Annotated in this window: 60 protein-coding genes and 1 riboswitch (2 of these 61 running past the window's edge); of the genes, 54 read left to right on the forward strand and 6 right to left on the reverse strand. The window is 65.9% G+C overall.

Annotated elements, in window-relative coordinates; genetic code table 11:
• The 24 genes from rpsC to dsbD form a co-directional block, all read left to right on the forward strand.
• On the forward strand, positions 1 to 71 hold the final stretch of the coding sequence (rpsC, locus tag CUJ89_RS01580; RefSeq protein ID WP_114175688.1) for a 30S ribosomal protein S3. 730 nt of this gene lie to the left of the window's left edge; the window shows 71 of its 801 coding nt (coding positions 731-801); its start codon lies beyond the left edge, outside the window; it ends in the stop codon at positions 69 to 71.
• Between the two features lie 2 nt (positions 72 to 73).
• A complete protein-coding gene (gene rplP, locus CUJ89_RS01585) occupies positions 74 to 490 on the forward strand; it encodes a 50S ribosomal protein L16 (protein WP_006482873.1) in 417 nt (138 codons plus the stop codon).
• Between the two features lie 9 nt (positions 491 to 499).
• On the forward strand, positions 500 to 694 hold the full coding sequence (gene rpmC / locus CUJ89_RS01590; protein ID WP_006400652.1) for a 50S ribosomal protein L29: 195 nt from the start codon (positions 500 to 502) through the stop codon (positions 692 to 694).
• On the forward strand, positions 691 to 963 hold the full coding sequence (gene rpsQ / locus CUJ89_RS01595) for a 30S ribosomal protein S17 (RefSeq protein ID WP_047899582.1): 273 nt from the start codon (positions 691 to 693) through the stop codon (positions 961 to 963). Before rpmC ends, rpsQ begins: the two co-directional genes overlap by 4 nt.
• Before the next feature lie 309 nt (positions 964 to 1272).
• On the forward strand, positions 1273 to 1641 hold the full coding sequence (rplN, locus tag CUJ89_RS01600; protein ID WP_006482918.1) for a 50S ribosomal protein L14: 369 nt from the start codon (positions 1273 to 1275) through the stop codon (positions 1639 to 1641).
• Between the two features lie 9 nt (positions 1642 to 1650).
• Positions 1651 to 1959, forward strand: a complete 309-nt coding sequence (rplX, locus tag CUJ89_RS01605) for a 50S ribosomal protein L24 (RefSeq protein WP_006477187.1) — start codon at positions 1651 to 1653, stop codon at positions 1957 to 1959.
• A 16-nt stretch (positions 1960 to 1975) separates the two neighbouring features.
• Entirely contained in the window at positions 1976 to 2515 is a 540-nt protein-coding gene (rplE, locus tag CUJ89_RS01610; protein WP_006477186.1) for a 50S ribosomal protein L5, read from the forward strand.
• A 7-nt stretch (positions 2516 to 2522) separates the two neighbouring features.
• Positions 2523 to 2828: a 30S ribosomal protein S14 gene (rpsN, locus tag CUJ89_RS01615; protein ID WP_114175690.1), complete on the forward strand. Its 306-nt coding sequence runs from the start codon at positions 2523 to 2525 to the stop codon at positions 2826 to 2828.
• A gap of 14 nt (positions 2829 to 2842) precedes the next feature.
• The gene (rpsH, locus tag CUJ89_RS01620) at positions 2843 to 3238 is read left to right on the forward strand and encodes a 30S ribosomal protein S8 (protein ID WP_009687199.1); all 396 of its coding nucleotides are present in this window, start codon (positions 2843 to 2845) and stop codon (positions 3236 to 3238) included.
• A gap of 18 nt (positions 3239 to 3256) precedes the next feature.
• Positions 3257 to 3787, forward strand: a complete 531-nt coding sequence (rplF, locus tag CUJ89_RS01625) for a 50S ribosomal protein L6 (RefSeq protein ID WP_114175692.1) — start codon at positions 3257 to 3259, stop codon at positions 3785 to 3787.
• A gap of 12 nt (positions 3788 to 3799) precedes the next feature.
• Complete coding sequence (gene rplR / locus CUJ89_RS01630) at positions 3800 to 4165, forward strand: 50S ribosomal protein L18 (protein ID WP_006400645.1); 366 nt, start codon at positions 3800 to 3802, stop codon at positions 4163 to 4165.
• A 14-nt stretch (positions 4166 to 4179) separates the two neighbouring features.
• Positions 4180 to 4698: a 30S ribosomal protein S5 gene (rpsE, locus tag CUJ89_RS01635; RefSeq protein WP_006482895.1), complete on the forward strand. Its 519-nt coding sequence runs from the start codon at positions 4180 to 4182 to the stop codon at positions 4696 to 4698.
• A gap of 15 nt (positions 4699 to 4713) precedes the next feature.
• Positions 4714 to 4896, forward strand: coding sequence for a 50S ribosomal protein L30 (rpmD, locus tag CUJ89_RS01640; protein WP_050454145.1), 183 nt, complete (start codon positions 4714 to 4716; stop codon positions 4894 to 4896).
• A gap of 26 nt (positions 4897 to 4922) precedes the next feature.
• Entirely contained in the window at positions 4923 to 5357 is a 435-nt protein-coding gene (gene rplO, locus CUJ89_RS01645) for a 50S ribosomal protein L15 (protein WP_006477180.1), read from the forward strand.
• A 42-nt stretch (positions 5358 to 5399) separates the two neighbouring features.
• Positions 5400 to 6749 carry a preprotein translocase subunit SecY gene (gene secY, locus CUJ89_RS01650; RefSeq protein WP_114175694.1) on the forward strand — a complete coding sequence of 450 codons (1350 nt, stop codon included), beginning with the start codon at positions 5400 to 5402 and terminating at the stop codon, positions 6747 to 6749.
• 8 nt (positions 6750 to 6757) lie between these two features.
• On the forward strand, positions 6758 to 6976 hold the full coding sequence (gene infA, locus CUJ89_RS01655; RefSeq protein WP_004521905.1) for a translation initiation factor IF-1: 219 nt from the start codon (positions 6758 to 6760) through the stop codon (positions 6974 to 6976).
• 20 nt (positions 6977 to 6996) lie between these two features.
• On the forward strand, positions 6997 to 7113 hold the full coding sequence (rpmJ, locus tag CUJ89_RS01660; RefSeq protein WP_004199844.1) for a 50S ribosomal protein L36: 117 nt from the start codon (positions 6997 to 6999) through the stop codon (positions 7111 to 7113).
• A 38-nt stretch (positions 7114 to 7151) separates the two neighbouring features.
• Positions 7152 to 7517, forward strand: a complete 366-nt coding sequence (gene rpsM, locus CUJ89_RS01665; protein WP_047899584.1) for a 30S ribosomal protein S13 — start codon at positions 7152 to 7154, stop codon at positions 7515 to 7517.
• 28 nt (positions 7518 to 7545) lie between these two features.
• Positions 7546 to 7947 (forward strand): 30S ribosomal protein S11, encoded by a 402-nt coding sequence (rpsK, locus tag CUJ89_RS01670; protein ID WP_004197937.1) that lies wholly within the window; start codon positions 7546 to 7548, stop codon positions 7945 to 7947.
• Positions 7948 to 8101: 154 nt separating this feature from the next.
• Entirely contained in the window at positions 8102 to 8725 is a 624-nt protein-coding gene (rpsD, locus tag CUJ89_RS01675) for a 30S ribosomal protein S4 (RefSeq protein ID WP_114175696.1), read from the forward strand.
• Between the two features lie 124 nt (positions 8726 to 8849).
• Positions 8850 to 9827 carry a DNA-directed RNA polymerase subunit alpha gene (locus CUJ89_RS01680; RefSeq protein ID WP_114175698.1) on the forward strand — a complete coding sequence of 326 codons (978 nt, stop codon included), beginning with the start codon at positions 8850 to 8852 and terminating at the stop codon, positions 9825 to 9827.
• A 137-nt stretch (positions 9828 to 9964) separates the two neighbouring features.
• Positions 9965 to 10360, forward strand: coding sequence for a 50S ribosomal protein L17 (rplQ, locus tag CUJ89_RS01685; protein WP_006477175.1), 396 nt, complete (start codon positions 9965 to 9967; stop codon positions 10358 to 10360).
• Positions 10361 to 10562: 202 nt separating this feature from the next.
• Positions 10563 to 10889 carry a divalent-cation tolerance protein CutA gene (gene cutA, locus CUJ89_RS01690; protein ID WP_114175700.1) on the forward strand — a complete coding sequence of 109 codons (327 nt, stop codon included), beginning with the start codon at positions 10563 to 10565 and terminating at the stop codon, positions 10887 to 10889.
• Complete coding sequence (dsbD, locus tag CUJ89_RS01695; RefSeq protein WP_114175702.1) at positions 10882 to 12723, forward strand: protein-disulfide reductase DsbD; 1842 nt, start codon at positions 10882 to 10884, stop codon at positions 12721 to 12723. Before cutA ends, dsbD begins: the two co-directional genes overlap by 8 nt.
• Positions 12724 to 12879: 156 nt before the next feature.
• Here the strand turns inward: dsbD and hemB are convergent, their stop codons facing one another.
• Positions 12880 to 13878: a porphobilinogen synthase gene (gene hemB / locus CUJ89_RS01700; protein WP_114175704.1), complete on the reverse strand. Its 999-nt coding sequence runs from the start codon at positions 13876 to 13878 to the stop codon at positions 12880 to 12882.
• Between the two features lie 253 nt (positions 13879 to 14131).
• Positions 14132 to 14791, reverse strand: coding sequence for a ribosome biogenesis GTP-binding protein YihA/YsxC (gene yihA, locus CUJ89_RS01705; RefSeq protein WP_114175706.1), 660 nt, complete (start codon positions 14789 to 14791; stop codon positions 14132 to 14134).
• Between the two features lie 214 nt (positions 14792 to 15005).
• Here yihA and CUJ89_RS01710 point away from each other — a divergent pair, with 214 nt between their 5' ends.
• The 5 genes from CUJ89_RS01710 (at position 15006) to msrQ (ending at position 21055) form a co-directional block, all read left to right on the forward strand.
• The gene (locus tag CUJ89_RS01710) at positions 15006 to 15659 is read left to right on the forward strand and encodes a c-type cytochrome (RefSeq protein WP_114175708.1); all 654 of its coding nucleotides are present in this window, start codon (positions 15006 to 15008) and stop codon (positions 15657 to 15659) included.
• 122 nt (positions 15660 to 15781) lie between these two features.
• The gene (locus CUJ89_RS01715) at positions 15782 to 17998 is read left to right on the forward strand and encodes a cytochrome c biogenesis protein ResB (RefSeq protein ID WP_114175710.1); all 2217 of its coding nucleotides are present in this window, start codon (positions 15782 to 15784) and stop codon (positions 17996 to 17998) included.
• A 4-nt stretch (positions 17999 to 18002) separates the two neighbouring features.
• Positions 18003 to 19193, forward strand: a complete 1191-nt coding sequence (gene ccsB / locus CUJ89_RS01720) for a c-type cytochrome biogenesis protein CcsB (protein WP_114175712.1) — start codon at positions 18003 to 18005, stop codon at positions 19191 to 19193.
• Positions 19194 to 19352: 159 nt separating this feature from the next.
• On the forward strand, positions 19353 to 20348 hold the full coding sequence (gene msrP / locus CUJ89_RS01725; RefSeq protein ID WP_114178455.1) for a protein-methionine-sulfoxide reductase catalytic subunit MsrP: 996 nt from the start codon (positions 19353 to 19355) through the stop codon (positions 20346 to 20348).
• 20 nt (positions 20349 to 20368) lie between these two features.
• Positions 20369 to 21055, forward strand: a complete 687-nt coding sequence (gene msrQ, locus CUJ89_RS01730) for a protein-methionine-sulfoxide reductase heme-binding subunit MsrQ (protein ID WP_114175714.1) — start codon at positions 20369 to 20371, stop codon at positions 21053 to 21055.
• 82 nt (positions 21056 to 21137) lie between these two features.
• Here the strand turns inward: msrQ and lptM are convergent, their stop codons facing one another.
• Positions 21138 to 21416: an LPS translocon maturation chaperone LptM gene (lptM, locus tag CUJ89_RS01735; protein WP_114175716.1), complete on the reverse strand. Its 279-nt coding sequence runs from the start codon at positions 21414 to 21416 to the stop codon at positions 21138 to 21140.
• Positions 21417 to 21452: 36 nt separating this feature from the next.
• Between lptM and cyaY the strand changes: the two genes are divergently transcribed.
• Positions 21453 to 21779 (forward strand): iron donor protein CyaY, encoded by a 327-nt coding sequence (gene cyaY, locus CUJ89_RS01740; protein WP_114175718.1) that lies wholly within the window; start codon positions 21453 to 21455, stop codon positions 21777 to 21779.
• Between the two features lie 81 nt (positions 21780 to 21860).
• Here the strand turns inward: cyaY and CUJ89_RS01745 are convergent, their stop codons facing one another.
• Positions 21861 to 24254, reverse strand: a complete 2394-nt coding sequence (locus tag CUJ89_RS01745; RefSeq protein WP_201752259.1) for a penicillin-binding protein 1A — start codon at positions 24252 to 24254, stop codon at positions 21861 to 21863.
• Between the two features lie 221 nt (positions 24255 to 24475).
• On the opposite strand from CUJ89_RS01745, the gene CUJ89_RS01750 reads away from it, so the two are divergent.
• The 12 genes from CUJ89_RS01750 to ugpQ all read left to right on the forward strand — a co-directional run bounded on the left by CUJ89_RS01750 (position 24476) and on the right by ugpQ (position 36627).
• On the forward strand, positions 24476 to 25399 hold the full coding sequence (locus tag CUJ89_RS01750) for a competence protein ComA (RefSeq protein WP_114175722.1): 924 nt from the start codon (positions 24476 to 24478) through the stop codon (positions 25397 to 25399).
• Positions 25396 to 26043 carry a fimbrial protein gene (locus CUJ89_RS01755; protein ID WP_415859032.1) on the forward strand — a complete coding sequence of 216 codons (648 nt, stop codon included), beginning with the start codon at positions 25396 to 25398 and terminating at the stop codon, positions 26041 to 26043. The genes CUJ89_RS01750 and CUJ89_RS01755 overlap by 4 nt, the downstream gene beginning before the upstream one ends.
• Positions 26040 to 26909, forward strand: coding sequence for a pilus assembly protein (locus tag CUJ89_RS01760; RefSeq protein ID WP_114175726.1), 870 nt, complete (start codon positions 26040 to 26042; stop codon positions 26907 to 26909). Before CUJ89_RS01755 ends, CUJ89_RS01760 begins: the two co-directional genes overlap by 4 nt.
• Entirely contained in the window at positions 26906 to 28549 is a 1644-nt protein-coding gene (pilQ, locus tag CUJ89_RS01765; protein WP_114175728.1) for a type IV pilus secretin PilQ, read from the forward strand. Before CUJ89_RS01760 ends, pilQ begins: the two co-directional genes overlap by 4 nt.
• 40 nt (positions 28550 to 28589) lie before the next feature.
• Positions 28590 to 29144 carry a shikimate kinase gene (locus CUJ89_RS01770; RefSeq protein ID WP_114178456.1) on the forward strand — a complete coding sequence of 185 codons (555 nt, stop codon included), beginning with the start codon at positions 28590 to 28592 and terminating at the stop codon, positions 29142 to 29144.
• The gene (gene aroB, locus CUJ89_RS01775; RefSeq protein ID WP_114175730.1) at positions 29141 to 30220 is read left to right on the forward strand and encodes a 3-dehydroquinate synthase; all 1080 of its coding nucleotides are present in this window, start codon (positions 29141 to 29143) and stop codon (positions 30218 to 30220) included. The genes CUJ89_RS01770 and aroB overlap by 4 nt, the downstream gene beginning before the upstream one ends.
• Positions 30221 to 30261: 41 nt before the next feature.
• Complete coding sequence (locus CUJ89_RS01780) at positions 30262 to 31470, forward strand: deoxyguanosinetriphosphate triphosphohydrolase (protein ID WP_114175732.1); 1209 nt, start codon at positions 30262 to 30264, stop codon at positions 31468 to 31470.
• 90 nt (positions 31471 to 31560) lie between these two features.
• Complete coding sequence (gene ugpB, locus CUJ89_RS01785; RefSeq protein WP_114175734.1) at positions 31561 to 32895, forward strand: sn-glycerol-3-phosphate ABC transporter substrate-binding protein UgpB; 1335 nt, start codon at positions 31561 to 31563, stop codon at positions 32893 to 32895.
• A gap of 94 nt (positions 32896 to 32989) precedes the next feature.
• Complete coding sequence (gene ugpA / locus CUJ89_RS01790) at positions 32990 to 33874, forward strand: sn-glycerol-3-phosphate ABC transporter permease UgpA (RefSeq protein WP_114175737.1); 885 nt, start codon at positions 32990 to 32992, stop codon at positions 33872 to 33874.
• Positions 33871 to 34716, forward strand: a complete 846-nt coding sequence (gene ugpE, locus CUJ89_RS01795; protein ID WP_114175739.1) for a sn-glycerol-3-phosphate ABC transporter permease UgpE — start codon at positions 33871 to 33873, stop codon at positions 34714 to 34716. The genes ugpA and ugpE overlap by 4 nt, the downstream gene beginning before the upstream one ends.
• A gap of 32 nt (positions 34717 to 34748) precedes the next feature.
• Positions 34749 to 35834, forward strand: coding sequence for a sn-glycerol-3-phosphate import ATP-binding protein UgpC (locus tag CUJ89_RS01800; RefSeq protein WP_114175741.1), 1086 nt, complete (start codon positions 34749 to 34751; stop codon positions 35832 to 35834).
• Positions 35835 to 35862: 28 nt separating this feature from the next.
• On the forward strand, positions 35863 to 36627 hold the full coding sequence (ugpQ, locus tag CUJ89_RS01805; protein ID WP_114175743.1) for a glycerophosphodiester phosphodiesterase: 765 nt from the start codon (positions 35863 to 35865) through the stop codon (positions 36625 to 36627).
• Between the two features lie 170 nt (positions 36628 to 36797).
• Here the strand turns inward: ugpQ and CUJ89_RS01810 are convergent, their stop codons facing one another.
• Entirely contained in the window at positions 36798 to 37529 is a 732-nt protein-coding gene (locus CUJ89_RS01810; protein ID WP_114175745.1) for an OmpW/AlkL family protein, read from the reverse strand.
• A 192-nt stretch (positions 37530 to 37721) separates the two neighbouring features.
• On the opposite strand from CUJ89_RS01810, the gene CUJ89_RS01815 reads away from it, so the two are divergent.
• The 5 genes from CUJ89_RS01815 to thpR all read left to right on the forward strand — a co-directional run bounded on the left by CUJ89_RS01815 (position 37722) and on the right by thpR (position 47354).
• The gene (locus tag CUJ89_RS01815; protein WP_114175747.1) at positions 37722 to 38435 is read left to right on the forward strand and encodes a transposase; all 714 of its coding nucleotides are present in this window, start codon (positions 37722 to 37724) and stop codon (positions 38433 to 38435) included.
• 291 nt (positions 38436 to 38726) lie between these two features.
• Entirely contained in the window at positions 38727 to 43430 is a 4704-nt protein-coding gene (locus CUJ89_RS01825; protein ID WP_114175749.1) for a glutamate synthase-related protein, read from the forward strand.
• Between the two features lie 85 nt (positions 43431 to 43515).
• Positions 43516 to 44982 (forward strand): glutamate synthase subunit beta, encoded by a 1467-nt coding sequence (locus CUJ89_RS01830; protein ID WP_114175751.1) that lies wholly within the window; start codon positions 43516 to 43518, stop codon positions 44980 to 44982.
• A 318-nt stretch (positions 44983 to 45300) separates the two neighbouring features.
• Positions 45301 to 46791, forward strand: coding sequence for an alanine/glycine:cation symporter family protein (locus CUJ89_RS01835; protein ID WP_114175753.1), 1491 nt, complete (start codon positions 45301 to 45303; stop codon positions 46789 to 46791).
• Positions 46788 to 47354 carry an RNA 2',3'-cyclic phosphodiesterase gene (gene thpR / locus CUJ89_RS01840; RefSeq protein ID WP_114175755.1) on the forward strand — a complete coding sequence of 189 codons (567 nt, stop codon included), beginning with the start codon at positions 46788 to 46790 and terminating at the stop codon, positions 47352 to 47354. Before CUJ89_RS01835 ends, thpR begins: the two co-directional genes overlap by 4 nt.
• A gap of 110 nt (positions 47355 to 47464) precedes the next feature.
• On the opposite strand, the gene CUJ89_RS01845 is transcribed toward thpR, so the two are convergent.
• Positions 47465 to 49234, reverse strand: a complete 1770-nt coding sequence (locus tag CUJ89_RS01845) for an ABC transporter ATP-binding protein/permease (protein ID WP_114175757.1) — start codon at positions 49232 to 49234, stop codon at positions 47465 to 47467.
• Between the two features lie 270 nt (positions 49235 to 49504).
• Positions 49505 to 49628: riboswitch (TPP riboswitch) on the forward strand.
• Positions 49629 to 49853: 225 nt separating this feature from the next.
• Between CUJ89_RS01845 and CUJ89_RS01855 the strand changes: the two genes are divergently transcribed.
• The 7 genes from CUJ89_RS01855 to mlaD all read left to right on the forward strand — a co-directional run.
• Positions 49854 to 50990 (forward strand): FAD-dependent oxidoreductase, encoded by a 1137-nt coding sequence (locus CUJ89_RS01855; protein ID WP_114175759.1) that lies wholly within the window; start codon positions 49854 to 49856, stop codon positions 50988 to 50990.
• A gap of 32 nt (positions 50991 to 51022) precedes the next feature.
• Complete coding sequence (thiS, locus tag CUJ89_RS01860) at positions 51023 to 51220, forward strand: sulfur carrier protein ThiS (protein WP_114175760.1); 198 nt, start codon at positions 51023 to 51025, stop codon at positions 51218 to 51220.
• 38 nt (positions 51221 to 51258) lie between these two features.
• Complete coding sequence (locus CUJ89_RS01865; RefSeq protein WP_114175763.1) at positions 51259 to 52074, forward strand: thiazole synthase; 816 nt, start codon at positions 51259 to 51261, stop codon at positions 52072 to 52074.
• On the forward strand, positions 52071 to 53195 hold the full coding sequence (thiE, locus tag CUJ89_RS01870; protein WP_114175765.1) for a thiamine phosphate synthase: 1125 nt from the start codon (positions 52071 to 52073) through the stop codon (positions 53193 to 53195). Before CUJ89_RS01865 ends, thiE begins: the two co-directional genes overlap by 4 nt.
• Positions 53196 to 53279: 84 nt before the next feature.
• Positions 53280 to 54101, forward strand: a complete 822-nt coding sequence (locus CUJ89_RS01875) for an ABC transporter ATP-binding protein (protein ID WP_006477138.1) — start codon at positions 53280 to 53282, stop codon at positions 54099 to 54101.
• Positions 54098 to 54865, forward strand: coding sequence for a lipid asymmetry maintenance ABC transporter permease subunit MlaE (mlaE, locus tag CUJ89_RS01880; protein WP_114175767.1), 768 nt, complete (start codon positions 54098 to 54100; stop codon positions 54863 to 54865). The genes CUJ89_RS01875 and mlaE overlap by 4 nt, the downstream gene beginning before the upstream one ends.
• A 24-nt stretch (positions 54866 to 54889) precedes the next feature.
• A protein-coding gene (gene mlaD / locus CUJ89_RS01885) for an outer membrane lipid asymmetry maintenance protein MlaD (protein ID WP_114175768.1) crosses the window boundary here: on the forward strand, positions 54890 to 54940 show its 5' end (the start). Its footprint extends 501 nt past the window's final position; only the first 51 of its 552 coding nucleotides appear in the window; it begins with the start codon at positions 54890 to 54892; its stop codon lies beyond the right edge, outside the window.

Raw genomic sequence — 54940 nt, forward strand, 5'->3', positions numbered from 1 at the left:
CTCCGGGTGCTCGTCGTGGCGCACCGCGCCGTGGCGCCGGCAAGCCGGAAGACGGCAAGACTGGAGAATAACGATGCTGCAACCGAAACGCAGGAAGTATCGCAAAGAGCAGAAGGGTCGTAACACCGGCAAGGCGACGCGCGGCAACGCAGTGTCGTTCGGTGAATTCGGCCTGAAGGCGATCGGTCGCGGCCGTTTGACCGCGCGTCAAATTGAAGCGGCGCGTCGTGCAATGACGCGTCACATCAAGCGTGGCGGCCGCATCTGGATCCGGATTTTCCCGGACAAGCCGATTTCGCAGAAGCCGGCCGAAGTGCGTATGGGTAACGGTAAGGGTAACCCGGAGTACTACGTCGCGGAGATTCAGCCGGGCAAGATGCTCTATGAAATGGACGGCGTAACCGAAGAACTGGCACGCGAAGCGTTCCGTCTGGCTGCAGCCAAGCTGCCGCTCAAGACGGCATTCATCGTGCGCCAGCTCGGCGCCTAAGGAGAAAACATGAAGGCTTCCGAACTTCTCCAGAAAGACCAGGCCGCGCTCAACAAGGAGCTGGCGGACCTGCTGAAGGCGCAATTCGGCCTGCGCATGCAACTCGCGACCCAGCAGCTCACGAACACGAGCCAGCTGAAGAAGGTTCGTCGCGACATCGCACGTGTGCGGACCGTCATGACTCAGAAGGCGAACCAGAAATGAACGATAGCGTGAAAACCTCGCTGAAGCGGACGCTGGTCGGTCGGGTCGTCAGCAACAAGATGGACAAGACCGTCACCGTGCTGATCGAGCACCGCGTCAAGCACCCGATCTACGGCAAGTATGTCGTGCGCTCGAAGAAGTACCACGCGCACGATGAAGCGAACACCTGCAACGAAGGCGATCTCGTCGAAATCCAGGAAACTCGTCCTGTTTCGAAGACGAAGGCCTGGGCAGTGTCGCGCCTCGTCGAAGCAGCTCGCGTCATCTAAGCGGGCAGTGCAGTAGGCAGTAACAGGCACTTCTCCACGAAGTGCTTGAAATCGCAAAGTTTTTGCTTGCGGGACCAGGATTATTTGTTATAATCCTGGTCTTCCCTCTTTATGGGAGCCCCGTCGCGGGCGAAGTTGGTGGGGGAAGCGGACTGGCGCCAGCCTGTCCGAAAGATTCACCGAATTGCGATGGCGGGTTTCGTTTGCCGTCGCTGCTGTTCCAACCCAAGCAGCCGATTGGCTGACGGGACCAAGACTGACCGAGTGCATCATGGTGGTGCATCCGGATTAAGTTGGGAAAGACAAACCATGATCCAGACCGAATCTCGGCTCGAAGTAGCCGACAACACGGGTGCACGTGAAGTTCTGTGCATCAAGGTGCTCGGCGGCTCGAAGCGTCGTTATGCCGGCATTGGCGACATCATCAAGGTGAGCGTCAAAGAGGCAACGCCGCGCGGGCGCGTGAAGAAAGGCGAAATTTACAACGCCGTGGTGGTCCGTACCGCCAAGGGCGTGCGCCGTCAAGACGGCTCGCTGATCAAGTTCGACGGCAACGCCGCTGTGCTTTTGAATAACAAGCTTGAGCCGATCGGCACCCGTATCTTCGGGCCGGTGACGCGTGAGCTGCGTAGCGAACGATTCATGAAGATCGTTTCGCTGGCGCCGGAAGTGCTGTAAGGAGTCGCGATGAACAAGATTCGCAAGGGTGACGAAGTGATCGTCGTCACCGGCAAGGACAAGGGCAAGCGCGGCGTCGTGCTGGCCGTCGGTGCTGAGCATGTGACGGTCGAGGGTATCAACCTCGTCAAGAAGCATGTGAAGCCGAACCCGATGAAGGGTACGACGGGTGGCGTGGAAGCGAAGACGATGCCCCTGCATATTTCGAACGTCGCACTGGTCGACGCGAATGGCAAGGCGTCGCGTGTTGGCATCAAGGTCGAGGAAGGCAAGAAGGTTCGCTTCCTGAAGACGACCGGTGCCGTACTGAGCGCCTGACGCAGCGGAGTAAAAAATGGCTCGTTTTCAAGAGTTTTACAAAGAAAAGGTTGTGCCCGGCCTGATCGAGAAGTTCGGTTACAAGTCGGTCATGGAAGTGCCGCGCATCACCAAGATCACGCTGAACATGGGTCTTGGTGAAGCGATCGCTGACAAGAAGATCATCGAGAACGCCGTTGGCGACCTCACGAAGATCGCTGGTCAGAAGCCGGTCGTGACGAAGGCACGCAAGGCAATCGCAGGCTTCAAGATCCGCCAGGGTTACCCGATCGGCGCGATGGTGACGCTGCGCGGCCAGGCGATGTACGAATTCCTCGATCGTTTCGTGACCGTCGCGCTGCCCCGCGTGCGCGACTTCCGTGGCGTGTCGGGTCGTGCTTTCGATGGCCGTGGCAACTACAACATCGGTGTGAAAGAGCAGATCATTTTCCCCGAAATCGATTACGACAAGATCGACGCGCTGCGTGGGCTGAACATCAGCATCACGACGACTGCGAAGACCGACGACGAAGCAAAGGCTCTGCTCGCCAGCTTCAAGTTCCCGTTCAGAAACTGAGGTTACCGTGGCTAAACTGGCACTGATCGAACGTGAAAAGAAGCGCGCCCGCCTGGTCGCGAAGTTCGCAGCAAAGCGCGAAGCGCTGAAGGCGACCATCGAAGACCAAAGCAAGTCGGACGAAGAGCGCTACGAAGCACGCCTTGAGCTGCAGCAACTGCCCCGCAACGCAAACCCGACCCGCCAGCGTAACCGCTGCGCGATCACGGGCCGTCCGCGTGGCACGTTCCGTAAATTCGGCCTCGCGCGCAGCAAGATTCGTGAAATCGCATTCCGTGGCGAGATTCCTGGCCTGACCAAGGCGAGCTGGTAATAGGAGAAACGTAAATGAGCATGAGTGATCCTATCGCCGATATGCTGACTCGCATCCGCAACGCGCAGATGGTCGAGAAGGTATCGGTGGCGATGCCCTCGTCGAAGGTCAAGGTTGCAATCGCACAAGTCCTGAAGGACGAAGGTTATATCGACGATTTCGCGGTGAAGAGCGAAGGCGCGAAGGCAGAGCTGAACATCGCGCTGAAGTACTACGCTGGCCGTCCGGTCATCGAACGCCTCGAGCGCGTGTCGAAGCCTGGTCTGCGCGTCTACCGCGGCCGTAACGACATTCCGCAGGTCATGAACGGCCTCGGCGTGGCAATCGTGTCGACGCCGAAGGGCGTGATGACTGACCGCAAGGCGCGCGCTACCGGCGTCGGCGGCGAAGTCATCTGCTACGTCGCTTAAAGCCGAGGAGAGAGAAACATGTCTCGAGTAGGTAAGAGCCCGATCGCGCTGCAAGGCGCGGAAGTCAAGCTGGCCGACGGTTCGATTACCGTCAAGGGCCCGCTGGGCACGATCACGCAAGCGGTCAATCCGCTCGTGAACGTGGCGAACAACGACGGCACGCTGAATCTGTCGCCGGTGGACGAAAGCCGTGAAGCAAATGCACTGTCGGGCACGATGCGCGCGATTATCGCGAACATGGTGCACGGCGTGACCAAGGGTTTCGAGCGCAAGCTGACGCTGGTTGGCGTCGGTTATCGTGCACAAGCGCAAGGCGACAAGCTGAACCTGTCGCTGGGTTTCTCGCACCCGGTGGTGCACCAGATGCCGGAAGGCATCAAGGCTGAAACCCCGACGCAAACCGAAATCGTGATCAAGGGGATCAACAAGCAACAAGTCGGTCAAGTGGCTGCGGAAGTCCGCGGTTACCGTCCGCCGGAGCCCTACAAGGGCAAGGGCGTGCGCTATTCCGACGAGGTTGTGATCCTCAAAGAAACGAAGAAGAAGTAAGGGTGCGCAATCATGGATAAGACTCAATCTCGCCTGCGCCGCGCTCGCCAGACGCGTATCAAGATCGCTGAGCTGCAGGTCGCGCGTCTCGCCGTGCATCGCACGAACACGCACATCTACGCTCAAGTGTTCTCGCCCTGCGGCACCAAGGTGCTGGCCAGTGCGTCGACGCTCGAAGCTGAAGTGCGCGCAGAGCTCGCCGACAAGTCGGGCAAGGGTGGCAACGTTGCTGCTGCGACGCTGATCGGCAAGCGTATTGCCGAGAAGGCCAAGGCCGCCGGCATCGAATCCGTCGCCTTCGACCGCTCGGGCTTCCGCTACCATGGCCGCGTCAAGGCGCTGGCTGAGGCAGCTCGTGAAGCTGGGCTCAAGTTCTAAGGAAGGAATTCGTCATGGCAAAGATGCAAGCGAAAGTTCAGGCTGACGAGCGCGACGACGGCCTTCGTGAAAAGATGATTTCGGTCAACCGCGTGACCAAGGTCGTGAAGGGTGGCCGTATTCTCGGCTTCGCCGCACTGACCGTGGTTGGCGACGGCGATGGCCGCATCGGTATGGGCAAGGGCAAGGCGAAGGAAGTGCCGGTCGCTGTCCAGAAGGCAATGGAGCAAGCTCGTCGCAACATGTTCAAGGTGCCGCTCAAGAACGGCACGCTGCAACACGAAGTGCACGGCAAGCATGGTGCATCGGCCGTCCTCCTCGCTCCGGCGAAGGCAGGTACGGGCGTGATCGCCGGCGGCCCGATGCGCGCAGTGTTCGACGTGATGGGCGTTCAGAACGTCGTGGCGAAGAGCCACGGTTCGACGAACCCGTACAACCTCGTTCGCGCCACGCTGGACGGCCTGCGCAAGCAGTCCACCCCGGCAGACATCGCGGCGAAGCGAGGCAAGTCCGTCGAAGAAATTTTGGGCTAAGCCCGGGTGGTCACCATGTCTGAAAAAACTGTCAAGGTTCAGCTCGTCAAGAGCCTGATCGGGACCCGCGAAACGCACCGCGCGACCGTGCGTGGCCTGGGCCTGCGCCGACTCAACTCGGTCAGCGAGCTGCAGGACACGCCGGCGGTTCGCGGCATGATCAACAAGGTCTCGTACCTCGTTAAGGTCATCGCGTAAGCGGCCCTACGGATCAAGGAGTTGATATGGAATTGAATAACCTGAAGCCGGCCGCTGGTGCCAAGCACGCCAAGCGTCGCGTCGGTCGTGGCATCGGTTCGGGCCTCGGCAAGACGGCTGGCCGTGGTCACAAGGGTCAGAAATCGCGTTCGGGCGGCTTCCACAAAGTCGGTTTCGAAGGCGGTCAGATGCCGCTGCAACGTCGTCTGCCGAAGCGCGGCTTCACGTCGCTGACGAAGGAATTCGTCGGTGAAGTGCGTCTGAGCGACCTCGAGAAGCTGCCGGTCGATGAGATCGATCTGCTCGCACTGAAGCAAGCCGGCCTGGTCGGCGAGTTGACGAAGAGCGCAAAGATCATCGCGACGGGCGAACTGAAGCGCAAGATCGTCGTGAAGGGTCTCGGCGCCACCAAGGGTGCGCGTGCCGCGATCGAAGCGGCTGGCGGTTCGTTCGCCGAGTGACACGCGTAGCGCGTCGTCACTTGCATTCATCGGAGAAGGTACTTGGCTAACAGCCCGAGTCTTGCAAAACCCGGTCGAAGCACGGCGAAATTCGGCGATCTGCGTCGGCGAGCGATGTTCCTGCTCCTGGCGCTGATCGTCTATCGCATCGGCGCGCACATCCCCGTGCCGGGCATCGATCCGGATCAACTGGCTAAGCTGTTCCAGAGCCAGGCGGGCGGCATCCTGGGCATGTTCAACATGTTCTCGGGTGGCGCGCTATCCCGCTTCACGATCTTTGCGCTGGGGATCATGCCGTACATCTCGGCGTCGATCATCATGCAGTTGCTGGCGATCGTTTCGCCGCAACTCGAAGCGCTGAAGAAGGAAGGGCAGGCAGGGCAACGGAAGATCACGCAGTACACGCGGTATTTCACCGTGGTGCTCGCGACCTTCCAGGCGTTCGGTATCGCGGCTGCGCTGGAAAACCAGCCCGGCCTCGTCATCGATCCCGGCATGCTGTTCCGTCTGACGACGGTCGTGACGCTGGTTACCGGCACGATGTTCCTGATGTGGCTCGGCGAGCAGATTACCGAGCGTGGTCTGGGCAACGGTATCTCGATCATCATCTTCGGCGGGATCGCAGCAGGGTTCCCGAATGCCGTCGGTGGGCTGCTCGAGCTGGTGAAGACGGGTTCGATGGGGCCGTTCTCGGCGATCATCATTGTCGTCCTGATCGCTGCGGTGACTTACCTGGTCGTGTTCATCGAACGCGGTCAGCGCAAGATCCTCGTGAACTACGCGAAGCGCCAGGTCGGCAACAAGATCTACGGTGGGCAGTCGTCGCACCTGCCGCTGAAGCTGAACATGTCAGGCGTGATTCCGCCGATCTTCGCATCGTCGATCATCCTGTTCCCGGCAACGATTCTCGGCTGGTTCAGTACCGGTCAGCCGACGGGAAGCTGGATTTCCAATACGTTGCATAACGTAGCGGAGGCGCTTAAGCCGGGCCAGCCGGTCTATGTGCTGCTGTACACGCTGGCAATCGTGTTTTTCTGCTTCTTTTACACCGCGCTGGTGTTCAACAGCAGGGAAACCGCGGACAACCTGAAGAAGAGCGGTGCGTTCGTACCGGGCATCCGTCCGGGCGATCAAACTGCACGATATATCGACCGTATCCTCACGCGTCTGACGCTGGCTGGTGCGATCTACATCGTCTTCGTGTGTCTGCTGCCGGAATTCCTGGTGCTGCGCTGGAACGTGCCGTTTTATTTTGGTGGAACGTCGCTGCTGATCATTGTCGTCGTCACGATGGACTTTATGGCGCAGGTGCAGTCGTACGTTATGTCGCAACAGTATGAGTCACTGCTCAAGAAGGCTAACTTCAAGGGCGGAAACATCCCAATGCGTTAATCAGGACTATGGCCAAAGACGATGTAATCCAGATGCAAGGTGAGGTGATCGAAAACCTCCCGAATGCGACCTTCCGTGTGAAGCTGGAAAACGGCCATGTCGTATTGGGGCATATTTCCGGAAAGATGCGGATGCACTACATCCGCATTCTTCCCGGCGACAAGGTGACGGTTGAGTTGACGCCTTACGATCTGTCGCGTGCGCGGATCGTGTTCCGGGCGAAGTGATTTGAAAAAAGGGTATTATCATGAAAGTGATGGCATCGGTTAAGCGCATTTGCCGCAATTGCAAGATCATCAAGCGCAAGGGCGTCGTTCGCGTGATCTGCAGCTCGGATCCGCGCCACAAGCAGCGCCAAGGCTGACCGCGCGTTTGTTTGCGCTTTTTGTTTGAGGAAAAACAATGGCTCGTATCGCAGGGGTTAACATCCCGAATCACCAGCATACCGAGATTGGCCTGACGGCAATCTTCGGTGTCGGCCGCACGCGCTCGCGCAGCATCTGCGCGGCAGCTGGCGTGGAATTCTCGAAGAAGGTCAAGGACCTGACCGACGCAGATCTCGAAAAGCTGCGTGAAGAAGTGGGCAAGTTTGTCGTCGAAGGCGATCTGCGCCGTGAAGTGACGATGAACATCAAGCGCCTGATGGACCTCGGTTGCTACCGTGGCGTCCGTCATCGCAAGGGCCTGCCGATGCGCGGTCAGCGTACGCGTACGAACGCACGCACCCGCAAGGGCCCGCGTCGTGCAGCGCAAGCGCTGAAGAAGTAAGCGGAACTGACAGTTACAGGAAAACGTAATGGCTAAGGCTTCGAATACCGCGGCGCAACGCGTTCGCAAGAAGGTTAAGAAGAACGTCGCTGAAGGCGTGGTTCACGTTCACGCGTCGTTCAACAACACGATCATCACGATCACCGATCGCCAAGGCAACGCACTGGCATGGGCGACGTCGGGCGGCCAGGGCTTCAAGGGCTCGCGCAAATCGACGCCGTTCGCTGCCCAGGTCGCAGCCGAGTCGGCTGGCCGCGTCGCGATGGAATACGGCGTGAAGAATCTGGAAGTGCGGATCAAGGGCCCGGGCCCGGGTCGCGAGTCGGCAGTGCGCGCACTGCACGGCCTCGGCATCAAGATCACCGCGATTTCGGACGTCACCCCGATTCCGCACAACGGCTGCCGCCCGCCGAAGCGTCGTCGTATCTAAAGATGTGCTGGCACGTTCGTGCTAGCGCATTGCCTGTCGCCGCGTAGCGTCGACGGGCGTTGTTTTTTTGATTGACTAAGCCCACCGTTCGCCCCAAAGGGAGCGGACTAGCGCGGATTTCGATTCGCGTGACTGATTGATAAAGGAATGCAAAGTGGCACGTTATATCGGCCCCAAAGCCAAGCTGTCCCGCCGTGAAGGCACCGACCTGTTCCTGAAGAGCGCACGCCGCTCGCTCGCCGACAAGTGCAAGCTCGACAGCAAGCCGGGTCAGCACGGCCGTACCTCGGGCGCACGTACGTCCGACTACGGTACGCAGCTGCGCGAAAAGCAGAAGGTCAAGCGCATTTACGGCGTGCTGGAGCGTCAGTTCCGCCGCTACTTCGCTGAAGCCGACCGCCGCAAGGGCAACACGGGTGAAAACCTGCTGCAACTGCTCGAGTCGCGCCTCGACAACGTCGTGTATCGCATGGGCTTCGGCTCGACCCGCGCTGAAGCGCGTCAGCTCGTGAGCCACAAGTCGATCTCCGTGAACGGCGTCGTCGCGAACGTCCCGTCGCAGCAAGTGAAGGCGGGTGACGTCGTCTCGATCCGCGAAAAGGCGAAGAAGCAGGCGCGTATCGTCGAAGCGCTGTCGCTGGCCGAGCAAGGCGGCATGCCGAGCTGGGTTGCAGTCGATGCGAAGAAGTTCGAAGGCACGTTCAAGCAAATGCCGGAACGCGTTGACATCGCAGGCGACATCAACGAAAGCCTGATCGTCGAATTGTATTCGCGTTAATCCGATTGACGGCCGAGGTACCCCGATTGCGTTGCGCAAGGAGGGGCCTCGGCTGTTTATTTTCTGGTTGTTACCGGTCAGCCTTATCGGTGTAACGAGCCGAGGGTATTGAAAAGGAAAGCCCATGCAAACCAGTTTGCTGAAACCCAAGATCATCGCCGTGGAATCGCTGGGCGAGAACCACGCGAGGGTGGTCATGGAACCGTTCGAACGCGGTTACGGCCATACCTTGGGCAATGCGCTTCGCCGCGTGCTGCTGTCGTCGATGGTTGGCTACGCGCCGACCGAAGTCACGATCGCGGGCGTGGTGCACGAGTACTCGACGCTTGATGGCGTGCAAGAGGACGTCGTCAACCTGCTGCTGAACCTGAAGGGCGTGGTGTTCAAGCTGCATAACCGCGACGAAGTGACGGTTACGCTGCGCAAGGAAGGTGAAGGTCTCGTCACGGCCGGCGATATCGAGCTGGCTCACGATTGCGAAGTCATCAACCCGAATCACGTGATTGCGCACCTGTCGAAGGGCGGCAAGCTCGACGTTCAGATCAAGATCGAAAAGGGTCGCGGCTATGTGCCCGGCAACGTCCGTCGCTACGGTGAAGACACGGCCAAGATCATCGGCCGCATCGTCCTCGACGCATCGTTCTCGCCGGTTCGCCGCGTGAGCTACGCTGTCGAAAGCGCACGTGTCGAGCAGCGTACCGACCTCGACAAGCTCGTGATGAACATCGAGACGAGCGGCGTGATCACGCCGGAAGAAGCGATCCGTCAATCGGCTCGCATTCTGGTCGACCAGCTGTCCGTGTTCGCGGCGCTGGAAGGCACGGAAACGGCTGCCGAGGCTCCGTCGCGTGCACCGCAGATCGACCCGATCCTGCTGCGTCCGGTGGACGATCTCGAGCTGACGGTTCGTTCCGCGAACTGCCTGAAGGCCGAGAACATCTACTACATCGGCGACCTGATCCAGCGCACGGAAAACGAGCTGCTGAAGACGCCGAACCTCGGTCGCAAGTCGCTCAACGAGATCAAGGAAGTGCTCGCTTCGCGCGGTCTCACGCTGGGCATGAAGCTCGAGAACTGGCCGCCGGCTGGTCTCGACAAGTAAGCCCGGTTGTTGCTGTAGTTGGCAAAGATGCGGATTTTCCTTTAAAATCCGCATCTTGCTTTTTTCGTTACCGGCCCGTGCACCCTTCGAGGTGCGATAGAAGAGCTGGATCAAAACTTTGAATCAAGGAAACTGAAATGCGCCATCGTCATGGTCTGCGGAAACTGAACCGCACGAGCAGCCACCGTCTGGCTATGCTCCGTAACATGTCCAACTCGCTGATCGAGCACGAAGTCATCAAGACGACGCTGCCGAAGGCGAAGGAACTCCGTAAAGTCGTCGAGCCGCTGATCACGCTCGGCAAGAAGCCGTCGCTGGCAAACCGTCGCCTGGCGTTCAACCGCCTGCGCGATCGTGACTCGGTGGCGAAGCTGTTCGACGTGCTCGGTCCGCGTTTCGCGAACCGTCCGGGCGGCTACCTGCGCGTGCTGAAGTTCGGCTTCCGCGTGGGCGACAACGCACCGATGGCACTGGTCGAGCTGCTCGATCGTCCGGAAGTCGACGAAACGGAAAACGTGCAAGAAGCTGAATAAGCTTCCGGTACGCAGTAGTATCTGAAAGGGGCCGAGCGATTGCTTGGCCCTTTTTGTTTTTGAGACATCGGCTGCGCTCGATTGTCGCAGGCCGGCGCCGGCAGCGTTGCGCGGGCTGCGCTACGATACAGGGCAGCCGGCGGGGTCCCGAGGTGGGCAACCCGCGTCGGCAGGAGCCGGTAGACCAGCCAGGAGGGCGCGGATGATAGTGGTGCTGATGCTGACGACGGTGCCCGATGCGGCGACGGCTACGGCGCTTTCCGACGGCGCGCTCGACGCGCGGCTTGCCGCATGCGTGTCGGAGCTCGGTGCGATCAAGTCGCGCTATCACTGGCAGGGCAAGGTCGAAACGGCCGACGAGATCCAGTTGCTGTTCAAGACGAGCCCCGTGCGGGCGCTCGAACTGGAGCGATTTATTCTCGCGCATCATCCTTACGAGACGCCCGAAATCGTCTCATGGCAGTCGACGGCGTCGGCCGCGTACGGTCAGTGGGTGACCAGCGAAACTCAACGTCTATTTCATGTTTAACGGTATGGCGCTTCCCGTGCGCGTGCGCGCGCTGCGGTTCCTTGCAGTCCTGTTGTCGTTCGTGCTCGTGCTGGGCGGCCTGTCGGCTGCGCGCGCGGCCGACGATTTCCTCGATCCGTCGGTTGCGTTCAAGTTCAGTGCGAGCGAATCGCCGGGACAGGTGGACGTCCGCTTCAAGGTCGCCAACGGCTATTACCTGTACCGCGAGCGGTTCGCGTTCGCGGTGAAGAACGGGCAGGCGACGCTCGGCGAGCCGCAATTCCCGGCCGGCCACGTGAAGTTCGACCAGACGTTCCAGAAGGACGTCGAGACCTATCGTGACGAAGTCGTCGTTCACGTGCCGGTCAAGCAGGCGTCGGGGCCGTTCGAGCTCGCGGTGACGTCGCAGGGGTGCGCGGACGAGGGAATCTGCTATCCGCCGGCCGAGCACGTCGTGAAGGTCGACGGCGCCGCGCTGGGCGCCGCCGCATCGTCGTCCGGCGAAGCGGCTGCCGCGGGCAGCTGGTTCGACAAGGTCACGAGTGCCGATTTCGCGCAGTCGCTGCTCGAAGGACACGGCTTCTTCACGATCGTCGCACTGTATTTCGTCGCGGGCGTCGTGCTGAGCCTCCTGCCCTGTTCGTACCCGATGATCCCGATCGTGTCCGCGATCATCATCGGCCAGGGCACGCGCGCGACGCATGCACGCGGCTTAGCGCTGTCGCTGACCTATGTGGTCGGCATGGCGTTGGTCTACACGGTCCTCGGCATCGCCGCGGCGCTGGTCGGCCAGAGCCTTGGCGCGTGGCTGCAGAACCCGTGGGTGCTCGGCGCGTTCGGCGTGCTGCTGACCGCGTTCGCGGTGTCGCTGATTTCGGGCAAGGACATTGCGCTGCCCGCGCGCTGGCAGAGCGGCGCGGCCGAGGCATCGGGCGCGCGCCAGGGCGGCCACTTCGTCGCGGTCGCGGCGATGGGCGCATTGTCGGCGCTGGTCGTCGGTGCATGCATGACGGCGCCGCTGTTCGCAGTGCTCGCCTTTATCGCGCACACCGGCAACGCGCTGCTCGGCGGTGCGGCGCTGTTCGCGATGGGGCTGGGGCTCGGCGTGCCGCTGCTCGTCGTCGGCGTCGGTGCCGGGACGGTGCTGCCGCGCGCGGGCGCGTGGATGGACGGCGTGAAGGTGTTCTTCGGCATCGTGCTGCTCGCGGCCGCGCTGTGGATCGTGTGGCCCGTGCTTGCGGGCGGGCTGAAGATGGTGCTCACCGCGTTGTGGCTGCTCATCGCGGCCGCGGCGCTTGGCCTGTTCACGCCGAATGCCGGCGCCGCGTCGATCTGGCGTCGCCTGGGCCGGGGCGTGGGCGCCGCGCTCGCGATCTGGGCGGCGACGCTGCTCGTCGGCCTGGCCGCGGGATCGACCGATCCCGTCAAGCCGCTGGCCGTGCTTGCGGCGCGCACGGTTGCATCGGGCGGCGCTGCGGCGGCCGGCGCGCAGGACGGGGCGGCATTCGCATCGGTGCGCTCCAGTGGCGAACTCGACGCGCTGCTGAAGACGTCAGGCCAGCCCGTGATGCTCGACTTCTATGCCGACTGGTGCGTCAGCTGCAAGGAGATGGAGCATCTGACGTTTACCGACGCGCGCGTGCAGGCGCGGCTCGCACAGCTTCACCTCGTGCGCGCGGACGTCACTGCGAACAACCCGGACGACCAGGCGCTGCTCAAGCGCTTCAACCTGTTCGGGCCGCCAGGCATCATCTTCTTCGATCGCAGCGGCAACGAGATCGGGCGCGTGGTCGGCTATCAGGCGGCTGAGACGTTCCTGCGGAGCCTCGATCGGGCTGCGGTCCCGACGGTATGACGGTTGCGTGTCGGGCGCGTGCCGGTGGCGAACCGGGGCGCTCGCGCGGCATGAGCTGACGCTTGGCGCCGACAGACGGCCTCGGTCGACGGCAAACAAAAAACGGCGGAACACCGAGGTGTCCCGCCGTTTTTCTTTCCGCCTGCCGGCGCGCGATCAGCGTTGCGCTTTCAGCAGGCGCGCGGCGTCGAGCGCGAAGTACGTGAGCACGCCGTCGGCGCCCGCACGCTTGAACGCGAGCAGCGATTCGAGCACGACCTTGTCGTGGTCGAGCCAGCCGTTCATCGCGGCGGCCTTCAGCATCGCGTATTCGCCGCTCACCTGGTACACGTAGGTCGGGAAGCGGAACTCGTCCTTCACGCGGCGAACGATGTCGAGATACGGCATGCCGGGCTTGACCATCACCATGTCGGCGCCTTCGTCGATGTCGAGGCGCACTTCGCGCAGCGCTTCGTCGCTATTCGCCGGATCCATCTGGTAGGTCATCTTGTTGCCCTTGCCCAGGTTGGACGCCGAGCCGACCGCGTCGCGGAACGGGCCGTAGAACGCCGACGCGAACTTGGCCGAATAGGCCATGATGCGGGTATGGATATGGCCGTCGCTTTCCAGCATCTCGCGGACCGCGCCGATGCGGCCGTCCATCATGTCCGACGGTGCGACGATGTCGACGCCGGCTTCAGCCTGGACGCGCGCCTGATCGACCAGGATCTCGATCGTGTCGTCGTTGATTACGTAGCCGTTCTCGTCGAGCACGCCATCCTGGCCGTGGCTCGTGTACGGATCGAGCGCGACGTCGGTCAGCACGCCGAGCTCGGGGAAGCGCTTCTTCAGCTCGCGCACAGCGCGCGGGATCAGGCCTTCCGGATTGGCCGCCTCGCGGCCGTCAGGCGTTTTCAGCGACGGCTCGATGGCCGGGAACAGCGACAGCACGGGCACGCCGAGTTCGACGCATTGCTCGGCGACATGCATCAGCAGATCGACGGACACGCGCTCGACACCGGGCATCGACGGCACCGGCTGCCGTTCGTTGGTGCCTTCGACGACGAACACCGGATAGATCAGGTCGTCGGTGGTCAGGCGGTTTTCGCGCATCAGGCGCCGGGAGAAGTCGTCGCGGCGCATCCGGCGCGGACGGTGAAGCGGATGGAAGCTCATGGCGATTGGGCAGAAATCAGGGCAATAAGGGCCTTACGGAACCCTTAGGTCATTTTTGGGAGCGTTGGTATATGATAGCGATCGAGCGGCACGCGTCGCGTGCTGCTCCCCGCTTCTCCTCCCTGAGCGGGTGCCTGTCGTTTTTCGATTAGGCTGTTTGACCCGCCGTTAAACGGCGGGTTTTTTTATGAGCCGGCCGAATCCGCAGGCGCCGTCAGGTGCGCGCCGCCGATCCCGGCCGCGCGTTGCCCGATCATTGTGCTACAGGCTCGCTTTTTTCGTCGGCGACGGACGGCCGCAGCCAGCTCTCGATCAGCTCATGCGCCTCGTCGAGCCCCGTGCGCTTCAGCGCGGAGAACAACTGGACCGTCAGTTTGCCCTGGACGCCCTGGTCGCGATACGCATCGAGCCCCTTTTGCGCGGTCCGCAGCGCATTGATGCTTTCCTGCCGCGTCAATTTGTCGCACTTCGTCAGCAGCGTGTGGATCGGCTTGCCGGTCGGCGTGAACCACTCGATCATGCGGCGATCGAGGTCGGTCAGCGGACGGCGCGAATCCATCATCAGGATCAGGCCGCAAAGCTGCGAGCGGGTCGCGAGGTAGGACGACAGCAGCATTTCCCAGTGCGCCTTTGCGGCACCGGGCACTTCTGCGTAGCCGTAGCCGGGCAGGTCGACGAGATTCGCGACGGGCTCGGCGGCCGGGCCGACGGAGAAGTAGTTGATATGCTGCGTGCGGCCGGGCGTCTTCGATGCGAAGGCCAGCCGTTTCTGGTTGCACAGCACGTTGATCGCCGTCGACTTGCCGGCATTCGAGCGGCCCGCGAACGCGATTTCCGGCTGTACCGTCGGCGGCAGGTCGCGCAGATGGTTGACGGTCGTGTAGAAGCGGGCTTGATGGAGCAGAAAGGCCATGGGAACCGGAAGGACGGGCGGCGCGAGCCGCTTGGTGGAGGCGGGGTAGCCCCGATAGGCGCGGGGGCTTTCAACGCGATATTGTACAATACGGCGGTTTTACCGAAGGCCTCCGGGCGCCTGCCTCGCGCTTTTATGCGGCTTCTGCGGTAGACTGATTGCCGTCGTTTTTTGCAGAACCTCAAATTCCCACAAGACGAAACAGGGTGTGCGAATGAATCGACTGTGCAAGTCTCTGATGGTGCTTCAGGTTGCAGCAGGGTTCGTAGGTTTCGTAGCGGAGGCAAACGCGGCGGATGCGGCAAAGCCGGATCTCGACCGCGGCAAGGCGATTGCCGGGCAGGTCTGCGCGTCGTGTCACGGCGCCGACGGCAATAGCGCGTCGGGCAGTTTCCCGAAGCTTGCCGGCCAGCATCCCGAATATCTGGTCAAGCAGTTGAACGACTTCAAGACGCAGCCGGGCGCGAAGGGGCCGGTGCGTACCAACGCGGTAATGGTCGGATTCGCGAGTGCGCTGAGCGCGGACGACATGCGCAACGTCGCCGCGTACTACGGGTCGCAGACGACAAAGCTCGGCACCGCACGCGATGCGGCGACCGTGCCGATCGGCCAGAAGATCTATCGCGGCGGCATCGCGGAGAAGGGCGTACCGGCCTGCGCGAGCTGCCACGGGCCGACAGGGCAAGGGATCCCGGTCCAGTACCCGCGCCTGTCGGGGCAATGGGCCGATTACACGGTCGCGCAGTTGGCCGCGTTCCAGCAGGGTGCCGGCGCGCGCAACAACAACGAGGCGATGCACCAGATCTCGACGCGTCTGTCGGACAACGAGATCAAGGCCGTCGCAGATTACATCGCGGGCCTGCGTTGATCGGTCAGCCGCGAATGGAATGACCGGCCGCTCGAAGGGCGGCCGGAGTCAGAACAAGAAAAGGGTGGGGCGCCGCGCCGTCGCGGCCGCCTTGCCCTTTTTTGTTGTCAGTCGGAGTTTGAATGAGCGTTACCACGTCGGGGTTGCAGTCGAAGTCGGGTCAGGGTGCGTCGAAGCGCGCGGTCGAGCTGCTGAGCTCGATGCGTTTCGCGATTGCGCTGCTGGTGGTGCTGTCGATTGCGAGCATCATCGGCACGGTCCTGACCCAGGACGATCCGTATCCGAACTACGTGAACCAGTTCGGGCCGTTCTGGGCGGACATCTTCCGCTCGCTCGGCCTGTACAACGTGTACAGCGCGTGGTGGTTCATGCTGATCCTGATCTTTCTCGTCACGTCGGTCTCGCTGTGCGTGATCCGCAACGCGCCGAAGATGCTCGCCGATGCGAAGAGCTGGAAGGACAAGGTCCGCGAAGGCAGCCTGCGCGCGTTCCACCACAAGGCCGAGTACACGACCTCCGGCACGCGCGCGACCGTCGCGGCGACGCTCGCCACGTTCGTCACCAAGGCCGGCTACAAGCACGTCGTGCGCGAAACCGACGGCGCGACGCTGATCTCCGCGAAGTGCGGCGCGATGACCAAGTGGGGCTACATCTCCGCTCACCTCGCGATCGTCGTGATCTGTATCGGCGGCCTGCTCGACAGCAACCTGCCGATCAAATTCCAGATGTGGATGTTCGGCAAGAGCCCGGTCAACACGAGCGCGACGATCAGCGATATCTCGCCCGACCATCGCCTGTCCGCATCGAACCCGACGTTCCGCGGCTATGCGTGGGTGCCCGAGGGCCAGTTCGTGTCGACCGCGATCCTGAACCAGCCGAGCGGCTCGCTGATCCAGGACCTGCCGTTCTCGATCCAGCTCAACAAGTTCATCGTCGACTACTACACGACGGGCATGCCGAAGCTGTTCGCGAGCGACATCGTCGTGATCGATCGCGAGACCGGCCAGAAGATCCCGGCGCGCGTCGAGGTCAACAAGCCGTTCACGTACAAGGGCGTGTCGATCTACCAGTCGAGCTTCCAGGACGGCGGCTCGCAAATGCAGATGACGGCCTACCCGATGACGGGCGGCAACGCGAAGACCTTCCCGGTGCAGGGCACGATCGGCAGTTCGGCGCCGCTGCAGATGCCGGGCGCCGGCGGCGACACGATCGAGTTCGCCGATTTCCGCGCGATCAACGTCGAGAACATGGCCGACGCGAACGGCAAGCTGGACGTGCGCGGTGTCGCGAAGACGGCGTCGCTGAAGGAGGCGTTCGACGAACGCCTCGGCTCCGGCGCGAAGACGTCGAAGCCGACACAACTCCATAACATCGGCCCGTCCGTGCAGTACAAGATCCGCGGCAAGGACGGCCAGGCGCGCGAATTCAACAACTACATGCTGCCCGTCGACATGAACGGCGAGCGCGTGTTCCTCGCCGGCGTGCGCGCGAGCCCGAACGATCCGTTCCGCTACATGCGGATCCCGGCCGACAGCCAGGATTCGATCGGAGAATGGATGCGCCTGCGCGCCGCGCTCGAGGATCCGGCCGTGCGCGCCGAAGCCGCCGCGCGCTTCGCGCAGCGCTCGCTGCCGGGCACCGACGCATCGCTGCGCGGCCGCCTGCAGGATAGCGCCTCGAAGGTGCTGACCCTTTTTGCGGCGAGTGATGACAGCGTCGGCCGCGGGGCCGACGGCCAGCCGATCGGCGGCTTCCAGGCCGTGGCGACGTTCATCGACCGCTCGGTGCCGAAGGCCGAGCAGGAGAAGGCCGCGAGCCTGCTGCTGCGGATGCTCGAGGGCTCGATGTGGGAGGTGTGGCAAATCGCGCGTGAGCGTGCCGGCGAGCCGGCCGCCCAACAGGGCACCGACACGATCCGCTTCGTGCAGAACGCGATCAATGCGCTATCCGACAGCTTTCTGTATGGATCGCCCGTCTATCTGCAGCTTGACTCATTCAAGCAGGTGCAAGCTTCGGTATTTCAGTTGACGCGCGCACCCGGCAAGAATCTGGTGTATCTTGGCAGCCTGCTGCTGGTCGCCGGCATCTTCTCGATGTTCTACGTGCGCGAGCGGCGCCTCTGGTTTTGGCTCAAGGACGCCGGTTCGGGCGTCGATGTGGTGATGGCGATGTCCTCGGCCCGCAAGACCTTCGATTTCGAGAAAGAATTCGTGCAGACGCGCGACGCGGCCGGCATCGCCTTGCGCGCCGCACCTCGCGACGCCGCGCCCGCTGGCGCGGCATCGACGGCCCGCCCGCCTGCCGGCGGCGGTTCCGATTCCGAGAATTCCACCCGGTAACATCATGGATCTCACGCAAGTCTCCTCTTCCCATCGGGCGTCGGCCCAGGCTCCGATTTCGGCACCGCTGTTCGACGAGCGTCCGTTCCTCGCGCGCCTGTCGCTGTTCGACTGGCTGTTCGCACTGGCGCTCGTGGCGGGCGCGGGCTATGCGTTCGTGCACTACAACGCGCACATGGATTACTACGACAAGGCGGTGATGGTCGGCGCCGTGCCGGCGCTCGTCACGCTCGGCTGGCGCTGGAAGCCCGCTCGGCTGATGATGGCGTCGATCGCCGTGATGTCGCTGCTGTCGATCCAGATCTACCAGGGCGATCTCGCCCGCGCCGATTCGGCGTTCTTCCTCAAGTACTTCCTGTCGAGCCAGTCGGCGATCCTGTGGATGAGTGCGCTGTTCGTGCTCGCGACGATCTTCTACTGGATCGGCCTGCTCGCGCGCTCGGAATCGGGCTCCGCGATCGGCCAGAAGCTCACGTGGTTCGCGGTGCTGATGGGCTTCACGGGGCTGATGGTGCGCTGGTACGAGTCCTACCTGATCGGCGCCGACGTCGGGCATATCCCCGTGTCGAACCTCTACGAAGTGTTCGTGCTGTTCAGCCTGATCACCGCACTGCTGTACCTGTATTACGAAGGCCATTACGGCACGCGTGCGCTGGGCGCGTTCGTGCTGCTGGTCATCAGTGCGGCGGTCGGCTTCCTGATGTGGTACTCGGTCGCGCGCGATGCGCAGCAGATCCAGCCGCTCGTGCCGGCACTGCAAAGCTGGTGGATGAAGATCCACGTGCCGGCGAACTTCATCGGCTACGGCAGCTTCGCGCTGTCGGCTATGGTGTCGGTCGCGTACCTGATGAAGGAGCGCGGCGTGCTCGCCGATCGCCTGCCGACGCTCGAGGTGCTCGACGACGTGATGTACAAGTCGATCGCGGTCGGTTTCGCGTTCTTCACGATCGCGACGATCCTCGGCGCGCTGTGGGCGGCCGAGGCATGGGGCGGCTACTGGAGCTGGGACCCGAAGGAAACCTGGGCGCTGATCGTGTGGCTCAACTACGCGGCGTGGCTGCACATGCGGTTGATGAAGGGCCTGCGCGGCGCAGTTGCCGCATGGTGGGCACTCACGGGCCTGCTCGTGACGACGTTCGCGTTCCTCGGCGTCAACATGTTCCTGTCCGGGCTGCACAGCTACGGCAAGCTGTAAGATTTCCGCCGCTCGTCCGACTACAAGACCGCCGGTGCACTGCGTGCCCGGCGGTTTTGCTTTGTAACGGGCGGGCGATCCGGGCGTCGAACGGCGCATGACGGGTCGGGTCGAACGCTCATGAAGCATGCGCGCGGCGCGTGCAGGAGGAGCAGCACGATGTGGATCAAACGCCCTTTGCGTAATGTACTGACCGGCGGCGATATTGCGCCCAGCGAGATCACGCCGCGCGCGGTATTCGAGAACCGGCGGCGCGTCCTGCAGGCGGCCGGCCTCGCGGCGGCGGGCGGGCTGCTCGGCGGCAGTGGCCCGGCATTCGCCGCGTACGCGTCGCCCGACGCGCGGGCGGCGAAGCTCGCGGCAAAAACGAACCCGAAGTTCGTCGCGGCCGACAAGGTGACGCCGTTCAAGGACATCACGTCCTACAACAACTTCTACGAATTCGGCACCGACAAGAGCGACCCGGCGCAGAACGCCGGCACGCTGCGGCCGCGCCCGTGGCGCGTGAGCGTCGAGGGCGAGGTGCAGCATCCGAAGGTGTTCGATCTCGATGAGCTGCTGAAGCTCGCGCCGCTCGAGGAGCGCGTGTACCGGCTGCGCTGCGTCGAGGGATGGTCGATGGTGATTCCGTGGATCGGCGTGCCGCTGTCCGAGCTGATCAAGCGCGTGCAGCCGACCGGCAACGCGAAATACGTGCAGTTCATCACGCTGGCCGATCCGTCGCAGATGCCGGGCCTCTCGACGCCCGTGCTCGACTGGCCGTATTCGGAAGGGCTGCGGATGGACGAGGCGATGAATCCGCTGACGCTGCTGACGATGGGCGTCTACGGGCAGGTGCTGCCGAACCAGAACGGTGCGCCGGTGCGGATCGTCGTGCCGTGGAAGTACGGCTTCAAGAGCGCGAAGTCGCTCGTGAAGATCCGGTTCGTCGACAAGCAGCCGAAGACGAGCTGGAACACGTACGCGTCGAACGAGTACGGCTTTTATTCGAACGTGAACCCGAACGTCGATCATCCGCGCTGGAGCCAGGCGACCGAGCGGCGCATCGGTGAGGACGGCTTCTTCACGCCGAAGCGCAAGACGCTGATGTTCAACGGCTACGGCGATCTGGTCGCGTCGATGTATCAGGGCATGGACCTGAAAAAGAACTTTTGAGCGCGACGGTGAGAAACGACATGCCTCCTTCGACGCTGACGCCCGCGCGCGCAGCCGGCGCCGGACCGGCTGCACGCGCGGCGCGGGCCGGTGCGATCCGTACCGCCGCGCCACGCTGGCTCGTGCCGGCCAAGGCGCTGGTTTTCGCGGCCGGCCTCTATCCGCTCGCGCGTCTCGTGCTGTTCGGGCTGACCGACCGGCTTGGCGCGAACCCGATCGAATTCATCACGCGCTCGACCGGCCTGTGGACGCTCGTGATGCTGTGTGTCACGCTTGCCGTCACGCCGCTTCGGCGCATGACGGGCTTCGCGGCGCTGCTGCGCTTTCGCCGGATGATCGGGCTGTTCGCGTTCTTTTACGCGGCGCTGCACTTTACGACCTACCTGTGGTTCGACAAGTGGTTCGACGTCGCCGCGATCCTGAAGGACGTCGGCAAGCGCCCGTTCATTACGGTCGGCTTTGCCGCGTTCGTGCTGCTGATCCCGCTTGCCGCGACGTCGCCGCGCGCGATGGTGCGCCGGCTCGGCCGCCACTGGGCGACGCTGCACAGCGCGATCTATGCGATCGCGCTGTTCGGCGTGCTGCACTTCTGGTGGATGAGGGCCGGCAAGCACAATCTCGCGCAGCCGAAGCTTTACGCCGCGATCGTTGCTGCGCTGCTCGGCTGGCGGCTGGTCGCATGGGGATGGCGGCGCGTGCGCGCATGACGGCGCGGCCTGAAAAAAACAAAAGGCGATGACCGGGAAGTCATCGCCTTGCTTCGCGAGCCGCGCGGGCGGCGTCGCGTCGTTACTGCGCGACGGCCGGGCTCGATGCCGGCGCGGGCATTTTCGATGCACCGCTCGACAGCTCGGGCGACAGCGTGAGCGGCGTGCCGGACGAATCGGGCACACTGTCGGACGACGCGTTTTCATCGGTCGGTTTCACGTCCGACGGCGGCGTATCCTGTTGCTGGATCGGCTTGGGCAGCGGAGGCACGGTGGGCAGATAGAGCGCGCCGCTTTGACCGCAGCCGGCAAGAATCGCCAAAGCCGCTACAATCGCGCTCATCCGGAAAACGACTCGCATGATCGTCCCTGAACAATTGAACCGATAGAGTTTAGCATGTCCGATACCGAATACCTGACCCGTGCCGAGGCCGTGCTGACGGCCGTCGAGCGTACCGTCGACGCCGCGAACGACGGCGACCACGACATCGATCTGGAGCGCAACGGCAGCGTCCTGACGCTGACGTTCGAGAACGGCTCGAAGATCATCGTCAACCTGCAGCCGCCGATGAAGGAAGTGTGGATCGCCGCGAAGGCGGGCGGATTCCACTACCGTTTTGTTGACGGCGAATGGCGCGATACGCGCTCGGGCACCGAGTTCTTCTCGGCGCTCACCGAATACGCAACCCAGCAGGCCGGCCTGCCGATCACGTTCAGCGCGTGACGGCCGGGGCGCCGGGCCCCGAACGTCGTATTCAAAGAAAAAGCGCCCCGCGGGGCGCTTTTTTCATGTCCGGGCCGCGTGTCAGTGGCCGCGGAACAGGTTCATGATGTCCTGCTTTTCCTGCTCGTCGACGTGCGGCGCCACCTCGTCGACGTTCTGCGCGGCCGGCGCCTGCGGCACACCGACCGTCGACACGAAGCCGTGCCCCGGTGTGAACTCGGTGAAGTACAGCTCGCTGCCGAGCGATTCGACGCCGTCCGGGGCCGTCGGCTTGAATTCGGGCACCCCCTTCAGCGCCGCGCCCATGTAGTCGATCCAGACGGGCAGCGACAGGCCGCCGCCCGTCTCGCGATCGCCGAGGCTGCGCGGATTGTCGTAGCCGATCCACGCGATCGCGGCGAGCGTGTGCTGATAGCCGGCGAACCACGCGTCGTGCGAGTCGTTCGTCGTGCCGGTCTTGCCGGCGAGGTCGGTGCGCTTCAGCACATTGGTCCGCGCGCCCGTGCCGCGCTGCGCGACGCTCTGCAGCAGGCTGTTCATCACGTACGCGTTGCGCGCGTCGATCGCGCGCGGCGCGTTCTGCTCGGCGATGAGCGGCTGCGCGCGCGCGACGATCGCGCCGTTCGGATCGGTGACTTCGGCGATCAGGTACGGATTGACGCGGTAGCCGCCGTTCGCGAACACCGAGTACGCACCGGCCATCTGCAGCGCCGTGACCTGGCCCGCGCCGAGCGCCATCGGCAGGTAGGCCGGATGGCGGTCGGCGTCGAAGCCGAAGCGCGTGATGTACTGCTGCGCGTACTTCGTGCCGATGTGGTTCAGGATCCGGATCGACACGAGGTTGCGCGAGCGCTGCAGCGCGGTGCGCATCGACATCGGGCCTTCGAAGCCGCCGCCGTAGTTCTTCGGCTCCCACGGCTGGCCGCCCGTTTCGGCGGCGCTGAAATACAGCGGGCCGTCGTTGATCACGGTTGCCGGCCCGAGGCCCTTGTCGAGCGACGCCGAGTAGATGAACGGCTTGAACGACGAACCCGGCTGCCGCCACGCCTGCGTGACGTGGTTGAACTTGTTCTTGTTGTAGTCGAAGCCGCCGACGAGCGAGCGGATCGCGCCGTCCTGCGGGATGATCGACAGGAACGCGCCTTCGACCTGCGGCAACTGCGTGATCGACCATTTTCCGGCGTCGTTCTTCACGACGCGGACGATCGCACCGGGGCGGATGCGGCGGTTCGGCTGTGCATTGGCCGACAGCGCGCCCGACGCGAACCGCAGGTTGTCGCCTTCGATCGTCGCATTGCTGCCGTCGATGAACGCAACCGTGATCTGGCGCGGGCTCGCGGCCGTGACGACGGCGGCAATCAGTTCGCCGTTGTCGGGGTGCTCGAGCAGGGCGTCGTCGATCGCCTGTTCGCGGTCGTCGGCGCCGGCCGGCAGCTCGATGAAGCCTTCCGGCCCGCGATAGCCGTGCCGGCGCTCGTAATCCATGATGCCCTTGCGCAGCGCGGTGTACGCGACCTGCTGGTCGGCGGAATCGATCGTCGTGACGACGTTGAAACCGCGCGTGTAGGTTTCCTCGCGGTACTGCGCGTACATCATTTGTCGGACCATTTCCGCGACGTACTCGGCGTGCACGCTGAAGTCGCGGCCCGGGCCCTTGACGACGAGCGGTTGCGCGACGGCTTCGTCGTACTGCTCGCGCGTGATGAAGTTCAGCTCGAGCATCCGCTGCAGGATGTATTCCTGGCGCACCTTCGCGCGCTTCGGGTTCACGACCGGGTTGTACGCGGACGGCGCCTTTGGCAGCCCCGCGAGCATCGCCGCTTCCGCGAGCGTGATGTCCTTCAGGTCCTTGCCGAAATAGACCCGTGCGGCGCTCGCGAAGCCGTACGCGCGCTGGCCGAGATAGATCTGATTCATGTAGACCTCGAGAATCTGATCCTTCGTCAGCGCACGCTCGATCCGGTACGCGAGCAGCATCTCGTAGATCTTGCGCGTGTAGGTCTTTTCGCTCGACAGGAAGAAGTTGCGCGCGACCTGCATCGTGATCGTGCTCGCGCCCTGCGACGCGTGGCCGTTCGTCAGCGCGACGAAGCCGGCGCGGATGATGCCGGTGAGGTCGACGCCGCCGTGATCGTAGAACCGCGCGTCCTCGATCGCTAGGATCGCCTTCTTGAGCGAGTCGGGCACGTCCTTGAAATGGACGACGTCGCGGCGTTCTTCGCCGAATTCGCCGATCAGCACGTGATCGGACGTATAGATGCGCAGCGGCACCTTCGGGCGATAGTCGGTCAGTGCGTCGAGCGACGGCATGTTCGGCCAGGCGACGACGAGCGCGTAGCCGAGCACGAGGCCGCCGGCCACGACAAGGGCCACGCACATCGCGGCGAAGCCGAGCAGGACTTTTTGCCACCAGGGCCGCTTCTTCGGCTCCGGGGCAGGAGGCGGGGACGTAGGAGTCGTGGATTGCATAGGCATACCGGAAAACAGTCCCGCGATTATAGCTGCCCGGTAAGACCGGTCCTGACGCGGGGGGCCGCCCGCCGGAACGCCGCGGGTTGGCATGCCGCCAGCATAGCCCGCGCGCGGCCTCCGCGAACCGATGCTGGCCGTTTGGCCGACTGTCGGCCGCGCACGCCGCTTTGCAGAATCAGGCCTCGGAGACGCGGCGTGGGCCGCGACGATCGCGGGAGGCTGGGATGGCGGGACGATGGGTGACGCGGTATGCGCAGGGCAGGCACCGGTCGACGGGAATCGACGTCGGTGCGGACGAGGTGAGGGTGGTCGTGCTGAGCCGGCGCGGCCGTGTCGCGGAGGTGTGCATCGAGGGGCTCGAGCGGGAGCCGGTCGGGTTGGCGGGCGGGCCGGAAGATGCGCGCTGGGCCGCGGTCGCGCGTGCGCTGGCGGCAGCCGTGTCGCGGCTGTCGGCGGCGGACGTGCGGTGCGAGGCGCGCGGCGTGATGGCGCTGCACGATGACGAGATGCGCACCGCGACGCTCGACCTGGCCGGGCGCGACGACATCCCGGACGCCGCGCGGCAGGCGGCCGAGCGCATCTCGGGGCTGGCGCCGGACAGTCTCGCGTTCGACTGGCGGCAGGACGGCGGCGCGCGATCCGGCGAGATCGCGGTTGCCGTGGCCCCGCTGGCGCTGCTCGAACGGCGGATCGACGTGGCCGCCCAGGCCGGTGTCGACCTGACGGTGGTCGACGGCGAGTCGGCCGCCGCGCTGCGCGCGTTGCGCTATGCCGCGCAGTTCGAACTCGATGCGCAGGGCCCCTACGCCGCGCTCTGGTTCTGCGACTCGGGCGTGCACGGCTGGCGAATCGACGGCCCGGTGGCCGTACCGGTGCTCACGCTGTCCGGCGCCGTGCCGGAGGCGTTCTCCGATGCATTGCGCCGGCGTGCGCTCGGGGCCGTGCGTTGTGTACTCGTGGCCGGGGACGAGCGGTGCATCGCCCGCTTCGGTACGTCCGTCGCCGAGATTGGCGACGTGCTCGGCGCGGTTGCGGTGCCGTTCGACTGCGCGGGCTGGGATGGGCAGCCGTGCCCGCCCGCCGGCATGCCGGGGGGGCCGGCATTCGCCGTCGCGTTCGGGCTGGCGTTGCGCGGGGTGTGGGAATGATGGCCGGGCGTGTGCCGGCAAGCGTATCCGGAGCGGCTCCGGCCGATCGTGCGGGGCTCGGCGGGTTCAACCTGCTGCCGTACCGCGAGCGGCTGGCGCAGGCGTTGCGACGTCGCCGGGCCGCGCAGTGCGGTACGGCGATCCTGCTTGGCGTGCTCGGCGCCGGCCTGTGGACGGGCGCCGCCACCTGGTCGCGGTGGCGCGCGGATGCCGAGCGCGTAAGCGTGGAGGCGCGGCTGAGGCAGTTGCAACCGCAGGTGGATGCCGTGACGCGCGCCGTTGATACAGCCGCCGTCATCGCGCAGCGCGACGCGCAGGCAGCCGCGCTTGCCGCGCCTTACCGGCGCGTCGCAGGGCTGCTGGCGACACTGGCGCAGGTGCGCGACGACAGCGTCCGGCTCGACGCGCTGCGCACGACGTCGACCGGTGCCGTGCTCGCCGCGCGCGCCACGAGTTACCGGGCGGCCGCACGATGGCTCGCCGGGATGGCACGCGAGCAGCGTGACTGGCGGATCGATATAGATGCGTTGAAGCCTGCTTCGGATGCTCGGGCCACCGCGGCCGGGATGCCGTTCCGGTTCTCGGTCCAACTGCATTGGCACGACACGATGCCGTCGCGGGAAGCGTCGGGAGGTCGCCCATGACGGCGATCGCGCATCGGGCCGCGCCGCGCGGCGCCGCATGGCCGGGCGGCATGCGGCGCGTGTCGCCGGCGGCTGCGCATGCCGTCGGCTGCGTGCTCGCGTTCGCGGTGGTGCTGGCGGGCGGCATTCATCTGGCGAATGCCGCCGACTGGAGCGGGCTCGCGCACAGTCGCACGTTACTGGCAGCGGCGCAGGCGCGTGCGGCCGACGCGCAGCGCGTCCTCGCGGCCGCTGGACAGCAGCGCGACGCACATCCGGCGCCAGCGCGCGACGATCGCTTGTCGCGTGCGCCGGAATGGGCCGCACTGATGCTGGAACTGGCCGATCTCGCTGCGTCGAGCGGGCTGCGTGGCGTATCGATCGAACCACAGCTGGCGGACGGTGCGGCGCCGGGCGGTCGGCGTACGGTGCGTATCGTCGCGGACGGCGACTTTCGCGCGCTGTTGCACGTGATCGGCAGGCTGGCGGGCTTCCCGGTTCTGGCGGTGCCGTCGGCGCTGCGTGTCGAGCGTGGAGTGCAGTCGGCGCGGGTGGAAATGTCGGTCGACGTGTTTCCGGGGCTGTCGCCGGCAACGTCCGCAGGTGGCACGGCGCTGGCTCAGGCCGCTGCGCTCCTCGACGCCGATCCATTCGGCGGGGCTGGCCCGTCTGAAGCGGATGGCGAGGGCGCCCGCCTGTCCGGCACGATTCGCGACGCGCGTGCCGGTCTCGCACTGTTCGACGACGGCGACGGCGCGTTCATGACCGTGGCGCCGGGCGAGGCGCTCGGCGCCGCGCGTGTGGTGCGTGTCGATCCGGAGGCCGTGACGCTCGCGACGGCGGACGGGGCGCACCGGCTCGTCCTGGGCGACGGGGAGCGGCCATGACGAAGTGCGGATCGAAGTACGGAGGTCGGGCGCTCGCCGTCTGGGCCGGATTGACGGCGGCCGGTGCAAGCGCGTCGTTACCGCCGCTGCCGGCCGTCTGGCCTGCCGCGTCGATGGCTGCGCAGGTGTCGGGCCTGCCGCCGCCCCAAGGGCTGGTCGATGGCGTGGACGGCGCCGTATCGGCGGAGGCCGGCCCGCCGCCGTTCGATCGGGCGGCTCACGCGGCGCTTCAGGCGGAAACCGCCGCTCCTGCTCCCCAGTTGGAGGGGCCGCCGATCCCGTTGGCGCCGCCGGCTCGCATGAGCGACGCCGCGGCACGGCAACCCGGCGATGCGGACGACGCGCGGCGGATCTCGCTGAATCTGCAGGGCGCCGGGCTCGCGGCTGCATTCGACGCGTTCGCGCGGTTCACGGGGCTCAATATCGTCGTCGGCGGGCAGGTGCGCGGCACCGTCACGTTACGTCTGAACAATGTCCGCTGGCGCGATGCCTTCGACACGCTGCTCGACACGCACGGGCTCGCGATGTCCCGGCGCGGCAACGTGATATGGGTCACGCCGGCGGCCGAACTGGCCGTGCGCGAACGCGAGCGTTTCGAAATGCACGCGCGGGCCGCTGATCTGGAGCCGCTCGCGAGCCGTACGTTCGCGCTGCACTACCCGCGTGCGCAGGACGTGCAACGGCTGCTGGCCGGCGCGACCGGCCAGCGCCTGCTGTCGAAGCGCGGCGCCGCGGCCGCCGATCCGCGCACGAATCTGCTGTTCGTCACCGATCTCGCGCCGCGTATCGTGCAGATCGCGAGCCTGATCGATGCGATCGACCGGCCGTCGCGGCAGGTCCGGATCGAGGCCCGCATCGTCGAGGGGGAGCAGGGCTTCTCGCGCAATCTCGGCGCACGCGTCGCGCTGCGTGCGCAAGGGCGGCCGTCGTCGGGCGAGAGCGCCACCTTCACGACGGACACGCGCAACGCGCTCGACCTTGCCGCGCGGCCGCTCGGCGGCTTCGAAGCGGCGACCGCCGGCTTCACGCTGTTCGCCGCGCCGCTCAGCCGCGTACTCGACGTCGAATTGAGCGCGCTCGAGGCGCAGGGGCGGGGCCAGATCGTTTCGCGTCCGCGCGTGGTGACCGCCGATCGCGTCAAGGCCATCGTCGAGCAGGGCTCGGAACTGCCGTATCAGGCCAAGGTCGGCAACGGCGTGAGCGGCGTGCAGTTCCGCCGCGCGACGCTCAAGCTCGAGGTCGAGCCGCAGATCACGCCGGACGGGCGCGTCGTGCTCGACCTGGACGTGACGAAGGACAGCGTCGGCGAGCCGACGGCGGCCGGCCCCGCGATCCATACGAAGCACGTGCAGACGCGCGTCGAGGTCGAGGATGGCGGGACGGTCGCGATCGGGGGGATCTACGAGCAGCTGCACCGGAACGATGTGACGCGCGTGCCGCTCTTGGGCAAAATACCGTTTCTGGGCGCGCTTTTCCGGCACCGCGCGCAGCGCGACCAGCGCAACGAACTGGTCGTCTTCATCACACCGACCGTCGTCGATGCGCGCTGCGATGCGCGCGGCGCGGGCGGCGCGGATGCCGAGAAAACGGGGCCGGAAGCCGCCGGCGCAGGCTCGACAAGGCAGCCGCTTTGCCAGTAAGCTGCGCCACACACCAGCAAGATTGAAGCAGAGGAAGCCGTTGCAAGCGCGGGACCCACATGCAAACGTATTTTTCGTCGGCCTTATGGGAGCGGGTAAGACCACCGTGGGCCGTGCGGTCGCGCGTCGTCTCGACAGGACGTTCTTCGACTCCGACCACGAAATCGAGGCCCGCACGGGCGCGCGCATTCCGGTGATCTTCGAGCTGGAGGGCGAGGCCGGGTTTCGCGATCGCGAAACGCAGGTGATCGCCGACCTCACGCAGCGCGAGAACATCGTGCTCGCGACGGGCGGCGGCGCGGTGCTGCGCCCGGAAAATCGCGACTGCCTGAGAAGCGGCGGCATCGTCATCTATCTGCGTGCCAATCCGCACGATCTGTGGCTGCGCACGCGCAAGGACAAGAACCGCCCGCTGCTGCAGACCGAAGATCCGAAGGGGCGTCTCGAAGCGCTTTACGAAGTGCGCGACCCGCTGTACCGCGAATGCGCGGATTTCGTCATCGAGACCGGCCGCCCGTCGGTCAACGGTCTCGTCAACATGGTGCTGATGCAACTCGAACTGGCCGGCGTCATCGCCAAGCCGCTACAAGCATGATTACTGTCAACGTCGATCTGGGCGACCGCGCCTATCCGATTCACATTGGCGCCGGCCTGATCGGCCGCGCCGAGCTGTTCGCACCTCACATCAAGGGTTCGTCCGTTACGATCGTCACGAACACGACGGTCGATCCGCTCTACGGCGACGCGCTGCGCGCGGCGCTCGCGCCGCTCGGCAAGCGCGTGTCGACGGTCGTGCTGCCGGACGGCGAGGCCTACAAGAACTGGGAAACGCTGAACCTGATCTTCGACGGCCTGCTCACCGACCGCGCGGACCGCAAGACGACGCTCGTCGCGCTCGGCGGCGGCGTGGTCGGTGACATGACGGGCTTTGCCGCCGCGTGCTACATGCGCGGCGTGCCGTTCATCCAGGTGCCGACGACGCTGCTGTCGCAGGTCGATTCGTCGGTCGGCGGCAAGACGGGCATCAACCACCCGCTCGGCAAGAACATGATCGGCGCGTTCTACCAGCCGCAGGCCGTGATCGCGGACATCGGCGCGCTGACGACGCTGCCCGATCGCGAACTGGCGGCCGGCGTCGCCGAGGTCATCAAGACCGGCGCGATCGCCGATGCGGAATTCTTCGACTGGATCGAGGCGAACATCGACGCGCTGAACCGTCGCGAGCCGGCTGCGCTCGCGCACGCCGTGAAGCGCTCGTGCGAGATCAAGGCGGGTGTGGTCGCGGCCGACGAGCGCGAAGGCGGCCTGCGCGCGATCCTGAACTTCGGCCACACGTTCGGCCATGCGATCGAGGCCGGGCTGGGCTACGGCGAGTGGCTGCACGGCGAGGCGGTCGGCTGCGGCATGGTGATGGCGGGTGACCTGTCGGTGCGGCTCGGCCTGCTCGACGAAGCGTCGCGGCAGCGTCTCGACGCGGTGATCGCGGCCGCGCATCTGCCGACTCGCGGGCCCGCGCTCGGCGATGCGCGCTATATGGACCTGATGCGCGTCGACAAGAAGGCCGAGGCCGGCGCGATCAAGTTCATCCTGCTGAAGCGATTCGGCGATACGCTGATCACGCAGGCGCCGGACGAAGCCGTGTTCGCTACACTGGCGCAGACGACCTGCTAACGGCGACCCGGATGCCCCGGCGCCCCTGACATGGAGGAGACGTGAGCGAGACATCCAGCAGCAAACTGCCCGAGGCCAGCCGCGCATCCGCTACGCCGGTGGCCGAGCCGCCGACGCTGGCGGCGCTGGAAGCCCACCTCGCTCCGTATGCCGCACACGCGTTGCAGTCACGCGGCCGCCGCCATCCGGAAACGCCGCCGGCGGCGCGCACCGAATTCCAGCGCGACCGCGACCGCATCGTCCATTCGACCGCGTTTCGCCGGCTCGAATACAAGACGCAGGTCTTCGTCAATCACGAAGGCGACCTGTTCCGCACGCGCCTCACGCACAGCCTCGAAGTCGCGCAGATCGCGCGTTCGGTCGCACGTAACCTGCGCCTGAACGAGGATCTCGTCGAAGCGATCTCGCTCGCGCACGATCTCGGCCATACGCCGTTCGGCCATGCCGGGCAGGACGCGCTGAATGCGTGCATGCGCGAGCACGGTGGCTTCGAGCACAACCTGCAGAGTCTCGCGGTCGTCGACGAGCTCGAGGAGCACTACGGTGCGTTCAACGGGCTGAACCTGTGCTTCGAGACGCGCGAAGGCATTCTGAAGCACTGCTCGCGCGAGAATGCGCGCAAGCTCGGCGCGCTCGGCGAGCGCTTCCTGCAGGGCCGCCAGCCGTCGCTCGAAGCGCAGCTCGCGAACATCGCGGACGAGATCGCCTACAACAACCATGACGTCGACGACGGCCTGCGTTCCGGCCTGATCACGATCGAGCAGCTCGCGGAAGTCGAGCTGTGGCAGCGCCACTACGAGGCGGCGCTCGCCGAATTCCCGCACCTCGAAGGCCGCCGTCTCGTGCACGAGACGGTGCGCCGCATCATCAATACGCTGATCGTCGACCTGATCGACGAGACGACGCGCAATCTTGCGCGCGTTGCGCCGGCGTCGCTCGACGACGTGCGTGCCGCGCCGCCGCTCGTGTCGCACAGCGAAGCGGTCGCCGCGCAGGCGGCCGCGCTCAAGCGCTTCCTCTTCAAGAACCTGTATCGCCACTACAAGGTGATGCGCATGGCGAGCAAGGCGCAGCGCGTCGTTACCGGCTTGTTCGACGCATTCATCGACGACCCGCGCCTGCTGCCGCCGCCGTACCAGTCCGACGACCCCGCGCAGCAGCCGCGGCTCGTCGCGCACTACATTGCCGGGATGACCGACCGTTTCGCGCTGAAGGAGTATCAGCGCCTGTTCGTCATCAACGACAACTGACTGTCACAAACGATCACTAGACTTCGCCGGTTCAATGGCGACGGGAATGTTGCACACGCTGTTGGTAACGTTTTCATAGGAGAGAGGTCGATGAAGAAGAAGCCTGCGGGGACCCTGGTTCGTTCGATCGCGCTCGGCGGCGCGCTGATGTTCGGTGTGCAGCACGCGGCGTTCGCCGCAACGGAGATCCAGTTCTGGCATGCGATGGAGGCCGCGCTCGGCGAGCGGGTCAACGCGATCGCCGAGCAGTTCAACGCGTCGCAGAGCGATTACAAGATCGTGCCGGTCTTCAAGGGCACCTACGACCAGGCGCTCGCGGCCGGCATCGCCGCTTATCGCAGCGGCAACGCGCCGGCGATCGTCCAGGTCTATGAAGTCGGCACGGCCACGATGATGCAGGCGAAGAAGGCCGTCGTGCCCGTCTACGACGTGTTCAAGCAGGCCGGCGTGCCGCTCGACGAAAAGGCGTTCGTGCCGACCATCTCGAGCTACTACAGCGATGCGAAGACGGGCCATCTCGTGTCGATGCCGTTCAACAGCTCGACGCCGGTGCTGTACTACAACAAGGACGCGTTCAAGAAGGCCGGGCTCGACCCGAACCAGCCGCCGAAGACGTGGGCCGACGTGAAGGCCGATGCCGAGAAGCTGCGCAAGTCGGGGATGGCGTGCGGCTTCACGACCGGCTGGCAGGGCTGGATCCAGCTCGAGAACTACAGCGCATGGCACGGGCTGCCGTTCGCGAGCCGCAACAACGGCTTCGACGGCGCCGACGCCGTGCTCGAATTCAACAAGCCGCAACAGATCGCGCATGTCGCGTTCCTGCAGCAGATGGCGAAGGACGGCACGTTCACGTACGCGGGTCGCAAGGATGAGGCATCGGCGAAGTTCTATAGCGGCGACTGCGGGATCATGACGACGTCGTCGGGTGCGCTCGCGAACGTGCAGAAATTCGCGAAGTTCAGCTACGGCACGGGCATGATGCCGTACGACGCGAACGTGAAGGGCGCGCCGCAGAACGCGATCATCGGCGGCGCGAGCCTGTGGGTGCTGGCCGGCAAGGATCCGGCGACCTACAAGGGCGTCGCGAAATTCCTCGCCTACCTCGCCTCGCCGGCCGTCGCCGCGAAGTGGCACCAGGACACGGGCTACCTGCCGGTGACGACCGCCGCGTACGACCTCACGCGCCAGCAGGGCTACTACGCGAAGAACCCGAGCGCCGAAACCGCGATCAAGCAGATGCTGAACAAGCCGCCGCTGCCGTACACGAAGGGGCTGCGCCTGGGCAACATGCCGCAGATCCGCACGGTCGTCGACGAGGAGTTCGAACAGGTCTGGGCGCAGAAGAAGTCGCCGAAGGACGCGCTCGATTCGGCGGCCTCGCGCGGCGACGAGCTGTTGCGCCGCTTCGAGAAGTCGGGCGGCTAAGCACGCATCGCTTCGCGCCGCCGGCCGCGCCGCGCATGCGCGCGGCGTCCGGCGGCGCGGCTTCTTTTCCGTTTCGCCTGACCGGATATCCGCGATGCAATCCCGTTCCCGTTTCGGTGCGAGCCTGTTGCCGTACCTGCTGATCGCGCCACAGCTCGCGATCACCGCCGTGTTTTTCCTGTGGCCGGCCGGCGTCGCGCTGTGGCAGTCGACGCAGATGCAGGACGCGTTCGGCACGTCGAGCGAATTCGTCGGCTTCGCGAACTTCACGCACCTGTTCGCCGACCCGCTGTATCTCGATTCGTTTCGCACGACGCTCGTGTTCAGCTCGCTCGTGACGGTGAGCGGGCTCGTCGTGTCGCTGCTGCTCGCCGCATGCGCCGATCGCGTGACCCGCGGTGCGCGCGCGTACCGCACGCTGCTGATCTGGCCGTACGCGGTCGCACCGACGATTGCGGCCGTGCTGTGGGCGTTCCTGTTCAATCCGAGCATCGGCCTCATCACGTATGCGCTCGCGAAGGGCGGCATCGTGTGGAATCACGCGCTGAACGGCGGGCAGGCGATGTCCCTCGTCGTGCTCGCATCGGTGTGGAAGCAGGTGAGCTACAACTTCCTGTTCTTCTACGCGGGCCTGCAGGCGATCCCGCGCTCGCTGATCGAGGCGGCGGCGATCGACGGTGCGGGGCCGGTGCGGCGCTTCTTCAACATCGTGCTGCCGCTGCTGTCGCCGACGAGTTTCTTCCTGCTGGTCGTGAACCTCGTCTACGCGTTCTTCGATACGTTCCCGGTGATCGACGCGGCGACCGGGGGCGGCCCGGCGCAGAGCACCAAGACGCTGATCTACAAGATCTTCGCGGAGGGCTTCCAGGGGCTCGACATCGGCAGTTCGGGCGCGCAGTCGGTCGTGCTGATGATCGTCGTCGTCGGGCTCACGGTGATCCAGTTCCGCTTCGTCGAACGCAGGGTGCAATACGCATGATCGAAAATCGCAAGGGCTTCGACCTGTTCTGCCACGCGGTGCTGATCGCGGGCGTCGTGCTGATCGTGTTCCCCGTCTACGTCGCGTTCTGCGCGGCGACGATGAACGCGCAGGAAGTGTTCACGGTGCCGCTATCGCTCGTGCCGAGCACGCACCTGTTCGAGAACATCGCGTACATCTGGCACCACGGCAGCGGCGGCACGACGGCGCCGTTCGGCCGCCTGCTCGTGAACAGCTTCGCGATGGCGCTCGGCATCGCGGTCGGCAAGATCGCGATGTCGATCCTGTCGGCGTACGCGATCGTCTATTTCCGCTTCCCGTTCCGCAACACGGCGTTCTGGCTGATCTTCATCACGCTGATGCTGCCGGTCGAGGTGCGGATCTTCCCGACCGTGCAGGTCGTGTCGACGCTGCACCTGACGAACACCTATGCGGGGCTAACGCTGCCGCTGATCGCGTCGGCGACCGCGACGTTCCTGTTCCGCCAGTTCTTCATGACGCTGCCCGACGAGCTGATGGATGCCGCGCGCATCGACGGCGCGGGGCCGCTGCGCTTCTTCTGGGACGTCGTGCTGCCGCTGTCGAAGACGAGCATCGCGGCGCTGTTCGTGATTACGTTCATCTACGGCTGGAACCAGTATCTGTGGCCGATCCTGATCACGACGGAGGCGTCGCTGTCGACGGCGGTGGTGGGCATCAAGACGATGATCGCGAGCGGCGATGCCGCGACTGAATGGCAATACGTGATGGCGGCGACGCTGCTGGCGATGATCCCGCCGCTCGTCGTCGTGCTGGCGATGCAGCGCTGGTTCGTGCGCGGCCTCGTCGATTCCGAGAAATAAATGACGGACGGCAACCGGGAGATAGACCAAGTATGGCTGCGCTGAGCTTGAAGGGCGTCAGGAAATCCTACGACGGCAAGCAGCACGTGCTGCACGGCATCGACGTGGAGATCGCCGACGGCGAATTCATCGTGCTGGTCGGCCCGTCGGGCTGCGGCAAGTCGACGCTGCTGCGGATGATCGCGGGGCTCGAGAGCGTGACGGACGGCGAGATCGCGATCGGCGAGCGCGTCGTCAATGCGCTGGAGCCGAAGGATCGCGACATCGCGATGGTGTTCCAGAACTATGCGCTGTATCCGCACATGACGGTTGCGCAGAACATGGGTTACGGGCTGAAGATCCGCGGGATCGAGCGCGCGACGATCGACGCGCGGGTGGCCGCAGCCGCGAAGATCCTCGAGCTCGAGCCGCTGCTCGCGCGGCGGCCGCGCGAGCTGTCGGGCGGCCAGCGGCAGCGCGTCGCGATGGGGCGCGCGATCGTGCGCGAGCCATCGGTGTTCCTGTTCGACGAGCCGCTGTCGAACCTCGACGCGAAGCTGCGCGTGCAGATGCGGCTCGAGATCCAGCGGCTGCATGCGCGGCTCGCGACGACGAGCGTCTACGTGACGCACGACCAGATCGAGGCGATGACGCTCGCGCAGCGCGTGATCGTGATGAATCGCGGCTACGCCGAGCAGATCGGCGCGCCGGTCGACGTGTACGAGAAGCCGGCGACGGTGTTCGTCGCGGGCTTCATCGGCTCGCCCGCGATGAACCTGATGCAGGGCCGGCTGTCGGATGACGGCGCGACCTTCACGGTTGCGGGCGGCGGCCCCGCGCTGCCGGTCGCCGGCGCGCCCGGCATCGGCACGGCGATCGCCACCGGGCGCGACTGGGTGCTCGGCGTGCGTCCCGAACACATGACGCCGCAGCCGGGCGTCGCGCAGGCGGCGCTGCCCGTCGACTCGTGCGAGCTGCTCGGCGCGGACAATCTCGCGCACGGCCGCTGGGGCAATCACGACGTCGCGGTGCGCCTGCCGCACGCGGACCGCCCCGCGCGCGGCACGGCGCTGGCGGCCGCGCTGCCCGCGCACCGGCTGCATTTCTTCGATCCCGAGACCGGCAAGCGTGCCGGCTGAACCTGCTGCACTTGCCGGGAGACCGACGATGACTTCCCGTACCGACTGGCCCTATCCGCGCGTCGTCGCCCATCGCGGCGGCGGCACGCTCGCGCCGGAGAACACGCTCGCCGCGCTCGACGAGGGCGCGCGACGCGGTCACCGGATGGTCGAGTTCGACGCGAAGCTGTCGGCCGACGACGTGACGTTCCTGCTGCACGACGACACGGTCGACCGGACGTCGAACGGCCGCGGGGCGGCGGCGGGCATGCGTTATGCGGCGCTGGCCGCGCTCGACGCGGGCGCATGGCTCGACGCGCGCTTCGCGGGCGAGCGGATACCGACCCTCGAGGCGGCGGCGGCGCGCTGCATCGCACAGGGCCTGGCGGCGAATGTCGAGATCAAGCCGTGCCCGGGGCGCGAGCGCGAGACAGGGCAGCGCGTGGCGGCCGACGCGGCCGCTTACTGGCGCGATGCCGGCATCCCGCCGCTGCTGTCGTCGTTCTCGTTCGACGCGCTGCAACAGGCGCGCGCGACCGTGCCGGCGCTGCCGCGCGGGATGCTCTACGAGGCCGTGCCGGACGACTGGCATGCGCAGGCCGTCGGTGCGCTCGGTTGCGTTTCGTTGCATGCAGACCACAAACGGCTCGACGCGCCGCTCGTACGCGCGATCAAGGCGGCTGGGCTGCGCATCCTGGTCTATACGGTCAACGATCTCGAACGGGCGCGAGAACTCGTGCGCTGGGGTGTCGACGCAGTCTGTACGGACCGGATCGACCTGATTGGCCCCGATGCGCTGGACGACCTCGTCTAGCGTCTGCGGCTGCGCCCGGCGAAATCCTTGACGGGAACGTGCCTGACGCGAAAAAACGACGCCCTGACGGGATTCCCGCCGGGGCGTTTTGCATCGTGGAGACGTTACGCCAGGAAAATTCCGCTACAAATTGCAGCAGGATTAACCATTCCCCAAATATTCGACTACGCTTAGAAGCGGTAGCCGACGTTCAGGTACGTCACGATCGGGTTCAGCGAGATGTGCGCCTTCGACGTTTCCGTCAGCGTCCCGACCGGCGTCCGGCGGGCCGTCGTGAAGGTCGCGGTCACGCTGACCGGGATGTAGGAGAGCGACAGGCCGGCGAACCAGTGCTTCGTGAAGTTGTACGTGAAACCGGCGTTGAAGACGGGCGCCCACTGGTTGCTGGTGGTTGCACTGGTCGGGCCGCCGAGCACACCGTTCTCGAATGCGCTGTTCGTGATCTTTGCGCCGGTGAACCAGACGTAAGTCGCGCCAATACCGACATACGGGCGGAACTTGGCGTTGGCGTCGTTGAAGTGGTAGCGAAGCAACAGTGCCGGGCTCCACTGGTAGACGGTGCCGAGTTTGCCGAAGCTTTCGAACTGACCCTTGCCGTTGATGTCGAACTTTGGCGGAATCCCCATGACCAGCTCGGTGGAGATGTGGTCCGTGATGAAATAGCCGGTCGCCAGCCCGATCGTGTCGGCATCGCTGATACCGGCGCCGGTGTTGGGGATGGACTGATTGATGGGCGTGCCGCCGACGCCGTAGACGAATAGCGGGTCGCTGCTGTCCTGTGGCGCAAGGTGCAGCCAGCCGGTGCTGACGTAGAAATCACCTGCGGATTGTGCATGTGCCGTACCGCCCGCAAACGTGAATGCGAGCGCTGCAGCCCCCGTAATGGCCAGTTTTCGTTTCATTGTGTCTCCTCCGATCAAAGGCGTGCTCATTATGACGACTGCGTTTAAAACCAAACAAGCTCGTAAGTTAGAGTTTTCTCCCTAGGATTCGTACGACCGTACGCTTTCGCGCGCCGCGGGGCAGGCATTCTACGCAGGTGCGCATTTTCGGACCTCCGGGTATTTCCTAACGCGTTCAAACGGACATTCAGCATGGCACGGTTAGCACGACTCTACGTTCCCGACCAGCCGCAGCACGTGATACTGCGCGGCCTGGATCAGCAACCCGCGTTCGTCGACGACCAGGACTACGAGCTCTTCATCGATTGCCTGAAGGCCGCCGCACGCGATCATCACCTGTCGGTGCACGCCTACGTGCTGCTGCCGCGCCAGGTGCAACTCCTCGTGACACCAAGCGACGAGGCAAGCCTGCCGAAAGCGATGCAGGCCGTCGGCCGCCGCTACGTTGCGCATTTCAACCGGCGCTATTCGCGGCGCGGCACCCTGTGGGAAGGCCGCTATCGGGCGACCGTGATCGAAGGCGAGCGCTATTTCCTGCTCGGGAGCCGCGTGGTCGAGATGAGCCCGGTGCGTTCGCAGCTCGTCGCGACGCCTGAAGCCTATCGCTGGTCGAGCTACCGGCATCACGTCGGGCTCACCGTCGACAGCCTGATCACCGACCATCCGCTCTACTGGGCGCTCGGCAATACGCCGTTCGATCGCCAGCGCGCGTACAAGGAGCTGTGCGAGCAGCCGCTCGACGAGCGGCAGGCCGACCAGTTGCAGCAGGCGACGCTCAAGGGCTGGGTGCTCGGCGGCGAGAACTACCGCGAGTGGGCGGCGCGTACCGCAAACCGGCGCGTATCGCCGCTGCCGCGCGGACGCCCCAGAAAGGTGCGCGAGAACACGCCGCCGATCCAGCAGTAACGCGGGAACGGCGGTCGAAGGAGGCGGCGCTGCGGGCGCCGCTTCTTTTTGCACCAAAACGATACGGCCCCAATAAAATAGCACCAGATCGAAGCATTCGTTTAATTAGGGTTCGATCAAGCGGTTTTTGTTGCTATTCCTTTGATTCGTCGCGTATATTCCGAATTCCGGTGGCCCGGGCGAAGCATGCCCACCCACTGTCGGCCGCGCCGTCTCCCGTCGGGAGCGGGATCGACGGCAACAAGAAAATGGTTCAACGGCCCTCCAGGCCCCCTTTACGACGGTGTCCCCATGAACGACCACCAGCTGCCGCTCGCCGCGGTGCCCGCCGCACAAGGTCTGTACGACCCGCAAAACGAACACGACGCCTGCGGCGTCGGCTTCGTCGCCCACATCAAGGGCAAGAAGAGCCACGAGATCATCCAGCAGGGGCTGAAGATCCTCGAGAACCTCGATCACCGCGGCGCGGTCGGCGCCGATCCGCTGATGGGCGACGGCGCGGGCATCCTGATCCAGATTCCGGACGCGTTCTATCGCGAGGAAATGGCGAAGCAGGACGTGATGCTGCCGCCCGCCGGCGAATATGGGGTCGGGATGATCTTCCTGCCGAAGGAAAACGCATCGCGTCTCGCGTGCGAGCAGGAGCTCGAGCGCACGGTGAAGGCCGAAGGCCAGGTCGTGCTCGGCTGGCGCGACGTGCCGGTCGACCATGCGATGCCGATCTCGCCGACCGTGAAGGCGAGCGAGCCGCTGATCCGCCAGATCTTCATCGGCCGCGGCAAGGACATCATGGTGACGGACGCGCTCGAGCGGAAGCTGTACGTGATCCGCAAGACGGCGAGCCACCGCATCCAGGCGCTGAAGCTCAAGCACGGCAAGGAATACTTCGTGCCGTCGATGTCGGCGCGCACGGTCGTCTACAAGGGGCTGCTGCTCGCGGGCCAGGTCGGCGTGTACTACCGCGACCTGCAGGACGCGCGCGTCGTGTCGGCGCTCGCGCTCGTGCACCAGCGCTTCTCGACCAACACGTTCCCGGCGTGGGAACTGGCCCACCCGTACCGGATGATCGCCCACAACGGCGAGATCAACACCGTGAAGGGCAACGTGAACTGGCTGAACGCGCGTACCGGCGCGATCGCGTCGCACGTGCTCGGCGACGACCTGCCGAAGCTCTGGCCGCTGATTTATCCGGGCCAGTCGGATACGGCGTCGTTCGACAACTGTCTCGAACTGCTGGTGATGGCCGGCTACCCGCTCGTGCATGCGGTGATGATGATGATCCCGGAAGCGTGGGAACAGCACACGCTGATGGACGAGAACCGCCGCGCGTTCTACGAATACCACGCCGCGATGATGGAGCCGTGGGACGGCCCGGCCGCGATCGCGTTCACCGACGGCCGCCAGATCGGCGCGACGCTCGACCGTAACGGCCTGCGCCCGGCGCGTTACATCGTCACGGACGACGACCTCGTCATCATGGCGTCGGAAGCCGGCACGCTGGTGATCCCCGAATCGAAGATCGTCAAGAAGTGGCGCCTGCAGCCGGGCAAGATGTTCCTGATCGACATGGAACACGGCCGCATCATCGACGACAAGGAACTGAAAGACAACCTCGCGAACGCGAAGCCGTACAAGAGCTGGATCGACGCCGTGCGCATCAAGCTCGACGAGATCGAGCCGAAGGCCGAGCAAGTCGCGGCCGGCCGCACGCAGGGCGCCGCGCTGCTCGACCGCCAGCAGGCGTTCGGCTATACGCAGGAAGACCTGAAGTTCCTGATGGCGCCGATGGCGCAGCAGGGCGAAGAAGCCGTCGGTTCGATGGGCAACGACTCGCCGCTCGCGGTGATGTCGAACAAGAACAAGACGCTCTATCACTACTTCAAGCAGCTGTTCGCGCAGGTCACGAACCCGCCGATCGACCCGATCCGCGAGAACATGGTGATGTCGCTCGTGTCGTTCGTCGGCCCGAAGCCGAACCTGCTCGACACGAACAACATCAACCCGCCGATGCGTCTCGAAGTGTCGCAGCCGGTGCTCGACTTCAAGGACATCGCGAAGATCCGCGCGATCGACCAGTACACGGGCGGCAAGTTCAGCGCGTACGAACTGAACATCTGCTACCCGGTCGCGTGGGGCAAGGAAGGCATCGAGGCGCGCCTCGCGTCGCTGTGCGCGGAAGCCGTCGACGCGGTGAAGTCGGGCTACAACATGCTGATCGTGTCGGACCGCAAGACCGACGCCGACCATGTCGCGATTCCCGCACTGCTCGCCACGTCGGCGATCCACACGCACCTCGTCCAGCAAGGGCTGCGCACGAGCACGGGCCTCGTCGTCGAGACGGGCTCCGCGCGTGAAACGCACCACTTCGCGCTGCTCGCGGGCTACGGCGCGGAAGCCGTGCACCCGTACCTCGCGATGGAAACGCTCGCGAAGATGGCCGAGGGCCTGTCGGGCGACCTGTCGCCGGAGAAGGCCGTCTACAACTTCACGAAGGCGGTCGGCAAGGGCCTGCAGAAGGTGATGTCGAAGATGGGCATCTCGACGTACATGTCGTACACGGGCGCGCAGATCTTCGAAGCGCTCGGCCTGTCGAGCGACCTCGTCGAGAAGTACTTCAAGGGCACGGCGTCGAAGGTCGGCGGCATCGGCCTGTTCGAAGTCGCAGAAGAGGCGATCCGCCTGCACCGCGACGCGTTCGGCGATAGCCCGGTCCTGCGCGACATGCTCGACGCGGGCGGCGAATACGCGTACCGCGTGCGCGGCGAAGACCACATGTGGACGCCGGATTCGATCGCGAAGCTGCAGCACGCGACGCGCAGCAACTCGTACCAGACGTACAAGGAATACGCGCACCTGATCAACGACCAGACCAAGCGTCACATGACGTTCCGCGGCCTGTTCGAGTTCAAGGTCGCGCCGGCGAAGGCGATCCCGATCGACGACGTCGAATCGGCGAAGGACATCGTCAAACGCTTTGCGACGGGCGCGATGTCGCTCGGCTCGATCAGCACCGAAGCGCACGCGACGCTCGCGGTCGCGATGAACCGGATCGGCGGCAAGTCGAACACCGGCGAAGGCGGCGAGGACGAGAAGCGCTACCGCAACGAGCTGCGCGGCATTCCGATCAAGGCCGGCGAGACGATGAAGTCGGTGATCGGCGACGAGATCGTCAGCGACATTCCGCTGAAGGACGGCGATTCGCTGCGCTCGAAGATCAAGCAGGTCGCGTCGGGCCGCTTCGGCGTCACCGCCGAGTATCTCGCTTCGGCCGACCAGATCCAGATCAAGATGGCGCAGGGCGCGAAGCCGGGCGAAGGCGGCCAGCTGCCTGGCCACAAGGTGTCCGAGTACATCGGCAAGCTGCGTTACTCGGTGCCGGGCGTCGGCCTGATCTCGCCGCCGCCGCACCACGACATCTACTCGATCGAGGATCTGGCGCAGCTGATCCACGACCTGAAGAACGTGAACCCGAGCGCGAGCATCTCGGTGAAGCTGGTGTCGGAAGTGGGCGTCGGCACGGTCGCGGCCGGTGTCGCGAAGGCGAAGGCCGATCACGTCGTGATCGCCGGCCATGACGGCGGCACGGGCGCATCGCCGCTGTCGTCGGTCAAGCACGCGGGCACGCCGTGGGAACTCGGCCTGGCCGAAACGCAGCAGACGCTCGTGCTGAACCGCCTGCGCGGCCGGATCCGCGTGCAGGCCGACGGCCAGATGAAGACGGGCCGCGACGTCGTGATCGGCGCGCTGCTCGGCGCAGACGAATTCGGCTTCGCGACGGCGCCGCTCGTCGTCGAGGGCTGCATCATGATGCGCAAGTGCCACCTGAACACGTGCCCGGTCGGCGTCGCGACGCAGGATCCGGTGCTGCGCGCGAAGTTCCAGGGCCAGCCCGAGCACGTCGTGAACTACTTCTTCTTCGTCGCCGAGGAAGTGCGCGAGATCATGGCGCAGCTCGGCGTCGCGAAGTTCGACGACCTGATCGGCCGCGCCGACCTGCTTGATACGCGCAAGGGCATCGAGCACTGGAAGGCGAAGGGCCTCGACTTCTCGCGCGTGTTCTACCAGCCGGAAGAGTGCGAGGGCGTTGCGCCGCGTCACGTCGACGTGCAGGATCACGGCCTCGAGCGCGCGCTCGACCACGTGCTGATCGAGAAGGCGAAGGCCGCGATCGAGAACGGCGAGCATGTGTCGTTCATCCAGCCGGTGCGCAACGTGAACCGCACGGTCGGCGCGATGCTGTCGGGCATCATCGCGAAGAAGCACGGCCACGACGGCCTGGCCGACGACGCGGTGCACATCCAGCTGAAGGGCACGGCCGGCCAGAGCTTCGGCGCGTTCCTCGCGAAGGGCGTGACGCTCGACCTCGTCGGCGACGGTAACGACTACGTCGGCAAGGGCCTGTCGGGCGGCCGGATCATCATCCGCCCGACCAACGACTTCCGCGGCAAGTCCGAGGAAAACATCATCTGCGGCAACACGGTGATGTACGGCGCGATCGAAGGCGAATCGTTCTTCCGCGGCGTCGCGGGCGAGCGCTTCTGCGTGCGCAACTCGGGCGCGACGGCGGTCGTCGAAGGCACGGGCGACCACGGCTGCGAATACATGACGGGCGGCACGGTCGTCGTGCTCGGCGAGACGGGGCGCAACTTCGCGGCCGGCATGTCGGGCGGCCTCGCGTACATCTACGATCCGGAAGGCACGTTCGCGGCGAAGTGCAACAAGTCGATGGTCGCGCTCGAGCCGGTGCTGCAGCAGGCCGAGCAGGAGCGCACGGTCGACCGCGCGCTCTGGCACGCGGGCACGACGGACGAAGCGCTGCTCAAGGGGCTCGTCGAGCGTCATTTCCAGTTCACGGGTTCGCCGCGCGCGAAGTCGCTGCTGGAAAACTGGGACGCGGCGCGCCGCCAGTTCGTGAAGGTGTTCCCGCACGAATACAAGCGCGCGCTGGGCGAGATCGGTGCGAAGAAGGCGGCGAAGGAAGTGCTGGCCGCCTGAGCGACGAACGACATAGCGAATGCCGCGCGCGCATGACTGCCGCGCGCGGCTCCCCCACCCGATACACCGAACAGAAGAGCACCTTATGGGCAAGGCAACCGGTTTTCTGGAGTTCGAACGCCGCCACGAGGCGTACGAAGCACCGCTCACGCGCGTGAAGCACTACAAGGAATTCGTCGCGGCACTGACCGACGCGGACGCGAAGGTCCAGGGCGCGCGCTGCATGGATTGCGGCATCCCGTTCTGCAACAACGGCTGCCCGGTCAACAACGTCATTCCGGACTTCAACGATCTCGTTTACCGCCAGGACTGGCAGCAGGCGATCGAAGTCCTGCACTCGACCAACAACTTCCCGGAATTCACGGGCCGCATCTGCCCGGCGCCGTGCGAAGCCGCGTGCACGCTCGGGATCAACGACGACCCGGTCGGCATCAAGTCGATCGAGCACGCGATCATCGACAAGGCCTGGGCGGAAGGCTGGGTGAAGCCGGAGCCGGCCGAACACAAGACGGGCAAGAAGGTCGCGGTCGTCGGCTCGGGCCCCGCGGGCCTCGCCGCCGCGCAGCAGCTCGCGCGCGCGGGCCACGACGTGACGGTGTTCGAGAAGAACGACCGCGTCGGCGGCCTGCTGCGCTACGGGATTCCCGACTTCAAGCTCGAGAAGTGGCTGATCGACCGCCGCATGCGCCAGATGGAAGCGGAAGGCGTGACGTTCCGCACCAGCGTGTTCATCGGCAAGGATCCGCTGCCCGAGTCGATCGGCAGCCTCGCGAAGGAAACCCTCTCGCCGGACACGCTGAAGGAAGAATTCGACGCGGTCGTGATCGCGGGCGGTTCGGAAGTGCCGCGCGATTTGCCGGTGCCGGGCCGCGAGCTCGCGGGCGTCCATTTCGCGATGGACTTCCTGCCGCAGCAGAACCGCGTGAACGCGGGCGACAAGCTCGTCGACCAGCTGCTCGCGAAGGGCAAGCACGTGATCGTGATCGGCGGCGGCGATACGGGTTCGGACTGCGTCGGCACGTCGAACCGTCACGGCGCGAAGCAGGTCACGCAGTTCGAGCTGCTGCCGCAGCCGCCGGAAGAAGAGCACAAGCCGCTCGTGTGGCCGTACTGGCCGATCAAGCTGCGCACGTCGTCGTCGCACGAAGAAGGCTGCGAGCGCGACTGGGCGGTCGCGACGAAGCGTCTCGAAGGCAAGAACGGCAAGGTCGAGAAGCTGATCGCGGTGCGCGTCGAGTGGAAGGACGGCAAGATGCAGGAAGTGCCGGGCTCCGAGTTCGAAATGAAGGCCGATCTCGTGCTGCTCGCGATGGGCTTCACGCAGCCGGCCGCGCCCGTGCTCGACGCGTTCGGCGTCGCGAAGGACGCGCGCGGCAATGCGCGTGCGGCGACCGAAGGCGATCGCTCGTACTACACGTCGGTCGACAAGGTGTTCGCGGCGGGCGACATGCGCCGCGGCCAGTCGCTCGTGGTATGGGCGATCCGCGAAGGCCGCCAGTGCGCGCGTTCGGTCGACGCGTACCTGATGGGGCATACGGAACTGCCGCGATAAGCTGAATACCGCGAGTGGGTTTCGATGAAAACCGGGCGTCCGAAAGGGCGCCCGGTTTTTTTATGGCAGGCGCACACCGATGCCCGTCGGCCAGCCGGTTGCGCGTGTCCGGCGACGCCGTCCGATCCGCCGCTTCGCTATGCGGGTGCTCGCCATTTTCGCGAAGCGTCGCCTAATCTGATCACATTCGCAGCGGATTATCCGTCATCTCGTTTTCTTTCGTTTTGTAATAATCCTTGAAAACTGTCATATCATGTCGCCCCTCGGGCCGCGTTCGCGGCGGCCGCATGTGACTGACCCTATTTGCAAGGACTCTGGATGGAAGCACTCGTGCATGGGCTGATCGACGCCGTCAACGGCGTGTTGTGGAACTACGTGCTGATTGCGCTGCTGCTCGGCGTCGGCGCGTGGTTCACGTTGCGGTTCCGGATGATCCAGCTGAAGGCGCTGTTCCTCAGCATGAAGCTGGTCGGCAGCAAGGGCGAGCCGGGCAGCATTTCGTCGTTCCAGGCGTTCGCGACAGGGCTCGCGAGCCGCGTCGGTACCGGCAACATCGCGGGCGTCGCGGTCGCGCTGACGGTCGGCGGGCCGGGCGCGATCTTCTGGATGTGGATGACCGCGCTCGTCGGGATGTCGTCCGCGTTCGTCGAAGCGACGCTCGCGCAGATCTTCAAGGTGTCGCACCCGGACGGCAGCTATCGCGGCGGCCCCGCGTACTACATCCAGACGGGTCTGCGTTCGCGCGGCTTCGGCGTGCTGTTCTCGCTGTCGCTGATCCTCGCGTTCGGCTTCGTGTTCAACGCGGTGCAGGCCAATGCGATCGCCGACGCGTTCCATACGTCGTTCGGCTGGAGCCGCGAGACGGTCGGCCTCGGTCTCGTGCTGCTGAGCGCGCCGATCATCTTCGGCGGCATCCGCCGCATCGCGACGGTCGCGCAGGTGATCGTGCCGCTGATGGCGATCGGCTACCTCGCGCTCGCGGTCTACGCGGTCGCGACCCACATCGCGCTGGTGCCGGGCGTGATCGCATTGATCGTGAAGAGCGCGTTCGGCCTCGAACAGGCGGCGGGCGGCCTGACGGGCTATGCGGTGAGCCAGGCGATCGCGATCGGCGTGAAGCGCGGGCTGTTCTCGAATGAGGCGGGGATGGGCAGCGCGCCGAACGCGGCCGCGACCGCGAGCACGCGGCACCCCGTCACGCAGGGGCTGATCCAGATGCTCGGCGTGTTCGTCGACACGATCGTGATCTGCAGCGCGACCGCGTTCGTGATCCTGCTGTCGGGCCAGTACGAGCTCGGCACCGGCATGGAAGGCGCGGCGCTCACGCAGCGCGCGATCTCGAGCCACGTCGGCGACTGGGGCGGCATCTACATGGCCGTTGCGATTTTCTTCCTCGCGTTCTCGTCGGTGATCGGCAATTACGCGTACGCGGAAGGCAACGTCGAATTCATCACGAAGCGGCGCGGCGTGCTGCCGCTGTTCCGCGTCGCGGTGCTGGGCATGGTGATGTTCGGCAGCGTCGGGCAACTGCCGCTCGTATGGGCGATGGCCGATACGAGCATGGGGCTGATGGCGATCATCAACCTGATCGCGATCCTCGCGCTTGGCAAGCATGCGCACGCCGCGTGGTCGGACTATCGTCGCCAGCGCGCGGCAGGCATCGCCGATCCGGTGTTCACGCGCAACACGATCCCCGAACTCGCGCGCGTGCTGCCGGCCGACGTGTGGGGCGAGCATGGCCCGCTGCCGCAGCGTCCGGTTGCGGCCGACGCGACGAACGCGGCGCGCGCCGCGGTGCGCGAGTCATGAACGGCGACCGGCTCCGTGCGTTCGTCGCGCTGATACCCGATGCGGCATCGCGCGACGCACTGCACGCGTTGCCGGTCACCCGTGGCGCGCGGCGCACGCTGCCCGCGCAACTGCACATGACGCTCGCGTTCATCGGCGCGATCGAACGGGAACGTTGCGACGCGCTGGCCGCACGCCTGCCCGCGCTCGCGGCAGCGCATGCGCTGCCGTTGCTGCCGGTCGAACGGATCGCGTGGTGGCCGAGCCTGCCGCGCGCGAGGCTGATCGTCGCGGAGCTTGATGCCGATCCCGCGTGCGTGGCGCTGAATGCCGGGCTGGCGGCGCTGCTGGGCGAACTCGGCGTGCCGGCCGACCGGCGGCCGTTCCGGCCGCACGTGACGCTCGCGCGGCTGCCGCGCGATGCGGTCGGCCAGCCTGCGCACGGCGGTGCGCCCGGGCGACCGGTCGTGCTGCGCATCGAAGCGCTGACGCTGTTCGAAAGCCGGCTGTCGCACGAGGGCGTGTCGCATTGGCCGATCGTGTCCGCACCGATCGCACGGGCGGACGGCCGGGCGACGCTGTGAGCTGCGCCCGCGATGCATTGCGATGCCGGGCGCCGCGAGCCGCCGCGCGAGCGCCGCGCCGATCCCGGAGCCTGCGCCGGTGATCAGCGCGATGCGCGCGGCGCGCCTACTCACGCGGCGACCTTGTCGCTGTCGTTTACGCGCTCGACGTTGATCGTGCCGACGTGGAACGCGGCCAGCGACTCGCGGTGCGCGATGCTGATGATCGCGGCCTTCGGCAGCCGCTCGGCGAACAGGTGGTAGAGCCGCGCCTCGTTGTCCGTGTCGAGCGCGCTCGTCGCTTCGTCGAGGAACAGGAAGTCGGGCTTGTGCAGCAGCACGCGCGCACCGGCGAGGCGCTGCTGTTCGCCCGGCGACATCACGCGCGTCCAGTGCGCGGTTTCGTCGAGGCGGTCGGCGTATTCCTCGAGGCGGCAGGCACGCAGCGCGTCGCGGCAGGCGTCGTCGCTGAACGTGTCGGGCGTCGCCGGATAGGTGAGCGCGGCCTTCAGCGTGCCGATCGGCAAATAGCTCGTCTGCGGCACGAACATCATCCGTGCGCCGACCGGCGCGTCGATCGCGCCGTCGCCGAACGGCCACAGGCCCGCGAGCGCGCGCATGAAGGTGCTCTTGCCGGAACCCGACTTGCCGATCACGAGCCAGCGCGAGCCGGGTTCGATCGTCACGCTGCCGATGTCCGCGAGCGCGTTGCCGTTCGGCAGCGCGAGCTTGAGCGACGACGTCGACAGCTTCGCCGCATCGACGTAGTGCAGGTTGATGCCGCCGTGCTCGGTCGCGGGCGACAGGCTTTCCTTCAGGTGCGACGTGCCCATCACGCGCTTGAATTCGCGCAGACGGTTGACGGTGGCGCGCCATTCGACCAGTGTCGAGTAACTGTTGATGAACCACGAGAACGAATCGCTGACGGTGCCGAAGGCGGACGAGATCTGCATCAGCACGCCGAACGAGAAGGCACCCGCGAAATAGCGCGGCGCGGCGACGACGAGCGGGAAGATGATCGCGATCTGCCCGTAGAAGCTCAGCACGAACGTGAGCCGCTTCGTGTACTTCATCACGCGCCACCAGTTGTCGCGGATGCGCATGAAGAGGCTTTGCGCGTTGCCGGTCTCGGTCTTCTCGCCGTCGTAGAACGCGATCTGCTCGGCGTTCTCGCGCACGCGGATCAGCCCGAAGCGGAAATCGGCCTCGACGCGCTGCTGCTGGTAGTTGATCGACACGAGCGGATGGCCGACCTTCTGGATGATCAGCGAGCCGACCACCGCGTACAGCGCGGCCGCCCACACCATGTAGCCGGGAATCGCGATCGGCGTCGCGCCGAGCGAGACCGTCAGCGCACCGGCGAGCGACCACAGGATCGTGATGAACGACACGAGCGTGACGACCGTCGACAGCAGGTCGAGCGACAGCGCGAGCGTCGTGGTCGCGAACGACTGGAGGTCGTCGGTGATCCGCTGGTCGGGGTTGTCGGCGAGGCGGTCGCGTTCGATCCGGTAGAACGCGCGATCGCCGAGCCACTGGCCGAGAAAACGGTCGGTGAGCCACTGGCGCCAGCGGAAGCCGAGCATCTGCCGCAGGTAGCGGCCGTACACGGCGAAGATGATGAAGGCGAACGCGAGCGCGGAGAACTGCATCAGCAGGTTCGGGAAGTCGTGGACGTCCTTCGACTGCAGCGCGTTGTAGAACTCCGCGTTCCACTTGTTCAGCTTGACGTTGATCCACACCACGCAGAGGTTGATCGCGATGATCGTGACCAGCAGGCCCCACGCGATTTTCCATTCGGACGATACCCAGTAGGGCTTGATGAGGCTCCATGCGGATACCGGGCGCTCGTCCTGCGGCGCGTCGGAGGCGGAGCGGACGGGATCGATCGATTGGGTCATGTGCTTCCTGATGAGTAGCCGGCGCGCGGGCCGGGCGAAGCCGGGCGCGCGCCGCGATAAGGCATGCCGGGGCGATGCGCCGACTGACGACGGGCGTCCGGATGGTCGCCCGCGCGTCTTAAACGGCACTTAAGGGCCGGCGGTGACGCGGCAACCGGCCGCTCGCGCGGCCGGCCTGCGGGCATTGTGCCAGAGCGGCGCAGCGCGCCGGCGAATTTGCCGCATGGGGGACAGTTTGCGGCGCTTTCCGCTTTTATGGTCTAATGGCCGTCGACGAAACAGGGGTGCTTCGAGGCGCGGCCGGCGGATGTTCCGGGCGGCGCGGCGAGGCTGAGAAAGACCCTTCGCACCCGATCCGGGTAATACCGGCGAGGGAAGTTTCTGATCCCGCCGGGCCGCGCTGGCCGCCATCCCACATGGTCAGCGCCCGAGTCCCGCCCGGCCGGCCTTTGCTGCCGGTTTCGTCCTTTTGGGTACGCGCATTGCGCGTTACGGAAGGAATGATGACCGCACAATCTTCAGTCTTTTGCATGGCTCCCGGCCCGATGTCGCGTGCGTTCGCACGGGACGGCGCGTGCGCGTCGACGTTCGTCGTGCGCGCTCGCGCGGAGGGTGCGCGATGAACGTCCAGAATTCACGGCCGGATTTCGCGGTGCTCGGTGGCGGCCTCGTCGGCCGCCTGATCGCATGGCGGCTCGCGGGCGACGGGCATCGCGTCGCGCTCTACGAGCGCGGCGGCCCGGACGGCGAGCAGTCGGCCGCGTGGATCGCGGCCGCGATGCTCGCGCCGCTCGCGGAAGCGGCGAGCGCGGAGCTGCTGATCACCGAACTCGGCGCCGCGTCGCTCGCGCGCTGGCCGCAGTGGCTCGCGGAACTGCCCGAACCCGTATTCTTCCAGCATCACGGCACGCTTGTCGTCTGGCATCACGCGGATCGCGCGGAGGCGCCGCTGTTCGAGCGGCGCGTGCGCGCGAACGCGCCGGCCGACCTGTTCGACGGCGGCTTCGTCACGCTCGCCGGCGCGCAGGTCGACGCGGCCGAGCCCGCGCTCGCGGGCCGCTTCGCGCGCGGCCTGCTGCTGCCGCGCGAAGGCCAGCTCGACAATCGCCAGGCGCTGCGCGCGCTCGCGGCGGGCCTCGTCGAGCGCGGTGTCGACCTGCACTGGCACGTCGCGATCGACGAGGCGAACCTGCCCGCAGCGCATTTCACGATCGATTGCCGCGGGCTCGGCGCGAAACCCGTGCTGCCCGCGCTGCGCGGCATCCGCGGCGAAGTCGCGCGCGTGCATGCGCCTGGTATCGGGCTCACGCGGCCCGTGCGGCTGTTGCATCCGCGCTATCCGCTGTACATCGCGCCGAAGCAGGACGATCTCTATGTGATCGGCGCGACCGAGGTCGAGGGCGAGGACATGTCGCCCGTCAGCGTGCGATCCGCGCTCGAACTGCTGAGCGCGGCGTTCTCCGTGCATCCGGCGTTCGGCGAGGCGCGCATCCTCGAACTCAATGCGCAGTGCCGGCCGACGCTGCCCGATCATCGCCCGGCGGTGATCTGGGACGGTGCGTCGACGCTCGCCGTCAACGGCCTGTACCGGCACGGCTTCATGATCGCGCCGGAAGTCGCGCATGCGGCGGTCGGGTTCGCCGAAGCCTCGCTCGGCGGCGCGTTCGGCGATGCCGACGCGTTCGCCGCGTGGCGCGACGCCGCGCGCTGGCCGACGCTCCTTCATCACCGCAACGACGCGCGCCAGCCGGCCTGACGCGCGCCGCCGACCGAATCCGACCAAGCCTCATGGATATCCAGATCAACCAACAGACCCTGACGCTGCCCGACGGCGCGACGGTGGCCGACGCGCTCGCCGCGTACGGCGCGCGTCCGCCTTACGCGGTCGCGCTGAACGGCAACTTCGTCGCGCGCACGCAGCATGCGGCGCGCTCGCTCGCGGCGGGCGACAAGCTCGACGTCGTGCACCCCGTCGCGGGCGGCTGAGCGCCGCCGGTTCGTCCCCGCTCTTCCAGGAAAACGACATGACGTCCCTTACCTCCGCCGACGCGCTGACGCTGTACGGCGAACCCTTTGCAAGCCGCGTGCTGCTCGGCACGTCGCGCTATCCGTCGCTGCAGTCGCTGTCCGATTCGATCGCGGCGTCGCGACCGGGGATGGTGACGGTCGCGCTGCGCCGCCAGATGACGGGCGGCACGGCCGAAGCCGGCTTCTTCGACCTGCTCAAGCGCCACGCGGTGCCGCTGCTGCCGAACACGGCCGGCTGCCAGACCGTTGCCGAGGCAGTGACGACCGCGCACATGGCGCGCGAGGTATTCGGCACCGACTGGATCAAGCTCGAGCTGATCGGCGACGACTACACGCTGCAACCCGACCCGGTCGGGCTGATCGAAGCCGCCGCACAACTGGTCAAGGACGGTTTCAAGGTGCTGCCGTACTGCACCGAGGATCTCGTGATCGGCCGGCGCCTGCTCGACGTGGGCTGCGAGGCGCTGATGCCGTGGGGCGCGCCGATCGGCACGGGCAAGGGCGTCGTGAACCCGTACGGCTTGCGCGTGCTGCGCGAACGGCTGCCCGACGTGCCGCTGATCGTCGACGCGGGGCTCGGCGTGCCGTCGCACGCGTGCCAGGTGATGGAGTGGGGCTTCGACGGCGTGCTGCTGAACACGGCCGTGTCGCAGGCCACGCACCCCGAGATCATGGCGCGCGCCTTTGCGCAGGGCGTCGAGGCCGGCCGTGCCGCGTATCTCGCCGGGCCGATGGACGCGCGCGAGACCGCGCACGCGAGCACGCCGGTCGTCGGGATGCCGTTCTGGCACCAGGACGGGGGCGGCGCATGAGCGCGCGCTTCGCCGATGCGTTCTGGCCGCCGGCCGACGAACTGGCCGAAGCGGCCGAACGGATTCGCGCACGGCTCGGCGACTGGCCGGGCGGCGCGGCGCCGTGGCGGCTTTGCGTGGCGACGCCCGTCGCGCCGGCCGACGGCGACGTGCTGATCGTGTCGGCCGGCGACCGTACCGCGCAGGCACGCGCGTCGGCCGCATCGCGGCCCGCGTCGCCGGATGCGGTCGCGATCGAATTCGACGAGCAGGGGGCGGCGCTGCATGCGGCGGGCGTGCGCTACGCGCTCGACGCCGCGCACCCGCTCGCGGACGACTGGATCGCGGCGCTCGCGGCGTTCCTCGATTGCGGCTTCGCGCCGGTCGACGCGCTGGTGCTCGCGCTTGCGTGGCGCGACGGCGACGAAACGCGCGCCGCCGACGCCTGGCCGGTCGACGCAGCGCGGTTCCCGCGCGTCGCCGGGCTGCCGGCCGCGCCTGAGCCCGCGTTCGCGCCATGCCCCGCGCAGCTCGGCCTCTATCCGGTCGTGCCGGACGCCGAATGGGTCGAACGCGTGCTCGATTGCGGCGTGCGGACCGTGCAACTGCGCGTGAAAGGCGCAACGCCGGACGCATTGCGCCGGGAAATCGCACGCGCGGTCGCGGCCGGGCGCCGCTATCCCGATGCGCGCGTGTTCATCAACGATCACTGGCAGATCGCTGCAGATGCAGGTGCGTACGGCGTTCATCTGGGTCAGGAGGACCTCGAGACGGCCGATCTGGCCGCGATCGCGCGCGCGGGCCTGCGGCTCGGACTGTCGAGCCATGGTTATTACGAAATGTTGCGGGCGCTGCACGAGCGTCCGAGCTACCTCGCGCTCGGCCCCGTGTACGCGACCGCGACCAAGGCCGTCGCTGCGCCGCCACAGGGACTCGCGCGGATTGCCCGCTACGCGCGCTTCGCGCGCGCGCGGGCGCCGCTCGTCGCGATCGGCGGGGTGGGGCTCGACACGCTGCCGGCCGTGCTGGCGACGGGCGTCGGCAGCGTCGCGGTGGTCAGTGCGGTCACGGGCGCCGCCGACTATCGGACTGCGCTTATTGCGCTGCAGCAATGTTTTGCCGGACAATTTGACAATCATTGACCGCAGGGCCCGGAACGGCGTCACGACATCATTCCAATGCAGGCCCTATAATTCGGCGTTCTGCGTAAAAGGACTGTCCGCTCCGTGAGCCCCACTCCTACCGAGACACTGCTGGAACTTCGCGACGTCGACTTCGGCTACGGCGACCGCCTCGTCCTGTCCAACCTGAACCTGCGCTTCGGGCGCGGGCAGGTTGTCGCGGTCATGGGCGGGTCGGGTTGCGGCAAGACGACCGTGCTGCGCCTGATCGGCGGCCTCGTGCGCGCGCGCCGCGGCCAGGTGCTGTTCGACGGCGCCGATGTCGGCGCGCAAACGCGCGACGGCCTGTACGCGCTGCGCCGCAAGATGGGCATGCTGTTCCAGTTCGGCGCGTTGTTCACCGACATGTCGGTGTTCGAGAATGTCGCGTTCGCGCTGCGCGAGCATACCGACCTGCCCGAAGACCTGATCCGCGACCTCGTGCTGATGAAGCTCAACGCGGTCGGCCTGCGCGGCGCGCGCGACCTGATGCCGTCCGAGGTGTCGGGCGGGATGGCGCGCCGCATCGCGCTCGCGCGCGCGATCGCGCTCGATCCGCAACTCATCATGTACGACGAGCCGTTCGCGGGCCTCGATCCGATCTCGCTCGGCATCACCGCGAATCTGATCCGCACGCTGAACCAGGCGCTTGGCGCAACGTCGATCCTCGTCACGCACGATGTGCCGGAATCGTTCGCGATCGCCGACTACGTGTATTTTCTGGCCAACGGCGGCGTGCTCGCGCAGGGTACGCCCGACGAGCTGCGCGCGTCGACCGACCCTAGCGTGCGGCAGTTCATCGACGGCGCGCCCGACGGCCCGTTCAAATTTCATTACACGAGCCCGCCGCTTGCCGCGGATTTCGGGCTCGGCGGAGGGCGCGCATGATCAGCGCGATCGGACGTTACGTCATCGGCGGCCTGACGCGTACGGGCTACGGCACACGCCTGTTCGTGCGCCTCGTGCTCGAATTCTTCCCGCTGCTGCGCCGGCCGCGGCTTGTCACGAAGCAGATCCACTTCCTCGGCAACTATTCGTTCGTGATCATTGCCGTGTCGGGGCTGTTCGTCGGCTTCGTGCTCGGCCTGCAGGGGTATTACACGCTGAACCGCTACGGTTCCGAGCAGGCGCTCGGCCTGCTGGTCGCGCTGTCGCTCGTGCGCGAACTCGGGCCGGTCGTCACCGCGCTGCTGTTCGCGGGCCGCGCGGGCACGTCGCTCACGGCCGAGATCGGCCTGATGAAGGCCGGCGAGCAGCTCACCGCGCTCGAGATGATGGCGGTGGACCCGGTCAAGACGGTGATCGCGCCGCGCATGTGGGCGGGCATCATCGCGATGCCGCTGCTGGCCGCGATCTTCAACGCGGTCGGCGTGCTCGGCGGCTACTTCGTCGGCGTCGTGCTGATCGGCGTCGATCCGGGCGCGTTCTGGTCGCAGATGCAGGGCGGGGTCCAGGTCTGGGCCGACGTCGGCAACGGCGTGCTGAAGAGCATCGTGTTCGGGTTCGCCGTGACCTTCATTGCGCTGTATCAAGGGTATGAAGCGAAGCCCACGCCGGAAGGCGTGTCGCGCGCGACCACCAAGACGGTCGTGTTCGCGTCGCTCGCCGTACTCGGCCTCGATTTCCTGCTGACCGCGCTGATGTTCAGCTAAGCCTCAGCCAAGCCAAATTTTGGGATGACGATGAAAAAGACTGCTCTCGACTTCTGGGTCGGCCTGTTCGTGGTG

The sequence above is a fragment of the Burkholderia pyrrocinia genome (assembly GCF_003330765.1).
In the GTDB taxonomy this organism is placed as follows: Bacteria; Pseudomonadota; Gammaproteobacteria; order Burkholderiales; family Burkholderiaceae; genus Burkholderia; species Burkholderia pyrrocinia_B.

Bases quoted from the DNA above. Each gene is read 5' to 3' on its own strand.
- rplN (WP_006482918.1), top strand. From the start codon at position 1,273: ATGATCCAGACCGAATCTCGGCTCGAAGTAGCCGACAACACGGGTGCA.
- ccsB (WP_114175712.1), top strand. From the start codon at position 18,003: ATGGATCTCACGCAAGTCTCCTCTTCCCATCGGGCGTCGGCCCAGGCT.
- CUJ89_RS01750 (WP_114175722.1), top strand. From the start codon at position 24,476: ATGGCGGGACGATGGGTGACGCGGTATGCGCAGGGCAGGCACCGGTCG.
- ugpA (WP_114175737.1), top strand. From the start codon at position 32,990: ATGCAATCCCGTTCCCGTTTCGGTGCGAGCCTGTTGCCGTACCTGCTG.
- CUJ89_RS01680 (WP_114175698.1), top strand. From the start codon at position 8,850: ATGCAAACCAGTTTGCTGAAACCCAAGATCATCGCCGTGGAATCGCTG.
- thiS (WP_114175760.1), top strand. From the start codon at position 51,023: ATGGATATCCAGATCAACCAACAGACCCTGACGCTGCCCGACGGCGCG.
- rplR (WP_006400645.1), top strand. From the start codon at position 3,800: ATGGATAAGACTCAATCTCGCCTGCGCCGCGCTCGCCAGACGCGTATC.
- CUJ89_RS01710 (WP_114175708.1), top strand. From the start codon at position 15,006: ATGAATCGACTGTGCAAGTCTCTGATGGTGCTTCAGGTTGCAGCAGGG.
- CUJ89_RS01745 (WP_201752259.1), bottom strand. From the start codon at position 24,254: ATGCCTATGCAATCCACGACTCCTACGTCCCCGCCTCCTGCCCCGGAG.
- rplQ (WP_006477175.1), top strand. From the start codon at position 9,965: ATGCGCCATCGTCATGGTCTGCGGAAACTGAACCGCACGAGCAGCCAC.
- CUJ89_RS01855 (WP_114175759.1), top strand. From the start codon at position 49,854: ATGAACGTCCAGAATTCACGGCCGGATTTCGCGGTGCTCGGTGGCGGC.
- CUJ89_RS01835 (WP_114175753.1), top strand. From the start codon at position 45,301: ATGGAAGCACTCGTGCATGGGCTGATCGACGCCGTCAACGGCGTGTTG.
- infA (WP_004521905.1), top strand. From the start codon at position 6,758: ATGGCCAAAGACGATGTAATCCAGATGCAAGGTGAGGTGATCGAAAAC.
- dsbD (WP_114175702.1), top strand. From the start codon at position 10,882: ATGTTTAACGGTATGGCGCTTCCCGTGCGCGTGCGCGCGCTGCGGTTC.
- CUJ89_RS01830 (WP_114175751.1), top strand. From the start codon at position 43,516: ATGGGCAAGGCAACCGGTTTTCTGGAGTTCGAACGCCGCCACGAGGCG.
- CUJ89_RS01810 (WP_114175745.1), bottom strand. From the start codon at position 37,529: ATGAAACGAAAACTGGCCATTACGGGGGCTGCAGCGCTCGCATTCACG.
- rpsH (WP_009687199.1), top strand. From the start codon at position 2,843: ATGAGCATGAGTGATCCTATCGCCGATATGCTGACTCGCATCCGCAAC.
- rpsQ (WP_047899582.1), top strand. From the start codon at position 691: ATGAACGATAGCGTGAAAACCTCGCTGAAGCGGACGCTGGTCGGTCGG.
- rpmC (WP_006400652.1), top strand. From the start codon at position 500: ATGAAGGCTTCCGAACTTCTCCAGAAAGACCAGGCCGCGCTCAACAAG.
- rplF (WP_114175692.1), top strand. From the start codon at position 3,257: ATGTCTCGAGTAGGTAAGAGCCCGATCGCGCTGCAAGGCGCGGAAGTC.
- lptM (WP_114175716.1), bottom strand. From the start codon at position 21,416: ATGCGAGTCGTTTTCCGGATGAGCGCGATTGTAGCGGCTTTGGCGATT.
- pilQ (WP_114175728.1), top strand. From the start codon at position 26,906: ATGACGAAGTGCGGATCGAAGTACGGAGGTCGGGCGCTCGCCGTCTGG.
- aroB (WP_114175730.1), top strand. From the start codon at position 29,141: ATGATTACTGTCAACGTCGATCTGGGCGACCGCGCCTATCCGATTCAC.
- thiE (WP_114175765.1), top strand. From the start codon at position 52,071: ATGAGCGCGCGCTTCGCCGATGCGTTCTGGCCGCCGGCCGACGAACTG.
- thpR (WP_114175755.1), top strand. From the start codon at position 46,788: ATGAACGGCGACCGGCTCCGTGCGTTCGTCGCGCTGATACCCGATGCG.
- cyaY (WP_114175718.1), top strand. From the start codon at position 21,453: ATGTCCGATACCGAATACCTGACCCGTGCCGAGGCCGTGCTGACGGCC.
- rpmD (WP_050454145.1), top strand. From the start codon at position 4,714: ATGTCTGAAAAAACTGTCAAGGTTCAGCTCGTCAAGAGCCTGATCGGG.
- msrQ (WP_114175714.1), top strand. From the start codon at position 20,369: ATGCCTCCTTCGACGCTGACGCCCGCGCGCGCAGCCGGCGCCGGACCG.
- yihA (WP_114175706.1), bottom strand. From the start codon at position 14,791: ATGGCCTTTCTGCTCCATCAAGCCCGCTTCTACACGACCGTCAACCAT.
- CUJ89_RS01715 (WP_114175710.1), top strand. From the start codon at position 15,782: ATGAGCGTTACCACGTCGGGGTTGCAGTCGAAGTCGGGTCAGGGTGCG.
- CUJ89_RS01755 (WP_415859032.1), top strand. From the start codon at position 25,396: ATGATGGCCGGGCGTGTGCCGGCAAGCGTATCCGGAGCGGCTCCGGCC.
- hemB (WP_114175704.1), bottom strand. From the start codon at position 13,878: ATGAGCTTCCATCCGCTTCACCGTCCGCGCCGGATGCGCCGCGACGAC.
- CUJ89_RS01865 (WP_114175763.1), top strand. From the start codon at position 51,259: ATGACGTCCCTTACCTCCGCCGACGCGCTGACGCTGTACGGCGAACCC.
- CUJ89_RS01800 (WP_114175741.1), top strand. From the start codon at position 34,749: ATGGCTGCGCTGAGCTTGAAGGGCGTCAGGAAATCCTACGACGGCAAG.
- CUJ89_RS01825 (WP_114175749.1), top strand. From the start codon at position 38,727: ATGAACGACCACCAGCTGCCGCTCGCCGCGGTGCCCGCCGCACAAGGT.
- CUJ89_RS01760 (WP_114175726.1), top strand. From the start codon at position 26,040: ATGACGGCGATCGCGCATCGGGCCGCGCCGCGCGGCGCCGCATGGCCG.
- rplO (WP_006477180.1), top strand. From the start codon at position 4,923: ATGGAATTGAATAACCTGAAGCCGGCCGCTGGTGCCAAGCACGCCAAG.
- rpsE (WP_006482895.1), top strand. From the start codon at position 4,180: ATGGCAAAGATGCAAGCGAAAGTTCAGGCTGACGAGCGCGACGACGGC.
- cutA (WP_114175700.1), top strand. From the start codon at position 10,563: ATGATAGTGGTGCTGATGCTGACGACGGTGCCCGATGCGGCGACGGCT.
- rplE (WP_006477186.1), top strand. From the start codon at position 1,976: ATGGCTCGTTTTCAAGAGTTTTACAAAGAAAAGGTTGTGCCCGGCCTG.
- CUJ89_RS01815 (WP_114175747.1), top strand. From the start codon at position 37,722: ATGGCACGGTTAGCACGACTCTACGTTCCCGACCAGCCGCAGCACGTG.
- ugpE (WP_114175739.1), top strand. From the start codon at position 33,871: ATGATCGAAAATCGCAAGGGCTTCGACCTGTTCTGCCACGCGGTGCTG.
- mlaE (WP_114175767.1), top strand. From the start codon at position 54,098: ATGATCAGCGCGATCGGACGTTACGTCATCGGCGGCCTGACGCGTACG.
- rpsM (WP_047899584.1), top strand. From the start codon at position 7,152: ATGGCTCGTATCGCAGGGGTTAACATCCCGAATCACCAGCATACCGAG.
- rpmJ (WP_004199844.1), top strand. From the start codon at position 6,997: ATGAAAGTGATGGCATCGGTTAAGCGCATTTGCCGCAATTGCAAGATC.
- rplX (WP_006477187.1), top strand. From the start codon at position 1,651: ATGAACAAGATTCGCAAGGGTGACGAAGTGATCGTCGTCACCGGCAAG.
- rplP (WP_006482873.1), top strand. From the start codon at position 74: ATGCTGCAACCGAAACGCAGGAAGTATCGCAAAGAGCAGAAGGGTCGT.
- rpsK (WP_004197937.1), top strand. From the start codon at position 7,546: ATGGCTAAGGCTTCGAATACCGCGGCGCAACGCGTTCGCAAGAAGGTT.
- CUJ89_RS01845 (WP_114175757.1), bottom strand. From the start codon at position 49,234: ATGACCCAATCGATCGATCCCGTCCGCTCCGCCTCCGACGCGCCGCAG.
- ugpB (WP_114175734.1), top strand. From the start codon at position 31,561: ATGAAGAAGAAGCCTGCGGGGACCCTGGTTCGTTCGATCGCGCTCGGC.
- msrP (WP_114178455.1), top strand. From the start codon at position 19,353: ATGTGGATCAAACGCCCTTTGCGTAATGTACTGACCGGCGGCGATATT.
- ugpQ (WP_114175743.1), top strand. From the start codon at position 35,863: ATGACTTCCCGTACCGACTGGCCCTATCCGCGCGTCGTCGCCCATCGC.